The sequence below is a fragment of the Flavobacterium aquatile LMG 4008 = ATCC 11947 genome, assembly GCF_000757385.1.
GTDB lineage: Bacteria > Bacteroidota > Bacteroidia > Flavobacteriales > Flavobacteriaceae > Flavobacterium > Flavobacterium aquatile.
In genome coordinates this window covers 230,687-279,757 of record NZ_JRHH01000006.1, presented here as the reverse complement: position 1 = coordinate 279,757, position 49,071 = coordinate 230,687, and the positions used below count along the sequence as shown (strand labels likewise).

The window sequence follows — 49,071 nt, the reverse complement described above, 5'->3', positions numbered from 1 at the left end:
ACTGTTCAAGATACTACAGCTCCTGTATTGACATCAACACTTGATGCTGTAATAAATGTAAATTGTGATGCTATTCCGAATATGCCTGTTGTAACATTTAGTGATGCTTGTTCATCTGCTTCAGATATTACAATCACTTCAACAGAAACTCCTTCTGAAGTTTCAGAAGATGGAAGTTATACAATCATTAGAACTTGGACAGCATCTGATTCGTGTAACAATCAATCAACGGTTAGTCAAACTGTAAACGTTACTATTTCTAATTATTTTAGAACAATTGTTAAAGATTCAGTTTGTAGTGTTAATCAAGGATTAATAATTGACATTGCCGATGAAATAAATACTCAATATCCAGGCGTTGTTTCTTCAAATGGAACTTATACTGATGTGAGTAATTCTGGAGCATTAAATGAATCAACAGGAGAGTTTACTCCATTGAATTTAGCTGATGGAGACTATATTATTAGATATGAAAACAATGATCCAGAATGTCCAAGAATCGTAGAAATTACATTAAAAGTTAGAAGAGATGCTTGTACTGTATTAGACTGTGTTACTTTAGTTGTTCACAATGCCTTTTCACCTGATGGTGATGGTATAAATGAGAACTTTATTATTGATAATATAACAGATCCTTGTTATGTAGAAAACAAAGTAGAAATCTATAACAGATGGGGTGTTTTAGTATTTGAAGTTCAAAACTACAACAATGTAGATCGTGTATTCAAAGGCTATTCCAATGGAAGAACAACCGTAAATGAATCCTCAGGTTTACCAGCAGGAACGTACTTTTATGTTTTAAAATACAAGACTATAGAAGGAAATTATTCTTCCGAAACAGGACATTTATATTTGGGCAGATCTAACTAATGATAAAAAAATTCTAGAAGTAGTAGAACAGCTACTACTTCTAGATTAATAAATAAAATATGAAAACAAAATTTTTATTTTTCGCTTTATTATTCACAATTTTAGTGAGTTATGCGCAGCAAGATGCACAATATACACAATACATGTACAACACCATCAATGTTAATCCGGCTTATGCTGGTTCACGTGGTGTAACAAGTATTTTTGGATTGCATAGAACACAATGGGTAGGATTAGACGGTGCTCCAACAACTAATGCATTTTCAATTAATGCTCCTTTGGGCTCTAATCTAGGTGGAGGATTATCTTTTGTAAATGACAAAATTGGTCCAACAACAGAGAACACCATCTCCGCCGATATCTCATATACTATTCAAACCTCTGAAACGTACAAACTGTCATTTGGAGTTAAAGGAACGGCTAACTTATTCAATTTGGATGCCAGTAAATTAAATCCTGAGCAAGCTGGTGATCCATCGTTACAGAATTTAAATAACAACTTTTCACCCAATGTTGGAGCTGGTGTTTATTTTCACTCCGATAAATTATATTTAGGAGCATCGGTACCTAATTTTTTTGAAACCAAACGCTATTCTGATAATGATTTTGTAGTTAACAAAGAACGCATGAACTTCTATTTTATTGGAGGTTATGTTTTTGATTTATCACCAACTTTAAAATTTAAACCAGCGTTTTTAACCAAAGTAGTTGAAGGTGCGCCGTTGCAATTAGACGTTTCTGGAAACTTCTTAATCAATGAAAAATTTGTTCTTGGAGTAGCATGGAGGTGGAGTGCCGCGGTGAGTTTAATGGCTGGATTTCAAGTGACTGATGGATTGTATATTGGATATGGATACGATTTAGAAACTACCAAATTGCGAAGATACAACTCCGGTTCACACGAAGTATTTTTACGTTTTGAATTATTCAAACGTGACAATAAAATAGTTTCACCAAGATTCTTCTAAAAAAGCAACCATTATGAAAAAAATTATATATACTACCTTAGTTTTCATTATTTCTTTGAATAACTACGCACAAAAAACTAAAGAAGCTAAAGCCAATAAAGAATACGAAAAGTATGCTTATGTTGATGCAATAAAAACCTATGAACGTCTTTATGAAAAAGGATATAAGTCGGTTGATATGCTTCAAAAACTGGGTGATTCTTATTACTTTAAAGCTGATTTAGATAATGCAGCGAAATACTACACGGAACTTTTTAACCTAACACAAGATGTAGAGCTCGAGTATTATTATCGCTATGCTCAATCTTTAAAAGCAATAAAAGATTACAAAAGAGCTGATGCTATGTTGGCTAAATTTAACGAAAAAAGCGGTAATGACAGTCGCGGTAAATTAGCAGAAAATCAAAAAGATTACCTAGCACAGATTAAGAAAAATTCAGGAAGATATACCATAGAAAATGCTGGAATCAATTCTGATAAATCAGATTATGGTAGTTCATTATACAATAATAAAATAATATTTGCATCAGAAAGGGATACTTCGGGAATAGGTAAAAGAAAACACTCATGGACTGGTGAGAGTTTTACCAATTTATATAGTGCCCATATGGGTGAAGGAGGAAGTTTAAGTGAACCAAATAGATTTGGAAAGAAACTAAATTCTAAGTTTCACGAATCAACTCCAGCTTTTACAAAAGACGGAAAAACAGTTTACTTTACTAGAAATAATTTCTTAAATGGTAAAAAAGGAAAAGACTCCGATAGAGTAACACTTTTGAAAATCTACAAAGCAACTTTAGATGGTGATGATTGGATAGAAGTTACCGAATTACCATTTAACAGTGATCAATATAATGTTGCACATCCAGCATTGAGTAGTGATGAAAAAACATTATATTTTGCATCCAACATGCCAGGAACTATTGGTCAATCTGATTTGTTTAAGGTAGCAATTAACAGCGATGGCACATTTGGAAATCCAATAAATTTAGGAAAAACAATTAATACTGAAGGAAGAGAAACTTTTCCAATGGTAACTGTAGATAATGAATTGTATTTTGCCTCTGATGGTCATCCTGGACTAGGTGGATTGGATATATTTGTTTCTAAAGAAATGTCTGATGGAGATTATAAAAGTGTGCAAAACGTTGGTGAGCCATTAAACAGTTCAAAAGACGATTTTGGATTCTTAATTGATACTACTACTAGGTTAGGATATGTCACATCCAATAGAAATGGTGGACTTGGAAGCGATGATATCTACAAATTTAGAGAAACTAAAAAACTAGAATGTGAGCAATTATTAGAAGGAGTTGTTACCGATCAAGAAACAGGAAAACCACTAGCACATACTAAAGTAACTCTTGAAGATCAAAATCATAAATTTATTAAAGAATTAATAACTGATGCAGAAGGTAAATTCAATTTTGGACTTGTTTCTTGTGGAGGTAAATATTATTTGATTACTCAAAAACCAGAATACACTACCAAAGAGACAGCTACGATTGTAGCAGAAGAAACTGGAAAAACATTCGTTCCTATAGCATTAGAAACAAAAGAATTGCAAGTAAAAATAGGAGACAATTTAGCAAATGTATTCAAAATCAAAATTATCTACTTTGACCTAGATAAATCATTTATTCGACCAGATGCTGCCATTGAATTAGCAAAAATACTTGATGTGTTAGAACATAACCCAACGATGGAAATTGATGTTCGCTCGCATACCGATTGTCGTCAAACTGCTGCTTACAATATGGCGTTGTCAGATAGAAGAGCGAAATCAACGGTTGCTTGGTTAGTTTCTAAAGGAATTGCAAAATCAAGATTAACAGGAAAAGGATATGGTGAATCACAACTTGTAAACGATTGCGGATGTGAACCTACAAACAAATCTGATTGTAGCGAAGAACAACATCAAGCCAACAGAAGATCAGAGTTTATAATTACGAAATTGTAATCATTTATTTTTTGATTTTCAATTACAATGAAACAAGTAGTTTATGAATAAGAAAAGATTGTTTGTGTATGACACCTGTCGTGGTTTTGCAAGATTTATTAAAATAAATTTTTCAAATGAATATGAAATCTTAACATGTAATTTAAAAAGAAATTTGCAAGATAGTTCTATTGAAGAAATACAAGTTGCATTTGTTAATATTAATCAATACGAAGACGTTGTTGATTTCTTTTACATCAGATCTAAAGTAAAATTTGTCTTTGCCCTCTCAAAATTTCCTGATGTAAAATTAATGTTAGAAGAATTTCAAGATGTTATTTTTTTAGATTTGGATATGCTTAAAAGCGATGCTATAAGACAAATATTAGATAATTTAAAAATTATGGAATCAAATTAAATTAATTATCAACGTATTTTTTGAGAATATATAACACTTTTGATATTGAATTTGATTTTATTTAAATTATCTACTATTTGTCTTATAGTATCAGTTTTTCATTAACCAAAATTTTCTCTAATCATAGATTGCTGAAAACATTGTGGATTTCAATAATAACGATAATTTAAAATTAGACCTTACGGAAAGTAATAAAAAGAAACAAAACTCATACTATATGTATTTCTATTACCAATAATAATATAGACGCACTCCATTTAGCTTTATTCAACATCAGTATTATATTTTTTTTTAATGTGGTAGTGGTAAGTGATTTAATATTTATCAAAGCCGGATAATCTTTAATGAGCTTCACGACCTTCAAATCGAGATGGGCTGTCTCCTGGAGTAAAAGGAAATTCTGCGATTACATATCATCACTTACTACTTCCCATACTTTCATATCTTTAGCAACAAATGTTTATATGCTTTTTAGTGATAATTGAACTAGTCTTTATTTCAATATTTTAAAATCAACTTAACATTAAATAACATTATATATTATCAAATAACTTCTAAAGGATTTTATATCCGGTAATTTTGTCTCATAATAATTAATCATTAAAAATTAATATCATAAAACAACAATTTTACCAGAGGAGATTATCTCTACAATTTTAAATTTGTACTAACTCTTTTTGTAGTGGTACACTTTACAAGTTTTGCAACTAACACAGAACTAGCAATTACAAAACCATCACACCAAAAAACGATTGTTCTTTTAACTGGAGCTTTTATTAGTAATAATGGAATGGAGTTGAGTGAGCAAAAAGCCTACTATGACAAATTAGTGATTCCAGAATCTAGAAGATTAATGTGAGGTGCCTTAAAGAAAGGAGCCAGAGTAGATTACAAAAAAGCGCATGTACCTTTGCTATTTGTATCAGGATCTGAAGATAATATTATACCAGCATCATTGAACAAAAAAACATACAAAAAATATTTAAAGAATCAATCTGAAGGATCAATAACTGAATATTAAGGAATTCAAAGGTCGTAATCACTTGGCAATGTCTCAAAAAAATTGGCAGGAAGATGCTGATTTTATTCTTGATTGGATAGCAAAATACAACCAATCAAGCATTGACACTGCAATTGTAATTAATAACTAATTCAGAAAAATACATACCGACTTTATTCTAGAAAAAACACCATTACATTTTTAAAAAAAGTAGTGGTGTTATTTTTTTAATATGTTCAAGTGAATTTTGTTACTATTTCTTAAAAAAAATGATCTTACTTCCAAACTGATTTTTTTGTAACTTTATGGATATCAATACTTTTTGTAATAATTAAAAATGGTTCAATAATTAACCAAGTAGGCTTGGGAGTAAATATTGCATTTAATAATTTATATAAAAATATAGTACTTAAACTATAATAAATATTCCTAATCAAATAATAGCTTTTAACACTAAATAACATTCAATAATAGTAGATAACTTTTTGGTTTTTAATAGAGTACTAATTTTGAATATTGAAATTAAGTAATTAAAAATAATCAAAAATGAAAACAACAAATAATACAATACTAATTACCGGAGGTGGTTCTGGAATTGGTTTCGAAATGGCAAAATTATTCTCAAAGGATAATAAAGTAATCATTACAGGCAGAAATGCTAACAAGCTAAACGAGGCGGTGTCTCGTCTTGAAAATGTTACTGCTTTGGTATCTGATATTAATAGTGATAAAGATGTAACTAATTTATTATCAATATTAAACCGCGATTTCCCTAATCTAAATGTGGTAATTAACAATGCAGGATTGGCTAATTATTATAAACTTACCGATGAAAACGCTAATGCCTTCGATAAAGCTAGTGCAGAAATTTTGACGAATTATCTTTCAATTGTTAGACTTACAGAAAAATTACTTCCGTCTCTTCAAAAACAAGAATCAGCAGCTTTTGTAAATGTATCTTCTATTGCGGCATTTTCTCCAGGAATTCTTCTACCCGGATATGCCGTTAGTAAAGCAGCATTACACTCTTACTCTCAAGTACTCCGAATTACACTTGAAAAAGAAAGTGCATCTCCAGTGAGAGTTTTTGAATTGATGCCACCATTAGTAAATACAGATTTTTCAAAAGAAATTGGTGGTGAAAATGGTTTAAATCCTTCAGAAGTTGCAAAAGCACTCAAAGATGGTTTGGAATTGAATAATTATGAAATTCATGTAGGAGAAACTGCAGAATTTTATAAGCTCTTTCTCTCATCACCTGAAAAAGCTTTACAAGTAATGAATGGTTATAGTTAAAGATTAACAACTATTAAATAGTTAACACTAAATAACATTTAATAATAGTTAATAACCTTTTGGCTTTTAGAATGTTAGTAAATTTGAATATTAAAATTAATTAATCCAAAAAATAAATAAAAATGAAAACAACAAAAATGATTTACGCAATTAGTGCTTTTTTAACTTTATTAGTTACAACTGTAAATGCACAAACGGCTTTAAATTCTAAAACAGAATTTGCCGAAATTAGGGGCAAAAAAATTGCCTATCGAATAATTGGTAAAGGGAAACCAATTATTTTGGTCAACCGCTTTCGCGGAACTTTAGACACTTGGGATCCTTTGTTCTTAGACAAACTTGCTCAAAATTATAAAGTAATTACTTTTGATTATACAGGAATTGGTTATTCAACTGGAACATTACCAATAGATGTAATTGATGTTGCAACAGATGTAAAAGATTTAGCTGATTATTTAAAATTAAAGAGTATTTACCTTTTAGGATGGTCTTATGGCGGAACAATTGCTCAAGTTGCCACTATTCAGTATCCACAACTTATTTCACACTCCATTCTAATTGGAACTGGACCTCCGGGAAAAAACGATATGCCTTTAGAAAAAGCATTTTTAGAAAGAGCTCTAAAACCTATTAATGATGAGGATGACGAAATTGTACTGTTTTTCGAACCAAATTCCGCCGAAAGCATCAAAGCATCAAAGCTATCACATGATCGAATTGCAAAAAGATTGGATGTTTCTAAAATCCCATCAACTCAAGCAGTTTTTGACTTATACTTTAAAGGTGGCGCCGATTTTAGAGAAGATAAAGCAAATTTTAGAGAACAGTTAAAAACTACTAAAATACCAATTTTAGTTATCTCTGGAGATCATGATATTTCATTTGCAGTAGAGAATTGGTTTGTACTTAATCGTCAATTGCCAACAGCACAAATTATTGTTTACCCACAAACAGGTCATGCGCCTCAACATCAATATCCTGAACTTACTGTAAATTATATTACCAATTTTATAACTCAAATAAGTAAATAAATCTTAAAAATTAAATATCATGAAAACAAAATTAATCACATTAAGTATAGTAACAACTATTTTATTAATAACATCATCATGCAAAAAAAGTATAGATTTTTCTATAGAAACAGATGGTGATAAAAAACAAGAAAACATGGAAGTAAAAACACAAAACTATGCCACAGATCCAGATATCGATTTGGGCACAAAAGAGTTCCTTAAAGTATTAAACTCTGGAGGAACACCATTAGAAAAATTACCTATTGCTGATGCAAGAAATGTATTAGTTGGAGCTCAAGCTGGAGTAAAAGTTGATGTAAGTGGAATTGAAGAAAGTGAAAAAACAATTACAAAAGAAGGACTTACAGTAAAACTCAACATTGTTAGACCTGCAAATAAAAGTGGAAAATTACCAGTATTTATCTTCATTCACGGAGGCGGATGGGTTTTAGGAGATTATCCAACTCACAAAAGATTAGTGCGCGATTTAGTTGTAGCATCTGGTTGTGCCGCAGTTTTTGTAAATTATACACCATCACCAGAAGCTAAATATCCTGTGGCAATTAATGAAATTTATGCGGCAACAAAATGGGTAGCAGAAAACGGAAATGAAATTAATGTTGATGGCAAAAAATTGGGTATTGTTGGTAACAGCGTTGGCGGAAACATGGTTGCAGCAACTACATTAATGGCAAAAGATAAAAACGGACCAAAAATTAAATTTCAAGTTTTATTATGGCCAGTAACCGATGCTAGTTTTGATACTGAATCGTATAAAAAATATGGAGCCGATAGATTTTTAACATCTTCAGTTATGCAATGGATGTTTGATCAATATACTACAAATCCAGCCGATCGTAAAAGTAAATATGTTTCTCCTTTGAGAGCAAGTATTGAAGATCTTAAAGGTTTGCCACCAACATTAATTCAAGTGGCTCAAAATGATATTCTACGTGATGAAGGTGAAGCTTTCGGAAGAAAATTAGACGAAGCTGGTGTAACCGTAACCACAGTTAGATACAACGGAATGATTCATGATTTTGGATTGTTAAATGCCTTGGCAACATTACCAACTACTCGTTCAATGATTGAACATGCAGGATCAGAATTACAAAAACATTTGTTAAATAATTAATTAAAAGAATATGAAAACTATAAACTCTAAAACCATTTTATTCGTTACTGGCGCATTCGTTAGTCATAATGGTTGGGAAAATTGGAAACGCTTTTTCGAAAGTAAAGGATATACTTGTATTGTCGAGCCTTGGCCAGAAAAGAATGGTACTCCAAAAGAATTACGCGATAAACAACCTAATGATTTCGGATTGGCAAATTTACAATACAACGATGTTGTTGATCATTATGCTAAAATTATTAGAAGTCTTCCAGAAAAACCAATATTAATTGGTCATTCGCTTGGCGGATTAACAGTACAAATCCTTTTGCAACGTGGTCTTGGCGAAGCTGCAATAGCTATTCATTCGGTTCCACCACAAGGTGTGTTGTCATTTGAACCTTCATTTATTAGATCGTTATGGAAACCACTGGGAATATTTAGTTCTTTGAAGAAAACACATTTAATGAGCTTTTCAGAATGGCAATATGCATTCACTAACGGAATGTCATTAGAAGATCAAAAAGAATCTTATGGAAATAATATAATTCCCGAATCAAGAAGAGCAATCAGAGGTCCGTTAGGTAGTGCAGGAAAAATTGATTTCAAAAAACCTCATCCTCCGTTATTATTTATTTCAGGTAGTGAAGATCATATAATGCCAGCTTCACTCAATTTTAGTAATTACAAAAAGTATAAAAATTCTCACAACGATTCAATAACTGAATATAAAGAATTTAAAGGTAAAAATCACTTTGTACTCGGACTACCAAGTTGGCAAGATGAAGCTAATTTTTCATTAGACTTTATAAATAAATACTAAACAGTACTTGAATTACTTATACACTAACTACTAAATAAATTTTAAGTGGTTGGTGTATAGTTGTTTAATAAGATTAGTGTTATTTAGTGTTAACTCAAAAAGGTAGTAACCTAATTTACTTATATTTGTTTTATGAAGAAAATGAATCTCTGGAAAAGACGAAAAGCAATTAAGTGGTATGCAGTTATTGCAATCACACTTATTACGATTTTTCAATCCTATTGGCTTTATAGCGTTTACCAAAGTAACAAACAGATAATACTTAAAGAAAGTGAAAATATACTCAGAAAAACGGTTCTTGAATTTGACAATAAAACGATTCAAGATCAAATAACTAACTCCATTGGAAAATCATCAGAAATGGACGATGTTACTCGACAATTATTAAATGTATTGAAAAATAAAAATGGATTATCTGTAAAGATTTCTGTAGAAGGCCAAGAGTTTAATGATAGTGTTTCTAAACAATTAATGGAACGATTAACTGAAAAGGAAGCTACTATTGATAAAGAGAAAAGTAAAAAGATTTATAATCTTATAAAAGAAGAATTAACTATTACATTAGGAAAAATAAACTTTTCGGTTTACCATTACAATAAAGATGTTGTCGATTTTTTTCCATTAGAATTTAAAAATGCAGATGCTATTACAGAACAAGTTAGATCTGAAATGGATGGAAAACAATATTATGAAATTCATTTTGCAAATGTAACATCAATAGTTATTAGAGATATGATTTCATCAATAATATTGTCTTTAATTTATCTTATTATGAGCATAAGTGCAGTAATTTTATTAATTTTAAACGTTGATAAAAGTAGAAAATTAATGATGCAAAAAGACAATTTTACTAACAACATGACTCATGAATTTAAAACGCCTATGGCTACAATTTATGCGGCTATTGAAGCTATGAATACTTATAATGTTCTTGACGATAAAGAAATGGCTAAAGAGTATCTTGGAATGATGAAAAAAGACCTCGATAGATTGATAAATATGACCGATTCAATTCTTTTCAATGCAAAAATGAGTGATGGTGAAGTAATGCTAAATTTTGAAAATACCAATCTTAAAATTTTTATCGAAGAAATAAAAAATAATTTAAAGCAAGTACTCGAAAATAAACATGCTAAAGTAGAAATTACAGCAACCCATAACGACCTATTTATCAATGCAGATACAGAACATTTTGGAAATGTATTTAGAAATCTTATTGACAATTCGATTAAATATTCCAAAGAAAATGCAGCTATAACAATCACAATTTCCAAAGAAGGAAAATTTGCTAAAATTCTTTTTTCCGATCAAGGAATGGGTATTCCTTACAAATATAAATCAGAGATTTTCAAACCTTATTTCAGAGTTCAAGAAAATGATGTTTATTCAGTAAAAGGTTATGGTCTTGGATTGAGCTATATAAAACAAATTATTATATTGCACTTAGGTAAAATTGAATTAGTAACAAAAGACAACAATAAAGGAACAACATTTCAAATTTTAATACCACTCGCCAATGATTAATACAAAAATACTTTATTTAGAAGATGAGCAATCACTAGGAAAAATAACGCGTGATGTGCTTGTAAAAAATGGCTTTACTGTTGAATGGGTTGAAGATGGACGAAAAGCACTCGAAAATTTTAAAAACAACAGCTACAGTATTTGTGTTGTAGATATTATGGTTCCAGGAATTGATGGATATACTTTTGTAAAAGAATTAAGGAAAATAGACGCCAATATTCCTGTGATTTTCTTAACAGCACGTTCGCTTACAGACGATGTAATTAAAGGATTTGAAATTGGCGGCAACGATTATCTTAAAAAACCATTTAGCATTGAAGAACTTATTGTTCGTATAAATTCACTTTTAAATAGAATTCCAAAACCAGCTTCGCAAACGCAAGAGGAATTTACTTTAGGTAAATTCAAATTCAATTATGCCACTATGGAATTAGTTAGTGACAGTAAAACTATTTTACTAACTAATTTGGAAAACGAATTAGTTTACCGACTTATTCTTAACAAAAATTCTGTGGTCGAAAGACAAAAAGTGCTTATCGAACTTTGGGGTGATGATACTTTTTTTAATGCAAGAAGTATGGATGTATTTATTACCAAATTAAGAAAATATTTTGCTGAAGATGATACCATTTCGATAGTTAACATTCGAGGAAAAGGCTATAAAATGATTGTGAAATAAATTATTTAACATCCATTTTTAAATTTTCAAGCAAGTTGAGTTCCTTAATTTTTCCTTGTCTATCAATCAATAAATCAGAGTTTATTTTTTGTTCTTTCAGAATAAAAACCAGAAAAATTCTATAATTTTCTTTTTCGAATTTCAAACTTTTAACCTCATACTTATTAAAAGACGGCATTTGCTGAATAATTTGTGGCAAAGCCAATGCTTCAATCCCTTTTGGCAAACCTTTAATAGTATACCCAATTGCTAGAGTTTTATTCAACTTAGCTACTTTTTTAGTTTTAAAAGCATCAAGTAGCAGGTTAATTTGTGGTTCAAAATGAAGCTTCTCTTCTTTTGAAAAACTATTTTTATTTTGAGAATTCAAATTGTTTACTACCAAAAGTAACACTACAATTATTTTGTATATCCGTTTCATGATTACTGTTTTATTTTAATGATTATAAGACAAAATTAGCACATCAATTAACACAGTAAAGTTATCCGATGCTATGAAGTGCTATTTAATGTTAAACTAAATTTTTAACCCATTTAACACTAAATAACACTCCATAATACTTCATAACAGTACATATTCAAGATTCAAAATACATTTGTATCATATTAATTTAAAACATTTTATCATGAAAACAATTTTCAATAAAACAGGTATCCTTTTCAGTTTACTTATAGCTGGAATTTTAGTCTCAAATGTATCATTTGCACAACAAAAAGACTTAACAAAAGAATTAGACATTCTTTTTACTGGCTTTAAAAATCAAGATTACGAAACACTTAAACCGTTATTAGACGATGAGGTTAAAATATCTGAAAACATTCCATTAGGAATGAATGATATGGTAATACCACAAGTATTGGCGCAAATACCAGTACCAGATAGTTATAAAGTAATAAAAATCGAAAAAATTGGTGACAATCAAAAAATCACTACAGAATATTTCTACAAAGAAAGAGATAAAAGAGTACAATATTTTACCTTCAACTCTAAAGGAATTGTAATTGATTTGGATATCTTGAGTGATGCTACAAAAGTAGAAAGCAGTATTGGTGAAAAATAAAACAAAATTTCTACTCGCAAAAAGCTATCCCAATACAAAATGGTTTAGCTTTTTGTTGCTTTAATATAATTTATTACATTTATAATCATGAAAAACGCTAAACTATTTATCGGTCAATTACATACAATTATTTTTAAAAGATTAGTCATTTTCTCTATTCTTCTACTCACAATATCTTCTTGCAACAATAAAGAAATTGATTTTGAAAAAAGAATCGGTATCGTTAAAAAGGCAATAAATCAAAAAAAAATAGATTCATTAAAACCTTATCTTGCAAACGGATATACTATTAAAGGCTTACCAGATGGTATGGAATCTATGATTTTACCTATCTTAATTCAAAAATTACCATCCTTAAAAAAGTTTATTATAACAAGTAATAGCAAAGAAAAAAGGGGTAATAGAATTAAAGTTACATTTTATGATGTAAATGATTCTATTATAAAATCAAATTTTTTAATAGCTAAAGATGGTAAATTTCTTGAACTTAATATATTAGAAGATGCGAAAATCAATACCGAAATTGAAAAATAAAATTTAAAATCAGATCAGATTCTATTTTAATAAATAGTACTGAAAGACCTTCTTAATTCAAATTGAGAAGGTCTTTTTTATTTTTAATAACATCTTAATGATACATCTCTTTTAGCCAAATAAAATGACTTTTTTACAAAATTAACGAAATATAATGAATTTATTTAATTTAAATTAATCTAACGTGTTGTTAATCAGTAAATTGTGCACAAGGCTTAATTTTTGCAAATCAAATGTCAATACGATTTTCTTGTACTAGTTCAATGCACAGTTTCCATTATGATTATAATTTTGTCTTGTTAATGAGTGATAAAATATTGCTTCAAAAACGAAAATTAAAGTACTTTTTTTTCTTGTTCTAGTTCAATGCACACAAATTAATTAGATCGCAACTTTGCAGTGTAAATTAATAAGAAAACAAATAAACTTTTACAATTAAAAATTTAATAACATTAAAATAAAAAAATTATGTCAACAAAAAAATGGTTAATCGATCCTACACATTCAGAAATAGGATTTAAAGTAAAACACATGATGTTTACAAATGTTACTGGAAAGTTTCAAAACTATTCAGCAAGTATTGAAACAGAAGGTGATGATTTTGAAAATGCAAAAATAGAATTCAGTGGTGCCATTGATTCTATTACAACAGGAAACACAGATCGTGATGCGCACCTTTTAAGTGCCGATTTCTTTGATGCAGAACAATTTCCAGAAATTAAATTTGAAGCTACTTCTTTCAAAAAAATTGATGAAGCAGATTTTGAACTAAAAGGAAACTTAACGCTTCACGGAGTTACAAAACAAGTACAATTAGATACTGAGTTTAGCGGACTTATGAAAGATCCATGGGGAAATACAAAAGCTGGATTTATCATCTCAGGCAAAATCAACCGTAAAGATTGGAATCTAAACTGGAATGCTGCTTTAGAAACTGGTGGCGTATTAGTGAGTGAAGAAGTTCGTCTAAACATTGAATTACAATTTATAAAACAATAAATAATAACTTAATTAATAATTTCAAATTACAAATATCATGAAAAAAATAATTTTAACAACAGTTTTAGCATTAGGATCAATCGTAGCATTCGCTCAAAAACCAAGTCCAAGCCTATTGAACCCAACCAATCATACATTAGTTTTGGTTGATTATGAAAGCCAAATGGCATTTCCAGTAACAAGTATTAGCATTGAACAACTTAGAAACAATACTGCTTTAATAGCTGGTGCTTCTAAAATCTTCAAAGTTCCAACCGTGGTAACAACAGTAGCAGAAGAATCATTTAGCGGACCAGTTTTTCCAGAAGTTCAAGAATTCTACCCAAAAGCAACTTCTAACTATATTGACCGTACAACAATGAACACTTGGGAAGATGTAAATGCTTACAAAGCTATAGTTGGTAAAGGTAAAAAAACAATTGTATTCGGTGGTTTATGGACTAGCGTTTGTATAGTTGGACCAGTATTATCTGCAATCAATGACGGTTATACAGTATATGTTGTAACCGATGCAAGTGGTGACGTTTCTAAAGAAGCTCACGAAATGGCAGTAACAAGAATGGTTCAAGCTGGAGCAAAACCAATTACTTCTTTACAATATTTATTAGAATTACAACGTGATTGGGCAAGAGGTGAAACTTATAAAGCAGTAACTGATTTAGTTGTAAAATATGGTGGCTCATACGGAATTGGAATTCAATACTCTCGTGCAGTAATAAAACACTAATAAATAATAAAAGCGGATATTTCTAAAATATCCGCTTTTTTAATCCAAAATTTATCATGAAAAATACTATATACATTTCTATACTTTTCATTTTATCAATTACAATAAATTCATTTGCACAAAAAAAAGCAAATCTAATTATTACAAATGCTAAAGTAATTACACTTGACAATAACAAACCATTTGCTCAAGCAATTGCTATTAAAGGTGATAAAATTATTGCAGTAGGAACTACTTCGCAAGTATTAAAGTACAAAAACAGAACTTCAGTAGTAATCGATGCTAAAGGAAAAACTGTAATTCCAGGTTTATATGATTCACATCTTCATGTTATTCGTGGCGGACGCTTTTACAATACAGAATTACGTTGGGATGGTGTAAAAACATTGAATCGAGCTTTGCGAATGTTGAGAGAGCAAGCTCAAAGAACTCCAGAAGGCCAATGGGTTCGCGTTGTCGGCGGATGGACAGAACATCAATTTGAAGAAAAGAGAAAACCAACACTTGATGAAATCAATGAAGCAACAGGAAATACTCCAACTTTTGTTTTAAATCTTTATGGTGAAGCCTATTTGAATAAAGCAGCTATTAAAAAACTAGCAATTACAGAAGATACACCAAATCCAAATGGTGGATTAATTCAAAAAGATCGATTTGGGCAACCTACAGGATTATTAGTAGCTGAACCAAATGCCTTTATTTTATATTCTACTTTAGCCAAACTTCCAGAATTATCTGCTTCCGAAAAAGTAAATTCGACTAAATTATTTATGTCCGAATTAAATTCTCTTGGTGTAACTAGCGTAATGGATGCCGGCGGAGGTTTTCAAAATTTCCCAGATGATTATGCAATAACCGATTCTCTTTCTAAAACCAATCAGCTAACAGTTCGATTACCTTACTATCTTTTTGCACAAAAACCAGGTAAAGAATTAGAAGATTATCAAAAATGGATTGGAATGGTCGAAATTGAAGAACACGACGACCATGACGATAAACCAACAGAGTATTACGTTCAAGGTGGAGGCGAAAATCTTGTAGCTTCGGGTGGCGATTTTGAAAATTTCACTAAACCACGTCCAGAATTACCTGCTGTAATGGAAACACAACTAAAAGCTGTAATTGGAACTTTAGTCAAAAATCGTTGGCCTTTTAGATTGCATGCAACCTACAACGAAAGTATTACTCGTTTTTTAAATGTAATTGAAGAAGTAAATAAAGAAACTCCATTAAACGGATTAATATGGTTTTTTGATCACGCCGAAACTGTTTCCGATGAAAATCTAATTCGCATCAAAGCATTAGGTGGTGGAATAGCAATTCAGCATAGAATGGTATACCAAGCAGAAACTTTTATTTCTCGTTACGGAAAAAAAGCGGCTTTAAATACTCCTCCAATTAAAAAAATGATTGATTTAGGTTTGCCTATTGGTGGCGGAACCGATGGAACACGTGTGGCAAGCTACAATCCATGGGTTGGTTTATACTGGTTAGTTACTGGAAAATCTATTGGTGGAATTGAATTTGCTGCCAAAGAAAATCAGTTGGATCGAATTAAAGCCTTAAAAATTTACACACAAGGAAGTGCTTCATTAATTCATCAGGATAAAGACAGAGCAACTATTAAAGAAGGTTATTTGGCTGATATTGCTGTTTTATCCGATGATTATTTAACAGTTGATTCTGAAAAAATTAAAGAAATTACCTCTCGTTTAACAATTCTTGATGGTAAAGTGGTTTACGGAACTGAAGAATTTTCTAAATATGCTCCAACAATCCCAAAAGCAGAGCCAGCTTGGAGTCCGGTGAATTTCTATGGAGGTTATCAAAAAAAATAAATCATGAAAAAAATACTATTTCACTTGATGCAAAGTAATCTAGGTAGTAATTTAAATAATTTTACTTTACTCTTATTTAGAGTTGCAATATCCGCAGAATTAATTGTAGCACATGGACTAAAAAAACTAGGAATTGGTGTAACTTCAGCCGAAATTGTTCCAAATCCTTTTGGTTTACCAGAAGTACTAAATCAAGTCTTTGCAACAAGTGCAAATATTATTATGCCGCTATTTATTGTTGTTGGTTTGTTTACTAGATTAGCAACTCTTCCCATTTTAGCAGTAACATTAACTGGTTATTTCATTCTTCATTTTAATGATACTATTGCTATAAAAGATGTTCCGTTTATGTATAGCGTAAGCTTCATTTTGATAGCATTACTTGGTCCTGGAAAATATTCTTTGGATAATTATTTTACAAAAAAATAAATTTTATGAAACGCTTTTTTACACTTATTATACTTTTAAATTATTGTATTGTAAATGCACAACAAAAAATTGCGTTCAAATCATTGCGTTATGATGATGATATAAATTATTTTAAAAATGATTCTGTAGAAACAGATTATAAACGATTAAAATTCATACCAGTAAATAAAGACAAAACAACATATATTTCTACTGGAGGAGAAGTTAGATTACAATATTTTAATATTCAAAATGAAGATTGGGGTGATGCATCTAATGACAACGACGGATTTATACTTACTAGATATTTGTTGTATGCCGATTTTCATGCGAATTCATCCTTTAGATTCTTTTTTCAACTGCAGAGTAGTAATGCAAACGGAAGAATTAACCCAAACTCAATTGAAAATAATCCGTTAGATATTCATCAAGCTTTTTTTGATGTAAATTTTCTTTCTCAAAAGCAACTAATTCTTCGTGCTGGACGTCAAGAACTTTCTTATGGAAGTCAACGTTTGATTGCTGTAAGAGAACTCCCAAATAGTCGATTAGCATTTGATGGAATAAAAATTATTTGGAATTCAAAAAATATAAAATCAGATCTATTTTATATGCATCCTGTTGTTAATCGGGAAAAAATAGTTGATGATGCATTCAATAACGAAACAAAATTATGGGGAAGTTATACTGTATTAAATAATGTTCCTTTATTTAATAACATTGATATCTACTATCTAGGATTTTGGAGAAAAAATGCAGATTTTGATGAAGGAACCAGAAAAGAACTACGGCATACTATTGGAACAAGAGTCTGGAAAAATAAAGGTAATTTCAATTATGATTTTGAAGCCGTTTATCAATTTGGAAAAGTTGAAAATCTTAACATTAAAGCTTGGACAATCTCATCAAATACTACGTATCAATTTGAAAATATAATACTCAAACCTACAATCGGATTAAAGTCTGAAATTATATCTGGAAATAAAAAGTATGATGATAATTCTATAGAAACATTTAATCCGCTTTTTCCAAAAGGTGCTTATTTTGGACTTGCCGCATTAATTGGTCCTTCTAATTTGTTTGACATTCATCCATCAATAGATTTTGAAATCAATTCTAAAATTAATTTTTCGATAGATTATGATGCCTTTTGGAGATACAGTAAAAATGACGGAATTTATGCTCCAAATCAACGTCTAATCTACTCAGGAACTAATTCAAAAGAGAAATTCATAGGTTCACAAATCGCAGGACTAATAGTATATCAATATTCCAATCATTTGTCTTTTAAAGCAGAAACAACGTGGTTTCATACAGGAAAGTTTATTAAAGATTCTGGTTCAGGAAAAGATATAGTATTAAGTGGATTAACAATGCAATATAAATTTTAAACAAATAAATCGCATTACTTAATCTAGTTCAATGCACAGGTTACTCGACGGTTGTAAATTTGTACTATAAATTAATTAAAACAAAAACACACATCATGGAAAATACAATTTTAGGCATTCACCATATTACTGCAATTGCAGGAGATGCCAAACGAAACTTTAATTTTTATTCTAACATTTTAGGATTACGATTCATTAAAAAAACTGTCAATTTTGACGATCCAGGAACATACCATTTTTATTTTGGTGACGAAATAGGAAGTGCCGGAACAATTCTAACTTTTTTCCCATGGGGTGAAGGAATTCAGCAAGCAAGAAGAGGTTCTGGTATGGCATCAGAAATTGGTTATTCTGTTCCAAATGGAAGCTTGGATTTTTGGATAGAACGCTTTGAAAAATACAATGTTATTTACAACAAACCATCCGAAAAATTTGGAGAAAAATATGTGACTTTTTTAGATCCAGATGGTTTAAAATTAGAATTGATAGAATCAACTACTGATGATAATAGAAAACCATGGGAAACAGATGAAATCAAAGCCTCTGTTGCTCTAAAAGGCTTTCACAACATCACATTAACATTAAATAAAATAGAAGCTACGGCAAGTATTCTTACTGATATTTTCGGATACAAATTGATTGAAAAATCTGTAAATCGTTATCGTTATGCTACAACTGCTGTTGAAAATGCTTCAATTGTTGATTTAGTAGAATTACCAGAAGAAAAACGTGGACATGTTGCTAATGGTTCGGTTCATCACGTTGCTTTTAGAGTTAACAATGACGAAAGCTTAATGCATTTTCATAAAATTATCAGTGAAAAAGGATTAGGCATTACCCAACAAATCGATCGTCAATACTTTCATTCTCTTTATTTTAGAGAACCAGGCGGAGTATTATTTGAAATTGCAACAGATAACCCAGGTTTTACTGTTGATGAAACATTAGAAAATCTTGGTAAAGGCTTAAAATTGCCTCCACAATACGAAACAAGTCGTGCCGAAATTGAAGCACATTTAGTAAAAATAAATTAATTTATCATGGACTTTCAACCAATGCATTACGTCTATAAATCTTCTGGAAATCCAGAGGCAATGACACTTTTATTACTTCATGGAACTGGAGGAAATGAACACGATTTAATTCCGTTAGCAACCTATTTTGGAAGCGATATAAACATTCTAAGTTTAAGAGGAAATACCAACGAAAATGGTATGCCACGATTCTTTAAACGATTAGCAATGGGTGTTTTTGACGAAGAAGATTTAGAGTTTAGAACTCATGAAATGGTGACTTTTATAAAAGAATTAGCTGAAAAAGAAAAATTTGATGCAACCAAAATTATAGCTTTGGGATATTCAAACGGAGCTAATATTGCTGGTGCAACTTTGTTTTTACATCCAAATTTTCTAGCTGGCGCAATACTTTTTAGACCTATGTTGCCTTTTCATCATCAAGAGATACAATTTAACTTCAACAAAACTCCAATATTTTTATCCTCAGGGAATCAAGATACAATGGTAAGTTCTGGCGAAATAGAAAATTATGTAGAAGCTTTAAACTTCGCAGGATTTGATGTTACAAATTTCACAATAAATACAGGTCATAACCTTAGCCAGTTAGATTTAGATTTAGCTGTAGAATGGTTTCAAATTAAAAATTTAGTTAATTGATTGTTTTGATTAGTTAGGTGCTTATGGATTTATGAGAAATCCATGAGCATCTTTTTTTAAATCTAAATATAAATAAAATGAAAAATTATTATAATGTTACCCGAATTTATGCGGATGAAAATGGAGAAAGTCATTTTGAGAATATAAAAATTGACCTTCAAGATAAAGGCGAAATTGGTTTTCTATCAAATAGGGAAGAAGCAGTGGGTATAGTTTTTAGAAAAGTAAAAGCCGATTATGATTTTGACTTTCACAAAGCTCCCAATAGACAATACATCATTCTTCAAGATGGTAAAATTGAAATTCAAACATCATTAGGAGAAATTAGAAATTTTGAACAAGGAGACATTCTTCTGGTGGAAGATACTTTTGGAAAAGGACATCGAACACGCAATATAAAAAAAGCAATTCGATCATCAATTTTTGTAATTTTGAAGTAAAACATTTAAAAATCTATTCAATATGAATTATTCTTATCAAATAATAGATGAATTATTAAGTCATTATAAATCAGTAATTGGTATCGATTTCAACCGGTATAGAAATCACGTTTCTCGAATATATAGTTATTGTAAATTGATGGATAATGATACCAAGAATGATGAGAAGTATGCTATTGCAGCGGTATTTCATGATATCGGAATATGGACAGATCAAACTTTTGATTATTTGAATCCATCAATCGAGCAAGCAAAAAAATATTTAATTGCTACAAATAAACAAGATTGGATTGAAGAAATTACTTTGATGATTAATTGGCATCATAAAATGAGTAGTTACAGAAATAGTGACTATAAAACCATTGAAATATTTAGAAAAGCAGATTGGATTGATGTTTCTCAAGGAGTTTTAAAATTTGAAGTGAAATCAGCGGATATTAAATTTTTAAATCAACAATTACCAAGTTTGGGATTTCATGCATTTTTAATGAAAAGTACACTGAAAAATTTATTTAAAAATCCGTTAAATCCATTACCAATGTTTAAAAGATAGTTATGGAATTTCTTATTCTAGATTAAGTATAAAGTAGTAAAGTCCAATTAATTTTGCAAAAAAAAAAAGCAATGAAAAAAATAGAGTTTTTAATTTTTGGTAAGAATCCATCCATTTTAGAGATTTTAATCCGACTTGTAAATGCCAATGAAGAATGGCATGCTGAGGGTTTTACAGATAAAGAATTTGCAAAAGAATATTGTGCTAATCAAGTTTTGGATATTGTACTTTTAAGTTCTGGAATTGAGGAAGAATGTGAAGAAGAAATGAGATTTTTTTTTAACACTAATCAGCCAAACATCGAAATTATTCAACACTATGGTGGAGGAAGCGGATTATTAAAATGTGAAATTCTTGAAGCATTAGAACAAAAACGTAAAAGAAAAATAGCAGAAAGTCAAGTTTAAATCATTAAATTAGCTACTTATTTTTTATCTAAATTATAAAAATATGTATGACTTAATAAATAAAAATGTTTGTAAAAATGGCGATTTCACTCAACATGAAATTGATTATTTTAATTCAATTTTACAAAATAAAACTGTTGCTAAAAAAACACTATTACTACAAGATGGTGAAGTATGTAATTTTGAAGCATACATTTTAAAAGGATGCATCAGAAAATTCTATATCGATGAGCATGGCCATGAGGTAATACTTCAATTTGCAGTAGAAGATTGGTGGGTTAGCGATATAGCAAGTTTTCATGAAAAAAAACCAAGTAAATTATTTATTGAAACTCTTGAAGATTGTGAATTACTTTTGTTAACTCCAGAAACAAAAGAAAAACTATTGGTTGAAATTCCAAAATTTGAGCGGATTTTTAGATTACTAGTTCAAAGAAATCTATCATCAATGCAAAACAGACTTATAGGTACGATTGCCAAAACGGCTCAAGAAAAATATCTAGAATTTATTAAGTTATATCCAACCATTTCACAGCGTGTTGCTCAACATCACATAGCTTCTTATCTAGGAATGACTGCCGAATTTTTAAGTAAAACAAGAACAAAACTCGCTAAACAATAATTTTTTTTACTTTTAAAATACTTGTCACAATTATTTTTTCTTGTTCTAGTTCAATGTATAATAAAAAAGAGGTGACGAAATTTGCATCTTCAACTAAAAACACTAAAAACTATGGATAGAAAAGACTTCTTAAAAAAAGGACTATTTGGCACAGGAATGTTTGCTGCAACAGCCGTATTTGGAAATATCGTTAAAAATAGAATTGACGAAATTGTTCCTTTAGAAATATTAGGATTCAATCACTTACCAAATTCACAATCATTAATGATGGAAAACACCATTTTGCACAAAGCAAATACAAGAGGAATTGCAAATCATGGTTGGTTGGAAAGTTATCAAACATTTAGTTTTGCAAATTATTACAATCCCGAGAGAATGCATTTTGGTGTGCTTCGAGTATTAAATGATGATAAAGTTGCGGCAGCAATGGGTTTTGGTAGACATCCTCATGATAACATGGAAATTATAAGTATTCCGCTTGAAGGCGATTTAGAGCACAAAGATAGTATGGGAAATACCACAATTATTAAAAATGGTGATATTCAGATAATGAGTGCTGGTACAGGAATTTTTCATAGCGAGTTCAATAAAAATAAAGACAAGCAAGTTAAATTTTTACAGATTTGGGTATATCCAAATAAAAAAAATGTAACGCCGCGATACGATCAGATTACTTTAAAAAAAGAAGAGGGAATTAATAAATTTCAACAGATAGTTTCTCCAAATCCAGATGATGATGGTGTTTGGATTCATCAAGACGCTTGGTTTAATTTAGGTACATTTGATGATAAAAAATCAACAGCATACACTATAAAAAAACATGGAAACGGAATTTATGCTTTTATTATTAGTGGTTCAGCAACAATTAACGACCAACTTCTAGAAACCAAAGATGGTTTAGGAATTTGGGATACACAAAAAATTACAATTGCATCAAATGAAAATAATACAAAAATTTTATTAATGGATGTTCCAATGTCTTTGTGAAATTTTAAAATAGTTCAGGTTTTTTTTAGAAAATAAAGCGGTAATCAACCGCTTTATTATTATTCTAATGACGTACCATTCTTGTTCTTACTTTGGAAAGAAACTCAGCTGAAATTCCCAAATAAGATGCAATATGATGTTGAGCAACTCTTTGTGGTATTTTTGGATATAATTCAAGAAACTCAATGTATTTTTCTGTAGCAGTTTTAGAAATTGTATGTAATAAACGATTTTGTATTACATCCAAATTGCGTTGCATAAGAATTCTAAATGCACGCTCAAATTTAGGAGCTATTGTATATAGTTTTTCTTTGCTCACAGGATTAAACATTAATAATTCAGTGTCTTCGAGAGTTTCAATAAAAACTTGGCTTGGCTTGGTTTCAAACTCGTTAAATGATATATCACTTACCCAAGTGTCTTCAATTGCAAATTGTAAAACAACTTCAACACCATTAGAATCAATGTAATACTTTCTAATACAACCTTTAATTACAAAAGCTTCAAAATTACATTTTTCACCTTCACGAAGCATGATTGTTTTTTTAGAAACTTTTTTATATTCTAATAATGAATTGAACAAATTTAATTCTGCCTCATTAAAATGAACATATTTAGAAATACTTTTATTTATTTGTAAAAACATAAACTTATATTTTAAATTAATAAAACACTACAATGACGCTGCGATTGATGGTGCAACTTGTATTCTTATGAGCTTACCTTTAGGGTTAAAAGTAAAATAATGTAATCTTGTTTTGTTAGCATATTGATATTCAACTGTTAGTTTTTCATTAAAACCAATTGTTTCATTACCAATAACTCTATAGCCTTCTGGAGTTGGAAAAAGACAAATTTGTTGCTTGATGGTGTTTATAAAATTTTCTACCTCTTTAATTGTCTTATTCTTATATTGATGTTTTACAATTGGATTAAGAAGTTGAAAATCTTTAGTAATAAAAGTTTCAAAGATTACATTTAATTGATCTTTATATTTATCTTGTGAAAAAGAGGTTTGAACATTAAGAAAAATTATTACTACTAATATTTGAAATAAATGGTTAACATAAGTTGTTTTCATACTATCTAATTTTATAGAACAAATTTATGTTGAGAAAACAATTACAAGTGTTAGCTATTACTATAGAGTATTAATTAGTGTTAACTTATTGAGACTTGATTAACAATATAGATATTTAGGGGATTTAGAAAAAAAGAAAACCCCGAAAATCATAAGATTTTAGGGGTTTTGAAGTACTTTAAAAAGTATTTTGCGGAGAAAGAGGGATTTGTCCGGTACAAACGTCACCAATAAAATGAATACTTCGCAAAGCATATTATTTTAGTGACTCCTCGACTGACACCTCTTTATTAGGATTACAATTATCTTAAATTCAAAGTAGTCAAATATAAGCATAATAATCTGAATACTAAAGTATCAAGACTAAAAAATGAACTAGTTATTTAACACTATATTTATCTAAAATGGTTTAAAATGGAGTTGGGATTTTATCCGCATTTTAACCAAAAATCAAATGAGCTACTTGTTCATATTTTAATCCTGCGTATGAACAAAACTCTTCGATAGTTAGAAACTCATTTTCGAGCTTGTTGAGGTCAGTTTTTACTTTTTGCATTAATCTAGTACTTTGACGATAACTCTTGCCTGTTATGCGCTGTATGTCTTTCGGATAGATGCACACCCTCTGTTTTTCAAATTTCATACATTATCTATGCCTTTGACTAGGCTTTGATTAGCTTAAACCTACTGATTAGTATACTTTAAGATTATACAAAAGTAATATTTTTTGAAATATAATTTTCTCCTGCAATTTACAGTTGTTTTATGAGCTTCTTGATAGGCATTTATGCCGATTTAAGCCATTTGTGTTGCTTTGCGACACATGGAACTGCTCTCACTTTTTTATTCTATTAAAATGGCTAAAATTTGTTTTGAAATCACTCGGAAGATGTTGCAACAGAAAGATGATTTAGAGAAATTATTAATCTAAATTTTAGAAATTATGGCAAGACAGAAAGGCATAATTAAACTGAAAGGTACTATCGGAGATATTACTTTTTACAAAACGCAAGATGGGCACTTGGCAAGAGAAAAAGGCGGAATTGACGCTAGTAGAATTGCAAGTGATCCAGCGTTTCAAAGAACGCGTGAAAATGGTTCGGAGTTTGGACGAGCAGGTAAAGCAGGAAAGATTTTGAGAACGGCTTTGCGTCCGCTTTTAATCAATTCTGCGGATGGTAGAATGGTTAGTCGCTTAACTCAAGCGATGGTAAAAGTTATTCAAGCTGATTTAGTAAGCGAAAGAGGTTTGAGAAACGTTATTGATGGTGAAGCTGAATTGTTATTTGGTTTTGAATTCAATATTCGTGGAAAGCTTGGAACGAGTTTATTTGCTCCATTTGTAGGAGCTATTGATCGTGTTGCTGGAGAAATTACTGTGGATTTGGCTTCGTTCATTCCGTCAAATATGATTGCTGCACCAAGTGGAACTACTCACTTTAAAATTATTTCTGGTGGAGCGGAAATTGACTTTGAAGCGGAAACTTTTATTGTTGCTACATCAGAAACGGCAATTTTACCATGGGATGCAACTCCAACGGCTGTAATTAGTCAAGTTAATGCTGTTACACCTGCAAGTACAAAACCATTGTTTTTAGCTTTAGGCGTGGAGTTTTATCAGCAAATCAATGGTACTATGTACCCATTGAAAAATGGTGCATTTAACCCTTTATCAATCGCTAAAGTTGATAGTGGTGTGTAATGGTTATCTCAATAACTAGAACTTATTTCCCCGAAGGAACGAACGGAAAACTCGAATGCGATGGTAAATTAATTTGTAAAACGATTGAATTGCCTTGGAAGATGAACGAAACGAAGGTTTCCTGTATTCCGGAAGGGAAATATTTTATAAAAAAACGATACAGTAATAAATTTCAATGGCATTTAGAGATTTTGGATGTGAGAAACAGAAGTTTAATTCTGTTTCATCCCGCCAATAATGCTTTGAAAGAATTAAATGGTTGTATTGCTCCTGTAAAGAAACTTTCAGGACCAGGTTTAGGTCTGATGTCCCGAAAAGCTTTTGACAAATTAAAAAGTTTGGTTTACAAAGCTTTGGACAGAAAAGAAAGTATAGAATTGATTGTTAAATCTTAAATTCATAAATTATGAATGTAATAAAAAGAGTGAAAGCTCCAACTCCAAAATTTTTCAAAGTGCTTCGAAATGTTGGTTTGGCATTAGCTGCTGTTGGCGGAACTATTTTAGCTGCACCAATTGCTTTACCAGTTGTGGTTATCACAATTGGAGGTTATTTGGCTGTGGCTGGCGGTGTTGTTTCAGCAGTTAGTCAATTGACGACAACACAAGAAAAGAGTAATGCAAGTAAATAATAATACACTGATGGGTACCGCTGGCGGTACATTTTTGAGTGTTGTTCCAAATTTGAACTCTAGCGATGTTTTAAAAACTGTAATATTAGCATCTGTTGGTGCAATTGTCAGTTTTTCAATATCTTTGGCACTCAAATTTTTTATAAAGAAGCACAAAAAATAGTTTAATTCTAGTTGTGGTGACCTTTGGATTAGACAATAATGAAGCCCAAACCGCAAGGATTGGGCTTTTTTTAGTTTTAGATTTCTTCAAATAGATTTAGTGTTACTTCTAAAACCACAACTTCGGAATTATGATTGAATAATTCTTGCCATTTTGCGCTGTCAATGGCTTTGGCTCTGGTGTCGAAAATACCAAAACATACTCTTGATGCTTTGCTTTTCCAATTGTCGGTTTGGTACAAAATAAATAGTTTCATATTAGCTGATTTAGATTAGTTATTATTTCCTGCAATACCTGTATAAAATGCTTCTGCGTAAGTCATTTATGAGGTTTATGTTTTCGTGAAATTGTTTTTCTTTGAGTTCTAAAAGTTTGAGTGTCGCAATATTTTTTTGATGCTCTTCGTGTTCTTGCATCATTAAACTAGCTTTCGGATTAAATTCTTTTTTAAAGTCTGGAAGGCGTAAAAATGGAATAACTGAACCGCAAAGGAACTGATGCCAAAACTTTGTTTGCCATAAGCTGTAAGCGACAAAATAAATACTTTCGCAATCTTTTTCGTTTTGAAAAATAACCACAAAGCTGTTAGTAAATGGCGTGTTTTGTGGCTTTCCGCTGTTCATCCCTTTGTTAAGTATGAATAAATGAGGTTTGGCGTATAGCGTGTCTTTTCGGTGCGTTTTGATGATGTAATTTGGCATACTTTCGTTTTTTTTAAGATGATGTGCCTCGTTACAACAAGCCACACATAAAATTTTTAAAAGAAAAAAAAAGAAAAAAAAGAAAGTCGTCCATCAAGTGGAGGTTTCAAGAAAAACAAGTTTTTTAGAAAAAATACTACCCGATGCATCATCGGAAATGTAGGCGTGAAATCGCAAGAGAATGTTTTTGCGGAACGGTATGGGTGGAGATTTTTTCTAAAACCCGTAGGGCTTGAACTTTTTTTTCTTGAAACCGGAACTTACCTTTACTTTCTTTTATTTATTATTTTTTTATTTTCCTCTAATCCGAGAAGTTTCTGCTGAAGACAGATTTTAAAAATATTGATGAAATAGAAGATGTTCTTCGGAAAGGGTATGAAATTTTAATTGCTGAATAAATTTCAACCTCAAAAAATGAAAACGCTTTTATTCGGTCATTAAAATTTCATACTCTTTCTTACCGTTTGATTTTGTGGGTGTAATAAATTGCTTTATCGAGATTGTGAATTTTAGAAGTGAAGTTGTAAAGCAATTTATAACACTTACAAAAACAATGCAAAAACTTACCTAGTGCGTTGGCAGAAGCTCAAAGCAAGTGTGTCTTTTTTTATTTGCTAACCGTGATGTTTCTGATTGATTTTACTATCGGCTTGATGCCAACATTTCTTAAAAAGATAGATTTGATTTTTAAAGTAAACAATCTTCTGAAACCGCTAAGCATCGAGCTGATGGAAAAGCAATTTACATAGTTGTTTCTGGCAAATAAAAAAAGATACTCTTGTTGGCTCTTTTGGTTTTGTGGGTAATAAAATGGCTTTTACCATAAGCAAGTTAACTAAAATTGAAAGCCATTTTATTACTTACAAAAGCAATGCAAACACTTCCTATTTAACCACAAAGCTGATAAAAACAGTCAACGTAAACGTTCTTAAAAGCAATAATAACCGGAAAGCTTCAGATGAAATGGCGAACGTTGTTGCAGCCAGTGGCAAAGGACGGTGTTTTTTGTAGCTGGGTGATGCGATGGGAGCTGCAAAAAATGTTGTCCTGGAGCCACTGGCAAGCGGGTTGGCTGGAGCGGCTTTTTTACATAATGTTATTATAGTGCATCCGTGATTTTGATTAGTAGCAGGATAGTTCTTTATGCACTATAATGCCACATTATGTAAAGAAGCTTGGGGAAAAAAATTACTGGCGCAAGTTGCGAAGCGTACGTGTTTTTTCTAAAAACTGTGCCAGTAATTTTTTTTTGGAGCGTTGGGAAGGAGTGGCTTATGGAATGTAAAACTTCCTTTTACCACAGAACGAAAAATCAATTGTTGTTAGAAATAAAATTAGCGAAATGAAGCAAACAAAGAATTGGCTTTAGGAATACTTGGACTAAAGATAATTTTTGTGCAGATGAATGAGATAATGAGGATTGTTTGTCGTTTAGTTTAATAATTTATTGCAAACTCAAAAAAGGCATGAGAATTAATCAACTCTATTGCTAAGATTGATTTCCAATAATTACTTCCTAAGTTCAGTCTGTCTCTATTTGATTTGTTTATTAATACTTCTCTAATTTGTTGTTCTGTTAGCATTAAAATCATTTCCTTAATAGTATTAATTAATTCAGATACTACATCATCTCTATTTAATCTAAATCTATCAGTCAAATGCAATCTTCTATAATGAGAAGATACGAGATCAAATGTTTGTAGATTTATATTATTTCTATTGTCAACTACAAATATCGCATCTACTGTGTCAGTAATTGTTACATCTACAAATAAATATTGCTCAATTGGTAAAATGTCTAAATATAAATTTAGAAATAAGGTTGAGCCATTATGTCTCCATACCACATTTTTATATCCATTGCATTGCGTACAAGATGGAAATAGGTTTTTTGGATTTACTGCAAACTCTGGAAATTCATCTTTAGGTAAAAGATGGTCAAAAGAATTAATTTCATTAATAGTGCAGTTTTGACAAGTATTAATAATTCTTTTCCTTGCAGTAGTTGTGATTGCTGTTTTTAATTTTTGAAAAGGTTTATTTTTGTACTTATACATTTTTAGCAAATCATCTTTAGGTGGTGCAGCGTACCCGTGTGCTCCCATTGCTACAAGATTGTCAGCAGCAAATGCATCATCATATAATGTATATGCTGTTATTATGTTTGGACGTAATAATGTTACACGTGCATTATAAGTTGGATCATTTTCTGTTCTGTTTTTTGCAGCAAGTACATTATCAAAAAAGTCAATTGCAGACTCTATATGGGCATTAAGATTTTTCATCAACAATCGTTTTTAAATACATTCTAGCGTTCAAACTCAATGGTACATCATCACTTTCTAATTCACTAATAATTTCATCATAGGACAAACCATTGTTAACTAATCGCTCTAATATTAATTTATATTGTTTAGGAATTGACCTATTTCCAAAGACTTCTTCTGTTAAAACAGTTAGGTTTTCTCCAAATGTTTCGATACCAATTTTTCTTAAGGAAGGATAGTTAGATTCTCTCTCCATCACAAAAACGTTTTTGGATAAAAGTTCTCTAATTATTAACGGAGAGTGTGTGGCAATGATACAATATGATTGAAATTCATTTACTAATTCATAAATTGTGTTCATTAGTTGCGTTATGGCGTTTGGATGTAAATGTGTTTCGGGCTCATCATACAATATTATCGCATCATATCTTATATTGGCAACAATTTCAGTGATGATATATAAAAGAATACTTTGGCCAGAACTTAGCATTTTTCGTGTTTTTGTAAAACCATCAAGACTTACTTCGAATTCATGCTTCTTTAAAATAATAAATTCATCAATTATCTCTTTATCTAAAAAGTTGGATAAAATCTTTACCCATTGTGACATACGTTCCTGTTTCTTGATTTTTTTCCAAGTGTTATGAAACCTTAATAACAAAGCTCTATCGGTCATTCGCTCTCCATTTTCATCTTTTAGACCACAATATAGATAATTAAATGTAGCAGTCTTTTTAGGTATTTCAAACGTATCAAATGCACTATATGAAACGGCAATTACTTTACTAAACATTGGAGTTTTAGGAGTGAAATTTTCATCTGCCTTTTTATAAATATCAATTGGCAAAGATGTCATCAGTTGCGTTTTTCCTGTGCCATTTTTTCCAATAATTGCATAAATGCGATCTGGAAAGTTTCCATTATTATTGAAATTAAAATCAATATCTAGTGAAGTATCTGAAAATTTTGGACTGAAAGTATATTTAAAACTATATAGGTTTGATAAGTCATAGTCGTAAATTTTATACTTGGCTTCTCTTAATAATTGTTCTGGTCCATCATATCTTATTAAAGAATTTATAAATGCTGATTCTTGCTCAAATTTATCATGAATTTCGGGATAGAAAGCTGCATCTTTTAACGCCCATAAAATGCTTTCAAAGTTTTTTCCTAATTTACTTTTTAGATTGTCATAATAACTGAATTCTTGACCTAACGAACAAAAATTCTCGTTTAGAATAGTAAATTTTTCGTCTATTGCTTCTGTAATATTAGTTTCAAGATTAATAATTTTTAGCTCGCCAATGTATTCATAATTATTAGCATCCAAATAATAAAAAAGATTGAATTCAGTATTCATTCCGTAATCATTCCAACCACTATTTAATGCCAATATGAAGGAAGGAAATTCTGTTGGAGATGCGTGCGAACTGGCTCTATCGGCTCTGCCATTTGGATTTAAGACAACAAAGAAAGGAATGTTATTCTGTTTTATACCTATTGGTATTTCATCAATATCTTTTTTGTCTTTTATTTCATAAACTGGTAACTCTTCAGAAGTATAATCTGTAATAAATAATCCATAATTTTCTTTTTCTAAATATGGATTAATTAAAAGATAAAATTTCATTATACTATCTTCAGTTTTTCTTATATCGGGATTTAATACTGTTTGCAAAAAACGTTGAAATGTATCGTCATTTTCTAATATTTCAAGTCTAGTAATAAATAAATATTCGTAATCCCAGTCATCATTATTTACCATGTGCTGATAGATATCTCCATAAGCATCATTGTATCTTCCATCAGTTGATGGCATAATTCTTAAATCCCAAATTTTACTTAAAAATTCTAATATTCCATCGCCAGTTGATAAATCTCCAAAAGAATTGTCTTGAGTAATTATTACATTTAAAATGTCGTTTTTTAACTTTTTGGACAGTTTTATCATATTATTATTCGGTTAAATTAAACGCTCCAATTAGCAATTCAAACAACGCTTTTACATCAACATTTCCTGCACCCATTTCTTTAAAAATTTGTTTGTCTGGCAAATCATCCTTTACCACTTCAACGAAATTCGCAATATCTGATTTAATGCTTTCAGCAATGGTAAAGTTATCTTCTGGAGTTAGTAATAGTAGTAATCTGAAAATATCCATTTTATGCTTTCTCAACTGCTTTTCATCAATTTTTTCTCCGTTTTCTTTTCGGGTTTTATAATCTAGAAATGCTTTGGCTTTTAGGCCAATTAAAGCTTCTGTATTTGCTAAATGTATTCCGTTGTCTAATTGGCTGTGTTGTATTGTGAAATTGTAATAATCATCATCCATCAGTATTGCAGATAAACTCGAAATTTCTGTATCAACTGGAATTGGAGTTAGATGTGTTCCTTCATCCAAATCTAATAAATCGGGAATTCTTGAAAATAATTCAATTTGAAATGGAAATTCTTCTGCTTGTGGTTTCTGAAAACGATAATATTTTCTGTCTTCTTCACTTTTCTCTTTGACTTCATAATTTCCCTGTTTTACAAATTCCCAAAAATGTGCTACAAATTCTGGACTTAATGCCTCGATTACTAAAATAATGTCAATATCTTTTGTTGCCCTTGGCGTTAAACCAATATTATCAATGATGATGTCACATGCAGTTCCACCGATGATAATATAATTATCTGTGAAATCTTTAAAATGTTGTCTGAAAATTTCTAAACCTCTTACCATATGTATTTTTCTATTATTTGGTCTAATGCCATGTCTGTTCTTTCATCGATAAATCCCTCTTTCAAACTAATGTATAAAGACAATGGGTCTACATTGTCTTTCTTTGTTATTCCTTTTGTGATTAATTCTGGGTTGTATTTCCAAACTTCCAAAGCATAGTTTCCGCTTTCATTGTTTAGATTTACTAATTGATTGTTTTTTTCTAACTCATAGAATTTGTTTTTTTCTATGGCAAAATGTTCCAATCTACTTGGGTTCATATCGCTGTATTCTTCCAATGCTGTAGTATTAGAGAAATACATTTTTATTGTTGGTTTTTCATCTACATAAACTGTTTTAAGGACTGGATTTATAAGATGTTTTTCTATACTTTTCCAAAGTTTTCGCACATCGTTTTCAAACACAATATTTTTTTCTTTGGTTCCAACAACCTCAACAATAGCTAATCTTTTCAAATTTTCAATTGCTTTTGTTATTCCCATTTGTGTGTATTGGAATTTTTCTGCTAACTCTTTGAAGGTATATCGATTTAAATTATCTTCTTTGTGCAGTATTTGATATAGCAAAATTAATTGTGCTGAAGGAAGCAACAGGAATTCTTTTTGAAATGCTTTGTCCTTATTAAAATCTTGAATATCAATAAGTAATTCTGCTAGAAACATTTGCTTTCCTGGAACAATAAAACTAATTTTTTGGTCAATAAGTCTTTTCCGATTTATAGCCGTGATGTCTTCAGTAACAATAATAATTCTTTTGCTTAACACCTTTTGTATTGCTACTACTTGTTGTCTTAATTGTGCAGCATTGAAAGCGTCTTCTTTATTAACCTGTACTAAGATTAATTCGTGGTTGTGTAAATGAGTTACATAAAAATTAAAATTGTTCTTAAAAATAAACGGTAATTTATTAGTAAACTCCTTCGATAACTCTTTTATTTCAAGGTTTTTTCCTAGTATTTGATGGATGTATTCTTTTAATTTTTCCATAATAAACTAATAATTGTTATAATAAACTTAATAGGTTTATTATGCAAATATAGGTTTATTATATTAAATATCAATTTATTAATATATAAAGTATATTAATCTATGTGTAAAAATAAACAGATTTATATTTTTATAAAAGCTTTAGAATTAAAATCAACATTCTCATTGTACTTGACATACCCCAATTGATTGGTAACTAATTTGGTATTGCCAATTTGGAAGTCATTGACATTTGAATGATGGTGCCCATAAATCCAATAATCAATATCATTTTCTTCAATGAAGTCTGTTAAGTTGGTTGCAAAAGCTTCATTGATTTTACTATTGATATATTTTTCTGGATAGTTTACAAAAGTAGGAGTATGATGTGTAACAACGATATTTTTATTATCTGATTTAACTGCTAATGCTTTTTGGATAAATGAAATACTTTCTTTGTGTAGCAGATTATAATCATCAACATTGAATAAACGATTATTGCATTTAATTACCTTGAAATCAGATATTGCTTGTTGAATTGTCCAATGCTTGGCTTTTGAAATATTTGACCATAACGTAGAAAAAATCAAATTAACACCCGAAACTTCTTTAACGCAATTGTTTACTAAAAAAACATTCTCTCTAATTTTTGTATCTAAAAAACTGCTACTATCTACTTTGTAATAGTAATACTCGTGGTTTCCCGGAATCCAGAAAGTAGTTTCAAAATTCCTTGAAATATAATCGAAGAAATCTTTATGCTCGTCCATTATTTTAAAAGGGACAATATCTCCAGCTAAAATTAATATGTCAGCGATTGGCTCAATTGGATTATTGCGAATGTATTCTTTATTATCTGCAAACTCAAGATGCAAGTCGGAGCAATATCGGATTTTCATAGTTGATATAAATTGTGACTTATAAGACATTTAGAACCTTAACTCAAAGATTTTTTCAACCCCTTTAATATGAGATATATTATTTCATGAAGATGAATAGTTTCAAATAATCTTCTATTTTCACTTTCACTTAATCCATTATTTTTACTTAACTTTTTTAAAGAATAAGAATTGATGAATTTTAAACTCTCGTTGTAATCAATCTTTATGATATTTTCTTTGGAATTATAAAAATCAACAAATTTCCCATATTCAAAGTTTTGATTTTTTTGCCATTCCTCAGATAGCTCTTCCGGTTTTTCTTTATTGAGTGCATCTATTATAGATTTTGTTATACCTCCAAATGCTCCAATTAAATATGTTGGTTTATCTGATTTTAATGATAGTAAAGCTTCTTCTAATAAACCTGGATATTTTCCTTTAAAATTGCTTTTTCTACCACCCATGAAAATTCTAGCATGATTGTTATCATTCATTTGATTTCTCATTTTTGACAAACACTCTGACCAAATAAATAAGTTATCATTTCCGATTGGCGGATAAAACTCATTTTTATTTAAATTTAATTCATCAGGAGGTGGCACTTTATTAACTTTTACTCCGTTTTTAATGAAGTCTAAATTTTGCTTTTCCTGAATATTTAAGTAAATGGGAAAACTAAAATAATTTTCGTAATATTTTTTATTGTCTTTGTGAGGAGTGTACTGTTTTACAATTTCTGAAAATAAAAAAGTATATCCTTCAGACCTTAAATCTCCTCCATATAGTAATGTAGCACCATTGATAATTAAATATCTCGTAAGTTCTAAAATTGTATCTTGTTGGTGGATTTTGGAAAATCCAAGCTCTTCTAAATTTTCACTTTCGCTGATTGATATTGCAATTTTTTTATTAGTGAAAAGAAATTTTTTAGATTTTAATTCATCTCTTTCTTCAATAACTTCATTTACTAAAAAATCTTCAAAATCTTCGTGCTTATTTTTATCGTTATTTATCATACTAAATGTAATTTGGGAGTTGAACTGGCGTTAAAAATTTGATTTTGCCATCAACATCATTGAGTAAGTTTATTTCTTCAATTCCTAATGGCGGCTCAGGGTATAGTACGATTAAATCTTTAGTTTCTTTAACATTTTCAAATTTATATTTTTCAATATCAATATAATTAAATAATTCAGGTGCTTTTGGTAAAATTATACAATAATTTTTTGTGTCAATTTCATACATTTTTTTACAATAGTCAAGTAATTCTTTGTTATAACTAATTTGAATTACTTGAATTAATGTATCGTTTATAATTTCTTCAATATTATCTTGCCATATTAAAGTAGGAACATTTCCTAAATATGGAAAACTTCTCGTTTCTCCCTTTTTTATACTATGAACACATAAGATAGGGCAGCCAAATCTTTTAGCAATTATAACTTCTCTTCTGCACCATTCTCTATTGGAAAATTCATCCGTATTAAAAACAATAATTGCTGAGTTATTTATATTTGTTTTAATCTGTTCTTCAAAATCATGGCCATCGGCAATGTCATTAGTATCGAAAAAGGTATCTAATTTAGTATAGCTTTCTAAATAATCTCTGAATTTTTTAGCCAAATCTTCGCCATCTTTTTTTGCATGACTTAAAAACAGTTTTACAGGAGCGTCATCTGTCTTCTTTGTATTATATACTTCTTTTTCATTCTTTAATTGTCTTGCAACGTCATGTAACAAACGTGATTTGATTAACTTCCATTTATTGTCAAAAATTTCACTATCAGTTACTCCGTTAATTTCATTTGCTCTGATAAACTGTATTTTACTTAAGCCAGCTTGGTCAATATAGTATGAGTAATCAGAAAATGCGATTGGAAATACTCGTGTATTATCAGGTAGATTTTTAACTAATTCTTGTATATAATTCCTCCAATGATCATCATTAACCATTTTATCATCTACTAATATTACAATAGCATTTTTATGAGATTCTTCATAGTTAATTTCTATCGGAATATTGCTATTAGATTTTGGCTTGCTTCTGAAGTAAACAGGTATATTTATTGCTCTTGCTAAAGGAGATTTTAATTCTCTACAAAATGTTGAAAATATATTTTCAGCATATAGTTTACCTTCGGTAAATTCTGGGTGCCAAATAACATAAATTGAAAATGGACTTATAAATTTTTGACTGTCTAATCGCATAAGTTATCGGTTAAAAGGTTTATTCCTTTATTAATAATTCTATCATCAAATTGTCTATTAGCGAATGCTTCTTCAACGTACTGCTGCAACAGATGTCTATCCTCAGTCCAGTCTTTTAAAATAGCATACTCAGATTCAACATTTTTAATAAATCTTTCTGGATATTCATCTTCATCATAAGTAGTTTGTCCATAGTCAGGATGAGTAGGTAATCTTAAACCAAGTAATCCAGCATATCTATTCCCAACTTTATAATTTAATGCACCTGCAATTTCCCAATCAATATGTTTTCTACATTTTGTATTTGGACCTAATAGAACTATTAAAACAGTAACATTTAGCATATATTCACTATTAATTAAATTATGAATATAACCATCACTATTTTCAGAATCTATATCACCATCTTTTACGGAGTGATTTACTATTAGATCTTTAAATCTTAAATCAAATTCTGTTCTTTCATCTTCATTATCGTGATGATAATAGCTAATGAATGTTTGTCTTTTGGTAATGTTTTTTGGCAAAGAAACATTCCAAGTAAAATATCCATTATTATAAATAAAATTATTTGACCTAATCCAAGTTCCTTCACTATTCTTATCTAAAGCAGAAATAGTATAACCGCTATTTGACTTACCTACAAGCCAATTTCTATCTTTAGTGCCTTCATCATTTAGATTTTCATTATCATATGAAAATGCTTGTACATTATCTATCAATTGCCTTGCTGTTTCAAATGATAGTTTAGAAACAAAATATTCTACTATTTTACTCATATTTTTTGTTTTTTATTGATTCCAATCTAACACATCATCTAATGGATGTGATAATGTTGTGTGCTTTTTTATTAGATTATAATTTTCAAGAATATATTCAGATTGACCAGTTACATTCTGTATAAAATTATTCAAAGATTTAGTTCCTCTTAACATATTTGTTGTTTTTAGATAATCTGGTAAATCTTCATCTTTAATACCTTTAATTGTTATTGCTCCTTGTATTGTATTCTCGTGACCATAACCAATCTCCCATGGAACCCATTTTGAATATAATGTTTTAGGTGAAATCACACATAGCATGTGAGAACTCATATTTATACCTTTCTTTATTGATAATACTATACCATTTGGATTATTTGTTTGTCTGTAAAATTTTAAGTCGTTATCAAATTCATCAAAATAGACATCAATACCAGCATCCATTAAATAATCAGCTATTTTTTTGCAATAAATCGTATCATCTTTTTGATGACTTATGAAAACACATCTTACACTTGTGTTAAAGTTTATTTTTGCCCTACTTTCGTTTAACGATAATGCTCTATTAATCCCTGCCATTTCTCTTTATCTTTTTAAAATGTTTCTTTTCATTCTGACTCTTGAATTGACAATAGAATCAAATGAGTTATCTCTCTTCCAAATTGCATAATTTACCTTGCTTTCAAAATCCCTCTGTACATTACTCCAACGCATAGATACAGCATAACCGGAATCAATATTATCTTGTAGTCTAGGCGGTATAGAATGGTTTTGACCTGGCAAAAACACACATAATAAGCCATTAGGCTTAAAGCTTTTCAACGATGTTGTAGGATGTTTATATCCTCTTAATGATGCCCATATTTCAGAATCTATCCATTTTCTGTTTCCGGTTTCTGAACCAATTAGTACAATTGTAACCGAGCAACTTCGCATTTTATCACGAATTTTTTTGTAAATAGTTTCATTACTTAAGTATCCAACATCATCTTTTAAAGAGTAATCTGCGACTTTCATTCCTTCTTTTAATAATCTTAGTTCATCCAAATAATTCTGGTCATTTTTATGATGATAACTAATAAAACAGTTTCTAATAATTTTTGACATAAATTGGAATTAAGAGTTTTTAAATAGATTAGGAGAATATTACATTAATTTTAAAAATTTATGTTAATATTAGCAAGAATTATACCCGTGTTCATAAAACCCATTGTTTGTCATTAAATAATTGATAATGTGACAAATTGACATTTTAATTATTACTTAACTTCAAAATATGATTCAAATAGATTTAGAAAAAAAATCATCAGAAATTAAAGCAATTATTTCTGTTTACACCAAAGAAAGCTTTATTGGTTTTTTTGCAGATTTTATAAGAAATAACACTATCAGAGGTTTTGAAGAATTCTCTGAAAAGATAAAATCTAAATTGAAAGATTCACTATACCTAATAGCATTGAGATTATCAACTGATGAAGGATCTATTCACTTTGAATTTAATGAAGAAACAAAAAAGGATTTAATTAGAGTAGCTGACATAATTAATGAAATTGTTAGTTACTTTTTAGCTGCTAATTACACTGAAAAATATTTGCACAAAGACTCACAAATTAAATTTGATCTCTTCATTCACGAAACTACTTTTAAAAATTACTTCCAAAATGGTGTATTAAATTTTGTTGAACAAGAAATTAACCATATTGTAAATATGTTTAGTCCCTATAATGAAAAAATTAAAGAAAAGACAGGATTAGACTTGTATTCATTTATTGATTTTTACTATTTAACTGAAAAAGTTTATAAAGAAAAAGTTTATGATTCCCAATCATTCTTACTCGATAAATCTTTTTATTATATGGTAACAGATAAAAATGGATTTGATTTGAACAAACTATCTGAAGAAACAAAGTCAAAATTCCTTGATTTTTATGAAAGACCACATTTGGCTTTGGTTTTCACAAAATCAGATTTCATTAAATTCATTGATGCAGATAAGTTGGATTACTTACTCGATATATTTTCAAAAGATTTAAAAAATAAAATTGATTTTACATTTTACACACAAAAGAATCCTCTTGATTTACAACCCATAATTAAGTTAAACGATTACGAATATTTAAACATTTTTCAAAAGCAAATACCAACTTCGATTTATAATCATCTTTTTACTATTCTTGGAGATAATCAAAAATCACTTACTCAACTTTATCAACGAAGAGGAAAATTAGTTTTTGAAGAGGAAACTTTAGAAATTTTCAATAATTTTTTTAAAGACAAAAACACTAAAGTATATCACAATTATCACCTGAATGGTTACGAACAAGATATATTAATTATCCACAATAAAATTGCTTACATCATAGAATGTAAAACATCCAAGTTCAGAGAGCCTTTAAGAAATACTGAAAAAGCATATACAAGGATTAAAGAAGATTTTAAAACATCTATTCAAGAAGGATATAATCAGTGTTTGAGAGTTGAAAATGAAATATTTAATAATGATAAAATAATTATTGGAACCAAAAATGAAAAAGTTGTGATTGATACAAATCATATTTCAAATGTATTTTCAATTGTTGTTACACTTGAAAGATATGGAGCAATACAAACAGATTTAAGTCTTCTGTTAGAAAAGGAGAATGAAGAAGATTTTTATCCATTATCAATTTTTATAGATGATTTAGAAATATTCCTTTTAAGCTTATACAAGAAATTCAACAATCCTTACAGAAAATTTGAGGAATATTTAGAAATTAGACAGTCCCTAAATGGGAAAATTATGTCAGCTGATGAATTAGATATTTGCGCCATGTTTTTGAAAAATTCTATTGGATTAAAAAAGCTTATAAGCGATAATACTTTTATAATTCCAGATCCATTATTACAAAATATCTTTGATGAAATGTATTTTAAGAAACAAATTAAAATTAAGCAAAAATATAAATCAAAATTTTAGATCATTTTAATTAAATTTTTATTAAGTCATTTATCCCTAATCATCAATGAAAAAATCCCTTAAAGTCTTCAATGTAAACTGCTATATTATAAAGCTCTATAAGCTTTAATTTATCATAATCATTTGGTATTTGTGCAATATCAATTAAGCTAATATGATTTGCAAAAGACTTTTCTCCTAGTACGTGTTCCAAATGAATATAAACGGCTTCTCTCAATCTTGGGTTGTAGTTGCTGACTATTTGATTTTTAACATAAACTCTAATTCCCAATTCTAAAGGTTTGTTCTGAATTTTTAAAGGCTCGAAATACATTTCGCTAATTTTTAGAATAACACCATAGTATTCTAAAGGTTTATCCACGCAGTTTTTATATTTGATTAGATTTGTCTCTGGCTGTAGAAATGAGATTATTTTCCAACGTTCTATAACTGGAGCATAATGTACTAGTAGTTCTACTTCTTTGAAAAGATAAGGATTGCCATTTGCTGTAATGATTAGTTCGGCATCTTTGCTTTTGTTTTTTATGATTAGATCAAGGTCTTTATTGTATTGATGGAGTAGATAAATCAATTTATTGAAATGCACTTTGAGTTCGTCTTTTGGGATTTCGTTTAGTAGTAGGAAAACGAAGTTGTTTTGCCTAAAATGATTCCAGAAGTTGGTTATTTGGTTCATCGCTTGTCTTGTATGGTTTTGTCGTATGCAATTAGATTGAACATTTACTCACGCTTTGTCTATTGTTTTTTTGGTGTTCGTGATTATGCAATTTATTTCCGTTTGTCTATTGAAGTTCTATCATAAGCTATTAAATTACATAATTCCCTCAATCTGCTGCGGACACGATTGCCGTAAAAATTCTCAATTTCAGAAGCTGAAAGGTTTGTAGTTATGTGCGTTTGTATTTTTTTTGCTGTAAAAATATCATACCGACTTAATAGAATTTCGGCCATTACGTTGCATTCGTTTCCGTAGTATTTTAAGTTGTTTTCTGTACCAAGATCATCAAAGCATATTGTTTTGGGTTCGGATTGGTAGAGTTTGCCTTTACTGTATTTATGAATAATTTGGTAGCCGTCCTTGATAAATTCATAACTTATATCTCGACACGGTTTTACGAAAAACTTATGCTCTGTTGGTGTTAGATATTTCATCAAATTCATTAGTGATGTTTTACCACAACCAACTGGACCAGAAAGTAGAATTCCTTTGTTGAGGTTGATGTTGTATTGGAAACACGTTGCTTCATCTTTTAAAAAATATGCAATGAGTTTGTAAATTATGGGATAATCAGTTTCAAGAATTTTGAAATGATTTCCGAAGATTTCAACACCTTTTTTCTCTAGCCAAACAATTACTTGAGTATAACTATAATGGCTCTGAATAATCTTTGTCGGTTCCTGTGTTGAGGTGTTTTGCTCTGTTGGATTGTTGTTCATTTGAAATGAATTTAGGTGCGTTTAATATCCAATTTTGTCCTGCTGCTTGCCAATCGACCATTGGGGTTTTGCCACCCACTAACCAACCGTTGCTGGAGAAATAATTGAAAAACTTAATTGCTTCGAGTTCTGGAAAGTTATTTTCAAGGAAATAGTTTTTGACTTCTTCAATTTTGGGAACATTCTCTTTTTCTTTTTTGGCGGAACTTTTTTCTTTTTGTTCTTCATCAACATTTTTTAAAAACTCATCGTCATTTTCAAAATTTTTTGCTTTCTCGTCCAAGTTTACAATCTTTAAATCGTTTGAAATGTTTGGTATGTTTGTATTGTTTATATAAGATACTAGAGCTTGTTCAATACCTGTTTCATTACTTGTACCACTACCAGTATAAAGCTTGCTCACTACTTGTTCATTAACCAGTTCAAAAACAGGTTCATTTTTTGGTATTGTTGTTTTTTCGCTTTTCGGAATTGGCTTTAGACCATCTGAAAAATTGAATAGATAAACGTGGCTTCCTTTGAATGGATTATAAGAAGGCTCATAGTTGATATATCCTAATGAATGTAAGTTTTTAAGGCATTTGTGATAGGTAGCTTTGGAACTGATTTTACTAATTCGCATTACCTCATCACGAGAAATGCTTATTGGATTTTTGAACCGATTGCAGTTCCAGAATTGGAACAATGCGACATACAAACTTACGTGTGTTGGATTGAGTGTTTTGTCAATTGCAACTTTCTCGAAAAATCCTGTTAGATGTTTTATGTAATTCATCTTTGAGGTTATTTACGATTGAATAAATTAGGTGTTGCTTCAACTTTGTTGATTTCTATGACTTTTTCTAAATCATTACTGGAGTAATATAGAATTCCACCAATTTTAGTGTAGGTTAATGTACCGTTGACACGTAGATTTTGTAAAGTGCCTGAAGAAATGTTTAACAGCTTTCTGACTTCATTAGATTTGAGCCATTTTTTTTGCTGTTGTGGTTTTGAATTAAACATTGCGTTTAAGTCAGAAAGTAGGAGTGTGCGAAATTCGTTTAAGTCTTCGCGAGTAATAACTTCGATTGCCATAACTGATAATTTAAATTGTTATGGTACAAAATTGTGGGTTTTGATTCGTTTTAAATCACAAGTCAATCACAAGTTGTGATTGATTTTTATTCAAAGTATTGTATTTATTGGTGTTAGAGCAAGTCGTCTGTATTTTCCATTCTTCTTACTAATTTATCTTTAAGAGTATTCAGAAATTTGGTTGGTTCTGATTTTCTTACTCTAATTTCAAGGAAAGCCCTATGATATTGACCTAAATCGATATTGAATATGTTTTCAAAATACTCTGCTATATCCTTTAAATCGGATGCTCCATTATTAAACACACCTTCGGTATGCAAAGCATACAAAAGCTCTATTAATGCAACTTTAGAGCCTGTCCAATTTTGTTTTATCTTGGGATTGACTTGTGATTTTTCTCTTGGTTCTCTATTTTCCATCATTAGCAATTTATCTTCTAAATAAACTTGGATTAAATCGTGTGCCATAATCTTAGCCACTTTAAAATCATGTGATGTAGAAAAACTATGGTCAACTTCAAAATAGAAGCTATCTAAAGCTAATTTAATATCGAATTTTCCTCTTGTGAAATACTTGTGATCAAGGTAATTACTTCCTGTTCTGTAATATTTATAAAAGTCTAAATTATTGTCAAAGTATCTTTTTAACTTATTCAATTCGTTATTCAAATATTTCTTTAAAATACGTTCTCCACCATGAGGTTTTTTTGTCTCTATTTTAAAAATCGCATTATAGTAAATTAGTTTAGAGGTAAATCGAGGTTTGATATTTTTAAAGAAATCAATTTCTTGTTCGTGAGATTTTATTCTTTCTTTTTCGAAAATTGTTTTTAATTTTTCAACTGAGTTTATTATGATATTGATGGCATCCACACTTCTCAATATTGGATCATCAATTTCTAAATCGGTAAAGTTTAACTGTTCGTTTAATTTAGATAATAGTTGCGTGGCTTTGTTATTCAACTCAAATGTTGTTATTTTATACTTATCATTTATTATGGAAATTAAATAAAAAAGAGACAAAGTTTATATACCTGCTTTGATAAAAGGTATTTCCATATCAACAATATCTTTTAGGTCTGTGAATGTTTTGTTGCACAATGTTATTCCACTTCCTACTTTGCTATGCGTTGTTTCATTTGCTTCAGGAATTTCATTACAAACAATGACTTCCATAGACAGCGTAATTGTCTCCGGTTTGGATATAGACAACTTAGGGAATTGGTGTGGTTCCTAATTTTCTTTTTTCAAAGGATGCCTATATTCCAAAATCTATTTTTGGAATTTGCAACTCATTCGCTTTTTTTATGCTTTGAAAAACACCGTGATAGCGGTGTTTTTGTTTGTTATTACTTTTTAATTTCAAATCAGCTTTGTTAAAACATCCCTTAAAATAACAGCATGATTAATTTGGGGATCTTTTGCACCATATAGCAAAGTGACCTTTTTTGTTTTGGCTATAGATCTCAGCCGGTTTAATTCTTCTTCTTTTTGTTTTAATTCTTCGGTATATAATTTAGTAAATTCTTTAAAGCGACTTTCCTGATGGTCAAACCACTTTCTAATTTTGACTGATGGTGTAACTTCTCTGTTCCATTCATCCAAGAAAATTTCTGATTTTTTGAGACCACGTGGCCAAACCCTATCAACCAAGATGCGATATGTATCGTCAGGTTTCTTATGGTCATATATTCTTTTTAAAGTAATGTTACTCATCTTTTGTTGTTTACTGTTTACTCTCTTTACTAAAATTATGCTTTAAAAGTGATTACAGAAAGCGATATATGGAAGATTATTTTTTGAAAATTTTAAGAACAGTTTTTTCTCCTTTATTATTTTTCAGTTCGATAAAGTAAAGACCAATTGGTTCTGTAATCCTTAATTTAAGTTTATTTGAAGACACTATTGTCTCTTCATATAGGGTCTATTACGTTTATAACTTTAGCGCTAATACTTTCATATTCCTGATTAAAATTGATATTTAATAATTCAGTTACCGGATTTGGATAAAAACTAATTTAAGATTGGAAGTTAACATCAGAGATTTGGAGTGCAGCATCAGTCCACTTGAAATTGTCACCTGCTATATAGTTTAAAGAGGCTGGTGCCTGAAAACGCCACTCGTCTGCTTCGACTAAACCTTGCCCATCCGCATCAAAGTTCAGATTAACAAAACCATTATCTACTGTAATTATAGAACTAACTAAGTAACTTCTAAATGAAACCAAATTTCCATTTCTATACCAAGACACCAGTATGTTTCCTGATCATGCAAATTCACAGTTTGCAGACACAAACATCTAGATACTGTTTAAGAAAACATTGTTTCCATCACTAGTAATTATAGTGCCTGTAATTCCCGGAGTACCACAGGAATTTGAATTATCTATATAGAAATTGGAAGGTCCAAAACCATAATCCTGCAAATTTTCTATGTAGAATACACCACCAAGATTAAACGTTTTCCCACTACTCGTAAATGAGAGTGAGTTGTCGGTCTGTGTTTCAAAAGTTTCTGTTACCTGACCAAAAATAGAGTTTGCGACAAAAATACCGAACACGAATAGTAATATTTTTTCATATGCTTAATTGATTTTAATTAAAAACTGTTTACTTATTATTTTCTGATTTAGCGGTGGAGATAACATTAATTGCTGGATTGCTTATTAACATATACCCGAAGGAGATAGTAAAAAAAAAGTATAGCATACCCAATAGCCAAATCATATAAGATGCGTCGGTTTTAAAAAGTTGTCCTTTTAGCAGAGCGAGTCCACCGATAAAATAGTGCGCTAAGTTTGCAAGTACAATTGGCCGATTATATATTCCGTCGACCAGACAACTTTTTGCTATCCATTAAGTACTCCAAATGAAAAATAGAGCGCACCTAAAATCTGAACAAGAATTAAAGTGTCGTTATCCACAGTGATATTTCGATAATTTAATAAAACATTAGGAGCGAAACTCAAAATTATCCCAAAGACTCCTAATGTTACTGAACTTAAGGTTATTATGATTTTTCTACCATACATGTTGTTAAAATATTTTTAAATCATTAGTGATAATGAACTTAGCTATATATCATAGATGCCACAAAACTTAAAATCGTTATTATAAAAGCTTTTCTATTACTCATACAAATACTATTAAGACGTTAATTTATACTATGTAAGATTTTAATTCTGACCTAACAGATTTCTTTTTAAATTTTCCATAATAGCACGACGTAATGGTACTACTATTGGTATCTTTAATTCCTCGAGATGCAACACAAAGATGATCTGCTTCTATAATTACAGCGACATTGTCTGTATTTAGTGCTTTTACCAAACCGTCTGCTATTTGCTTAGTTAGCCTTTCCTGCACCTGAGGTCTTTTGGCATAATATTGAACCAGCCGATTAATCTTTGAAAGGCCAATTACTTCTCCACTCGATATGTATGCTACGTGCACTTTACCAATAATTGGCACAAAGTGATGTTCGCAATAAGAATGCAGTGTAATATTTTTTTCAACAAGCATTTCATCATACAAATACTTGTTTTTAAATAATTTTATCTCAGGTTTGTTAGATGGATTGAGACCGCTAAAAATCTCTTTCACAAACATTTTAGCCACCCGATGAGGTGTTTTTTTCAGGCTATCATCTTCGAGATTAAGTCCGAGAGTATGCATAACCTTGTAGAAACATTCTTCGATTATTTCGATTTTTGAATCATCGCTAATATCGAATGCTCCTGCGTGCATAGGTGTTTCTATATCTGCATGAAGTTTCTTGTCAACCATTACATTCAATTTTAATAACTCTTCACCCATTTGATTTTTATTTAAGTTTTTTATTGTTTTTTTTGATTTGAAATCAAATCATGTTCGTCGGACATTAAAGAAGTACGAGCCTACAAATGAAGCCCTAACCAACCCCACCCATAAGCTCCTATTTTCAACACTAATATTTATGTGTAAATTTTGCTAATCTTGTTAGTGAAAATGCACCAATTGCCATCACAAAATCACGTACTGCTATGTCTAAGAATGTACCGCCGATTAGCAATAATATTCCAATAAGTACAAGCCAAGCTGACACTATATAACCACCAATAATTGGTCTTACCAAAACTATCAGACCAGCAACAATTTCTATAATCCCAACTATTATCATGAGCGCATGTGGAGACATAGACAACAATTCTGATAAACTTGATGGAATATAATTTTCCCAGTGAGTGAGAAAATTAAAAAATTTATCAAGTCCAGCCACGATAGGTACTATACCATATGTATAGCGAAGGAGATCTGAAGTTTGTCTGATTGATTGTGCATTTTTTGTTTCCATTTCTAATGTTTTTTATTTGTTATAGACATTAGATGAAACAACTAACCCAAAGGTTACAAAATGTCAAAAAGTTACAAAAAAAAGCATTTCACTTATTTGAAAGATGCACACAATTAGGACAAAGACTACATCAAGATGTGTAAATTGATAATATTCTCAGGATTACCTTTAGCAAAGTTATTTATGTTCTTAAATGCTTTTGAAAAATAGAGTTCATATCCATTTTTTTTACATATCCCGTGTGCGGTGTGCAAATTACATTTGGCATATTTAGGAATGGATATTCTTTATTATATACAGGCTCTTCTTCATACACATCAAGAATTGCATAACCCTATCGACCTGATAACAAAGCATTCACGAGCCCCTCTCTTTCTTCCAATTCTGCTCTACTGGTATTAACAAATATTGCTTCATTTTTCATTTGTTGTAAATCTGCTTGTTTAACTATTCCTTGAGTTTCGGTCACTAATCGTAGATGCAATGTTATTATGTCGGAAGTTCTAAAAAAAGTTTCTTTATTTTCGGCAACTAAGCAGCTATCATCTTTCGCAATGGCAAAGGATTTCTCATTTCCCCATACTAAACTGTCATATCAAAAGCCTTAGCATAATTTGCTATTTTCTTTCCTAATTTTTCAATAACCCCATATTCCAATAGTTTGACCTTTTAATGTTTTACCAATGTTGGTTTGCCATAGACCATTTCTCATGTAAGCAATAGCTTGTGGAATTTTTCTTTGCGCATTTAAAATCAAACCCCATGTTAGTTCCGAAGGAGCAACCAGTGAGCCTATGCCTTCTACTACCAATACTTTATATTTGCTGCAGGTTTCTAAAACAATATGGCTTGCTATTTTCCAGTTTGACTGATTAGTTTAAGGCTCGGCAACTTCGATAAAAAATCTTCATCTATTCTTGTTCTTTCACGAATGAGAACCAAGCTTTTCGAATGATGATACTAATTATCGTGCATTTCATAGTTACAGTTACTTCATGTACTTCCAGAAGGATGAAACATGTTAAATCTTTTACAGCTTCTTGATAATCGTCAAAAATTACAACTTTCATTTTATTTATATTAGATTTATAGTTTATTGATAGTTTTCATGATATATTCAACAATTCTATCGCACCTGGAATTGCCAAATTCGAATAGTTCTGACTTAGTAACCATGCTAAGTAGTGACTCTTTCATCATAATTCTTCCACGATGAAGTCTTACTTTGACATTACTTTGACTTATTTCAAGACATTTTGAAATTTCGGAAACACTCATCCCTTCAACTTCATTAAGCATAAAAGCAATTCGATATTTTTCTGGGAGTTTTTCAAATGCTTTTTCTATAAAGCCTGCTTTCTCTGTTTGTGCAATTTTATTTTCCTGACTCATAGTAGTATTGTCTGGTAATTGATATGTTTTTTCTTCTAAAGATGTAGTTTGCAACCTCGCTTTACTGAGTTTTCTGTTTTTCTGCAGTGCTTCATTAATTCCAATTCGAATCAGCCAAGTTGAAAATAATGATTTATTACTGAACTGATATAGCTTTTGAAATGCGTTGATGTATGTATCCTGCATGACATCTTCAATTTCACTTCCATCGTTCAGGTAACTTCTCACGGTTCTATAGAGTATCTGATTATATCTTCTAAGCAAAATTTCAAATAATTCAGTCTCACCTTTTAAAATCCGCTCAATTATAACTTCGTCAGTCAATACTGGTAGCGGCTCTTTTTCCATTTTTGTTTCCATCGATATTTTTATTTTAAAGTTAGATGCATGACCCATACTTTAGGTTACAAAATGTAACCATTAAATCATTTGTTGCATCTAAACGGTAGTTTGCCTGAGGCAGAAGATAAATAGTGTACCACTCTTTTACATGTGTTATTTCCTATT

General features: G+C 30.2%; 57 protein-coding genes and 1 pseudogene. 29 read left to right on the top strand and 29 right to left on the bottom strand.

The window, feature by feature from the left end; genetic code table 11:
* The 11 genes from LG45_RS15930 to LG45_RS15885 form a co-directional block, all read left to right on the top strand.
* Positions 1-870: T9SS type B sorting domain-containing protein (locus LG45_RS15930; protein ID WP_035129146.1), on the top strand; the 870-nt coding region annotated here is incomplete at its 5' end.
* A 59-nt stretch (positions 871-929) separates the two neighbouring features.
* Entirely contained in the window at positions 930-1,838 is a 909-nt protein-coding gene (locus LG45_RS15925; RefSeq protein ID WP_035129144.1) for a PorP/SprF family type IX secretion system membrane protein, read from the top strand.
* A 13-nt stretch (positions 1,839-1,851) separates the two neighbouring features.
* Positions 1,852-3,798 carry an OmpA family protein gene (locus tag LG45_RS15920; RefSeq protein WP_035129142.1) on the top strand — a complete coding sequence of 649 codons (1,947 nt, stop codon included), beginning with the start codon at positions 1,852-1,854 and terminating at the stop codon, positions 3,796-3,798.
* A gap of 43 nt (positions 3,799-3,841) precedes the next feature.
* Complete coding sequence (locus LG45_RS15915; RefSeq protein WP_035129139.1) at positions 3,842-4,195, top strand: hypothetical protein; 354 nt, start codon at positions 3,842-3,844, stop codon at positions 4,193-4,195.
* A 682-nt stretch (positions 4,196-4,877) separates the two neighbouring features.
* Complete coding sequence (locus LG45_RS16535; protein ID WP_165570824.1) at positions 4,878-5,054, top strand: hypothetical protein; 177 nt, start codon at positions 4,878-4,880, stop codon at positions 5,052-5,054.
* Between the two features lie 687 nt (positions 5,055-5,741).
* Positions 5,742-6,491, top strand: a complete 750-nt coding sequence (locus LG45_RS15910) for an SDR family oxidoreductase (RefSeq protein WP_035129136.1) — start codon at positions 5,742-5,744, stop codon at positions 6,489-6,491.
* Positions 6,492-6,613: 122 nt separating this feature from the next.
* The gene (locus tag LG45_RS15905; RefSeq protein ID WP_240471893.1) at positions 6,614-7,522 is read left to right on the top strand and encodes an alpha/beta fold hydrolase; all 909 of its coding nucleotides are present in this window, start codon (positions 6,614-6,616) and stop codon (positions 7,520-7,522) included.
* 19 nt (positions 7,523-7,541) lie between these two features.
* Positions 7,542-8,639, top strand: coding sequence for an alpha/beta hydrolase (locus tag LG45_RS15900; RefSeq protein ID WP_373862634.1), 1,098 nt, complete (start codon positions 7,542-7,544; stop codon positions 8,637-8,639).
* 10 nt (positions 8,640-8,649) lie between these two features.
* Entirely contained in the window at positions 8,650-9,441 is a 792-nt protein-coding gene (locus LG45_RS15895; protein ID WP_035129133.1) for an alpha/beta hydrolase, read from the top strand.
* A 132-nt stretch (positions 9,442-9,573) separates the two neighbouring features.
* Entirely contained in the window at positions 9,574-10,965 is a 1,392-nt protein-coding gene (locus tag LG45_RS15890) for a sensor histidine kinase (RefSeq protein WP_035129129.1), read from the top strand.
* The gene (locus LG45_RS15885) at positions 10,958-11,644 is read left to right on the top strand and encodes a response regulator transcription factor (RefSeq protein WP_035129126.1); all 687 of its coding nucleotides are present in this window, start codon (positions 10,958-10,960) and stop codon (positions 11,642-11,644) included. The genes LG45_RS15890 and LG45_RS15885 overlap by 8 nt, the downstream gene beginning before the upstream one ends.
* 1 nt (position 11,645) lies before the next feature.
* Here the strand turns inward: LG45_RS15885 and LG45_RS15880 are convergent, their stop codons facing one another.
* On the bottom strand, positions 11,646-12,014 hold the full coding sequence (locus tag LG45_RS15880) for a hypothetical protein (protein ID WP_131494674.1): 369 nt from the start codon (positions 12,012-12,014) through the stop codon (positions 11,646-11,648).
* Between the two features lie 256 nt (positions 12,015-12,270).
* Here LG45_RS15880 and LG45_RS15875 point away from each other — a divergent pair, with 256 nt between their 5' ends.
* From LG45_RS15875 to LG45_RS15810, 14 genes are all read left to right on the top strand, one after another.
* Positions 12,271-12,705, top strand: a complete 435-nt coding sequence (locus tag LG45_RS15875) for a hypothetical protein (protein ID WP_035129108.1) — start codon at positions 12,271-12,273, stop codon at positions 12,703-12,705.
* An 87-nt stretch (positions 12,706-12,792) separates the two neighbouring features.
* Positions 12,793-13,239, top strand: coding sequence for a hypothetical protein (locus LG45_RS15870; RefSeq protein WP_035129105.1), 447 nt, complete (start codon positions 12,793-12,795; stop codon positions 13,237-13,239).
* 468 nt (positions 13,240-13,707) lie between these two features.
* A complete protein-coding gene (locus tag LG45_RS15865; protein WP_035129102.1) occupies positions 13,708-14,238 on the top strand; it encodes a YceI family protein in 531 nt (176 codons plus the stop codon).
* A gap of 37 nt (positions 14,239-14,275) precedes the next feature.
* Positions 14,276-14,965: a hydrolase gene (locus LG45_RS15860; RefSeq protein ID WP_035129099.1), complete on the top strand. Its 690-nt coding sequence runs from the start codon at positions 14,276-14,278 to the stop codon at positions 14,963-14,965.
* A gap of 56 nt (positions 14,966-15,021) precedes the next feature.
* Positions 15,022-16,803, top strand: a complete 1,782-nt coding sequence (locus tag LG45_RS15855; protein ID WP_035129097.1) for an amidohydrolase — start codon at positions 15,022-15,024, stop codon at positions 16,801-16,803.
* 3 nt (positions 16,804-16,806) lie between these two features.
* Positions 16,807-17,232 carry a DoxX family protein gene (locus tag LG45_RS15850; protein WP_035129094.1) on the top strand — a complete coding sequence of 142 codons (426 nt, stop codon included), beginning with the start codon at positions 16,807-16,809 and terminating at the stop codon, positions 17,230-17,232.
* A gap of 5 nt (positions 17,233-17,237) precedes the next feature.
* Complete coding sequence (locus LG45_RS15845; RefSeq protein WP_035129091.1) at positions 17,238-18,602, top strand: alginate export family protein; 1,365 nt, start codon at positions 17,238-17,240, stop codon at positions 18,600-18,602.
* A 95-nt stretch (positions 18,603-18,697) separates the two neighbouring features.
* Positions 18,698-19,636, top strand: coding sequence for a ring-cleaving dioxygenase (locus LG45_RS15840; protein ID WP_035129088.1), 939 nt, complete (start codon positions 18,698-18,700; stop codon positions 19,634-19,636).
* Positions 19,637-19,642: 6 nt separating this feature from the next.
* Complete coding sequence (locus LG45_RS15835; RefSeq protein ID WP_052087634.1) at positions 19,643-20,275, top strand: alpha/beta hydrolase; 633 nt, start codon at positions 19,643-19,645, stop codon at positions 20,273-20,275.
* A gap of 77 nt (positions 20,276-20,352) precedes the next feature.
* Positions 20,353-20,715, top strand: coding sequence for a cupin domain-containing protein (locus tag LG45_RS15830; RefSeq protein WP_035129086.1), 363 nt, complete (start codon positions 20,353-20,355; stop codon positions 20,713-20,715).
* Positions 20,716-20,737: 22 nt separating this feature from the next.
* Positions 20,738-21,268: a hypothetical protein gene (locus tag LG45_RS15825; RefSeq protein ID WP_035129083.1), complete on the top strand. Its 531-nt coding sequence runs from the start codon at positions 20,738-20,740 to the stop codon at positions 21,266-21,268.
* Positions 21,269-21,339: 71 nt separating this feature from the next.
* Positions 21,340-21,675, top strand: a complete 336-nt coding sequence (locus LG45_RS15820) for a hypothetical protein (RefSeq protein ID WP_035129079.1) — start codon at positions 21,340-21,342, stop codon at positions 21,673-21,675.
* A 43-nt stretch (positions 21,676-21,718) separates the two neighbouring features.
* Positions 21,719-22,297, top strand: coding sequence for a Crp/Fnr family transcriptional regulator (locus tag LG45_RS15815; RefSeq protein WP_035129076.1), 579 nt, complete (start codon positions 21,719-21,721; stop codon positions 22,295-22,297).
* Between the two features lie 267 nt (positions 22,298-22,564).
* Positions 22,565-23,284 carry a pirin family protein gene (locus tag LG45_RS15810; protein ID WP_240471895.1) on the top strand — a complete coding sequence of 240 codons (720 nt, stop codon included), beginning with the start codon at positions 22,565-22,567 and terminating at the stop codon, positions 23,282-23,284.
* Between the two features lie 64 nt (positions 23,285-23,348).
* Here the strand turns inward: LG45_RS15810 and LG45_RS15805 are convergent, their stop codons facing one another.
* Entirely contained in the window at positions 23,349-23,930 is a 582-nt protein-coding gene (locus LG45_RS15805; protein ID WP_035129070.1) for a Crp/Fnr family transcriptional regulator, read from the bottom strand.
* Positions 23,931-23,957: 27 nt separating this feature from the next.
* Complete coding sequence (locus LG45_RS15800; RefSeq protein WP_035129065.1) at positions 23,958-24,365, bottom strand: hypothetical protein; 408 nt, start codon at positions 24,363-24,365, stop codon at positions 23,958-23,960.
* 943 nt (positions 24,366-25,308) lie between these two features.
* Here LG45_RS15800 and LG45_RS15790 point away from each other — a divergent pair.
* Genes LG45_RS15790 through LG45_RS15780 form a run of 3 tightly spaced genes read left to right on the top strand, consistent with a single transcriptional unit; the run spans position 25,309 to position 26,698 of the window.
* The gene (locus tag LG45_RS15790; RefSeq protein WP_035129062.1) at positions 25,309-26,067 is read left to right on the top strand and encodes a hypothetical protein; all 759 of its coding nucleotides are present in this window, start codon (positions 25,309-25,311) and stop codon (positions 26,065-26,067) included.
* Positions 26,067-26,462, top strand: coding sequence for a DUF5675 family protein (locus tag LG45_RS15785; RefSeq protein ID WP_035129059.1), 396 nt, complete (start codon positions 26,067-26,069; stop codon positions 26,460-26,462). Before LG45_RS15790 ends, LG45_RS15785 begins: the two co-directional genes overlap by 1 nt.
* Positions 26,463-26,473: 11 nt before the next feature.
* Positions 26,474-26,698 (top strand): hypothetical protein, encoded by a 225-nt coding sequence (locus LG45_RS15780; protein WP_035129057.1) that lies wholly within the window; start codon positions 26,474-26,476, stop codon positions 26,696-26,698.
* Positions 26,699-26,937: 239 nt separating this feature from the next.
* Here the strand turns inward: LG45_RS15780 and LG45_RS15775 are convergent, their stop codons facing one another.
* The 12 genes from LG45_RS15775 to LG45_RS15715 all read right to left on the bottom strand — a co-directional run bounded on the left by LG45_RS15775 (position 26,938) and on the right by LG45_RS15715 (position 38,477).
* On the bottom strand, positions 26,938-27,117 hold the full coding sequence (locus LG45_RS15775) for a hypothetical protein (RefSeq protein WP_035129054.1): 180 nt from the start codon (positions 27,115-27,117) through the stop codon (positions 26,938-26,940).
* A gap of 22 nt (positions 27,118-27,139) precedes the next feature.
* Positions 27,140-27,562, bottom strand: coding sequence for a DUF6943 family protein (locus LG45_RS15770; RefSeq protein ID WP_035129051.1), 423 nt, complete (start codon positions 27,560-27,562; stop codon positions 27,140-27,142).
* A 1,436-nt stretch (positions 27,563-28,998) separates the two neighbouring features.
* Entirely contained in the window at positions 28,999-29,847 is an 849-nt protein-coding gene (locus LG45_RS15760; protein WP_035129043.1) for a hypothetical protein, read from the bottom strand.
* Positions 29,834-31,780: an AbiJ-related protein gene (locus tag LG45_RS15755; RefSeq protein WP_035129040.1), complete on the bottom strand. Its 1,947-nt coding sequence runs from the start codon at positions 31,778-31,780 to the stop codon at positions 29,834-29,836. Before LG45_RS15755 ends, LG45_RS15760 begins: the two co-directional genes overlap by 14 nt.
* 4 nt (positions 31,781-31,784) lie before the next feature.
* Positions 31,785-32,555, bottom strand: a complete 771-nt coding sequence (locus tag LG45_RS15750) for a hypothetical protein (protein WP_035129037.1) — start codon at positions 32,553-32,555, stop codon at positions 31,785-31,787.
* Positions 32,549-33,541: a hypothetical protein gene (locus LG45_RS15745; protein ID WP_035129035.1), complete on the bottom strand. Its 993-nt coding sequence runs from the start codon at positions 33,539-33,541 to the stop codon at positions 32,549-32,551. The genes LG45_RS15750 and LG45_RS15745 overlap by 7 nt, the downstream gene beginning before the upstream one ends.
* A gap of 122 nt (positions 33,542-33,663) precedes the next feature.
* Complete coding sequence (locus LG45_RS15740; RefSeq protein WP_035129032.1) at positions 33,664-34,419, bottom strand: metallophosphoesterase; 756 nt, start codon at positions 34,417-34,419, stop codon at positions 33,664-33,666.
* 38 nt (positions 34,420-34,457) lie between these two features.
* A complete protein-coding gene (locus LG45_RS15735; protein WP_052087633.1) occupies positions 34,458-35,417 on the bottom strand; it encodes a hypothetical protein in 960 nt (319 codons plus the stop codon).
* Position 35,418: 1 nt separating this feature from the next.
* The gene (locus LG45_RS15730; protein WP_035129030.1) at positions 35,419-36,609 is read right to left on the bottom strand and encodes a toll/interleukin-1 receptor domain-containing protein; all 1,191 of its coding nucleotides are present in this window, start codon (positions 36,607-36,609) and stop codon (positions 35,419-35,421) included.
* Positions 36,600-37,388: a TIR domain-containing protein gene (locus LG45_RS15725; protein ID WP_052087632.1), complete on the bottom strand. Its 789-nt coding sequence runs from the start codon at positions 37,386-37,388 to the stop codon at positions 36,600-36,602. Before LG45_RS15725 ends, LG45_RS15730 begins: the two co-directional genes overlap by 10 nt.
* A gap of 12 nt (positions 37,389-37,400) precedes the next feature.
* A complete protein-coding gene (locus LG45_RS15720; protein ID WP_052087631.1) occupies positions 37,401-37,949 on the bottom strand; it encodes a toll/interleukin-1 receptor domain-containing protein in 549 nt (182 codons plus the stop codon).
* A 6-nt stretch (positions 37,950-37,955) separates the two neighbouring features.
* Complete coding sequence (locus LG45_RS15715) at positions 37,956-38,477, bottom strand: TIR domain-containing protein (protein ID WP_035129027.1); 522 nt, start codon at positions 38,475-38,477, stop codon at positions 37,956-37,958.
* Positions 38,478-38,646: 169 nt separating this feature from the next.
* Between LG45_RS15715 and LG45_RS15710 the strand changes: the two genes are divergently transcribed.
* Complete coding sequence (locus LG45_RS15710) at positions 38,647-40,326, top strand: NERD domain-containing protein (RefSeq protein WP_035129023.1); 1,680 nt, start codon at positions 38,647-38,649, stop codon at positions 40,324-40,326.
* 43 nt (positions 40,327-40,369) lie between these two features.
* Here the strand turns inward: LG45_RS15710 and LG45_RS15705 are convergent, their stop codons facing one another.
* The 14 genes and pseudogenes from LG45_RS15705 to LG45_RS15650 form a co-directional block, all read right to left on the bottom strand.
* Entirely contained in the window at positions 40,370-41,002 is a 633-nt protein-coding gene (locus tag LG45_RS15705; RefSeq protein ID WP_035129020.1) for a hypothetical protein, read from the bottom strand.
* A 92-nt stretch (positions 41,003-41,094) separates the two neighbouring features.
* Entirely contained in the window at positions 41,095-41,763 is a 669-nt protein-coding gene (locus tag LG45_RS15700) for an AAA family ATPase (protein ID WP_052087630.1), read from the bottom strand.
* Positions 41,693-42,538 (bottom strand): transcriptional regulator, encoded by an 846-nt coding sequence (locus LG45_RS15695; protein ID WP_035129018.1) that lies wholly within the window; start codon positions 42,536-42,538, stop codon positions 41,693-41,695. The genes LG45_RS15700 and LG45_RS15695 overlap by 71 nt, the downstream gene beginning before the upstream one ends.
* An 8-nt stretch (positions 42,539-42,546) precedes the next feature.
* Positions 42,547-42,840, bottom strand: coding sequence for a helix-turn-helix domain-containing protein (locus LG45_RS15690; RefSeq protein ID WP_035129016.1), 294 nt, complete (start codon positions 42,838-42,840; stop codon positions 42,547-42,549).
* A 113-nt stretch (positions 42,841-42,953) separates the two neighbouring features.
* A complete protein-coding gene (locus LG45_RS15685; protein WP_035129013.1) occupies positions 42,954-43,802 on the bottom strand; it encodes an RteC domain-containing protein in 849 nt (282 codons plus the stop codon).
* A 63-nt stretch (positions 43,803-43,865) separates the two neighbouring features.
* Positions 43,866-44,015, bottom strand: a complete 150-nt coding sequence (locus LG45_RS16530) for a hypothetical protein (protein WP_165570823.1) — start codon at positions 44,013-44,015, stop codon at positions 43,866-43,868.
* A gap of 186 nt (positions 44,016-44,201) precedes the next feature.
* Positions 44,202-44,555 carry a DUF488 domain-containing protein gene (locus LG45_RS15680; RefSeq protein WP_035129010.1) on the bottom strand — a complete coding sequence of 118 codons (354 nt, stop codon included), beginning with the start codon at positions 44,553-44,555 and terminating at the stop codon, positions 44,202-44,204.
* Positions 44,556-44,857: 302 nt separating this feature from the next.
* Positions 44,858-45,091, bottom strand: coding sequence for a hypothetical protein (locus LG45_RS15675; RefSeq protein ID WP_035129007.1), 234 nt, complete (start codon positions 45,089-45,091; stop codon positions 44,858-44,860).
* A 907-nt stretch (positions 45,092-45,998) separates the two neighbouring features.
* The gene (gene folE, locus LG45_RS15665) at positions 45,999-46,655 is read right to left on the bottom strand and encodes a GTP cyclohydrolase I FolE (protein WP_035129000.1); all 657 of its coding nucleotides are present in this window, start codon (positions 46,653-46,655) and stop codon (positions 45,999-46,001) included.
* A gap of 130 nt (positions 46,656-46,785) precedes the next feature.
* Positions 46,786-47,172 carry a tRNA (5-methylaminomethyl-2-thiouridylate)-methyltransferase gene (locus LG45_RS15660; RefSeq protein WP_035128996.1) on the bottom strand — a complete coding sequence of 129 codons (387 nt, stop codon included), beginning with the start codon at positions 47,170-47,172 and terminating at the stop codon, positions 46,786-46,788.
* A 181-nt stretch (positions 47,173-47,353) separates the two neighbouring features.
* Positions 47,354-47,656: pseudogene (locus LG45_RS16690) on the bottom strand (NAD(P)-dependent oxidoreductase).
* A 153-nt stretch (positions 47,657-47,809) separates the two neighbouring features.
* A complete protein-coding gene (locus tag LG45_RS16595; RefSeq protein WP_205620523.1) occupies positions 47,810-47,983 on the bottom strand; it encodes a hypothetical protein in 174 nt (57 codons plus the stop codon).
* A gap of 100 nt (positions 47,984-48,083) precedes the next feature.
* Positions 48,084-48,242, bottom strand: coding sequence for a hypothetical protein (locus LG45_RS16590; protein ID WP_205620522.1), 159 nt, complete (start codon positions 48,240-48,242; stop codon positions 48,084-48,086).
* A gap of 16 nt (positions 48,243-48,258) precedes the next feature.
* On the bottom strand, positions 48,259-48,924 hold the full coding sequence (locus LG45_RS15650) for an RNA polymerase sigma factor (RefSeq protein ID WP_035129186.1): 666 nt from the start codon (positions 48,922-48,924) through the stop codon (positions 48,259-48,261).
* Positions 48,925-49,071: the final 147 nt, after the last annotated feature.

Excerpts from the sequence above, each read along its gene's own strand:
- LG45_RS15925 (WP_035129144.1), top strand. The coding sequence starts at position 930 with ATGAAAACAAAATTTTTATTTTTCGCTTTATTATTCACAATTTTAGTG.
- LG45_RS15920 (WP_035129142.1), top strand. The coding sequence starts at position 1,852 with ATGAAAAAAATTATATATACTACCTTAGTTTTCATTATTTCTTTGAAT.
- LG45_RS15915 (WP_035129139.1), top strand. The coding sequence starts at position 3,842 with ATGAATAAGAAAAGATTGTTTGTGTATGACACCTGTCGTGGTTTTGCA.
- LG45_RS15910 (WP_035129136.1), top strand. The coding sequence starts at position 5,742 with ATGAAAACAACAAATAATACAATACTAATTACCGGAGGTGGTTCTGGA.
- LG45_RS15905 (WP_240471893.1), top strand. The coding sequence starts at position 6,614 with ATGAAAACAACAAAAATGATTTACGCAATTAGTGCTTTTTTAACTTTA.
- LG45_RS15900 (WP_373862634.1), top strand. The coding sequence starts at position 7,542 with ATGAAAACAAAATTAATCACATTAAGTATAGTAACAACTATTTTATTA.
- LG45_RS15895 (WP_035129133.1), top strand. The coding sequence starts at position 8,650 with ATGAAAACTATAAACTCTAAAACCATTTTATTCGTTACTGGCGCATTC.
- LG45_RS15890 (WP_035129129.1), top strand. The coding sequence starts at position 9,574 with ATGAAGAAAATGAATCTCTGGAAAAGACGAAAAGCAATTAAGTGGTAT.
- LG45_RS15885 (WP_035129126.1), top strand. The coding sequence starts at position 10,958 with ATGATTAATACAAAAATACTTTATTTAGAAGATGAGCAATCACTAGGA.
- LG45_RS15875 (WP_035129108.1), top strand. The coding sequence starts at position 12,271 with ATGAAAACAATTTTCAATAAAACAGGTATCCTTTTCAGTTTACTTATA.
- LG45_RS15870 (WP_035129105.1), top strand. The coding sequence starts at position 12,793 with ATGAAAAACGCTAAACTATTTATCGGTCAATTACATACAATTATTTTT.
- LG45_RS15865 (WP_035129102.1), top strand. The coding sequence starts at position 13,708 with ATGTCAACAAAAAAATGGTTAATCGATCCTACACATTCAGAAATAGGA.
- LG45_RS15860 (WP_035129099.1), top strand. The coding sequence starts at position 14,276 with ATGAAAAAAATAATTTTAACAACAGTTTTAGCATTAGGATCAATCGTA.
- LG45_RS15855 (WP_035129097.1), top strand. The coding sequence starts at position 15,022 with ATGAAAAATACTATATACATTTCTATACTTTTCATTTTATCAATTACA.
- LG45_RS15850 (WP_035129094.1), top strand. The coding sequence starts at position 16,807 with ATGAAAAAAATACTATTTCACTTGATGCAAAGTAATCTAGGTAGTAAT.
- LG45_RS15845 (WP_035129091.1), top strand. The coding sequence starts at position 17,238 with ATGAAACGCTTTTTTACACTTATTATACTTTTAAATTATTGTATTGTA.
- LG45_RS15840 (WP_035129088.1), top strand. The coding sequence starts at position 18,698 with ATGGAAAATACAATTTTAGGCATTCACCATATTACTGCAATTGCAGGA.
- LG45_RS15835 (WP_052087634.1), top strand. The coding sequence starts at position 19,643 with ATGGACTTTCAACCAATGCATTACGTCTATAAATCTTCTGGAAATCCA.
- LG45_RS15830 (WP_035129086.1), top strand. The coding sequence starts at position 20,353 with ATGAAAAATTATTATAATGTTACCCGAATTTATGCGGATGAAAATGGA.
- LG45_RS15825 (WP_035129083.1), top strand. The coding sequence starts at position 20,738 with ATGAATTATTCTTATCAAATAATAGATGAATTATTAAGTCATTATAAA.
- LG45_RS15820 (WP_035129079.1), top strand. The coding sequence starts at position 21,340 with ATGAAAAAAATAGAGTTTTTAATTTTTGGTAAGAATCCATCCATTTTA.
- LG45_RS15815 (WP_035129076.1), top strand. The coding sequence starts at position 21,719 with ATGTATGACTTAATAAATAAAAATGTTTGTAAAAATGGCGATTTCACT.
- LG45_RS15810 (WP_240471895.1), top strand. The coding sequence starts at position 22,565 with ATGGAAAACACCATTTTGCACAAAGCAAATACAAGAGGAATTGCAAAT.
- LG45_RS15805 (WP_035129070.1), bottom strand. The coding sequence starts at position 23,930 with ATGTTTTTACAAATAAATAAAAGTATTTCTAAATATGTTCATTTTAAT.
- LG45_RS15800 (WP_035129065.1), bottom strand. The coding sequence starts at position 24,365 with ATGAAAACAACTTATGTTAACCATTTATTTCAAATATTAGTAGTAATA.
- LG45_RS15790 (WP_035129062.1), top strand. The coding sequence starts at position 25,309 with ATGGCAAGACAGAAAGGCATAATTAAACTGAAAGGTACTATCGGAGAT.
- LG45_RS15785 (WP_035129059.1), top strand. The coding sequence starts at position 26,067 with ATGGTTATCTCAATAACTAGAACTTATTTCCCCGAAGGAACGAACGGA.
- LG45_RS15780 (WP_035129057.1), top strand. The coding sequence starts at position 26,474 with ATGAATGTAATAAAAAGAGTGAAAGCTCCAACTCCAAAATTTTTCAAA.
- LG45_RS15775 (WP_035129054.1), bottom strand. The coding sequence starts at position 27,117 with ATGAAACTATTTATTTTGTACCAAACCGACAATTGGAAAAGCAAAGCA.
- LG45_RS15770 (WP_035129051.1), bottom strand. The coding sequence starts at position 27,562 with ATGCCAAATTACATCATCAAAACGCACCGAAAAGACACGCTATACGCC.
- LG45_RS15760 (WP_035129043.1), bottom strand. The coding sequence starts at position 29,847 with ATGAAAAATCTTAATGCCCATATAGAGTCTGCAATTGACTTTTTTGAT.
- LG45_RS15755 (WP_035129040.1), bottom strand. The coding sequence starts at position 31,780 with ATGATAAAACTGTCCAAAAAGTTAAAAAACGACATTTTAAATGTAATA.
- LG45_RS15750 (WP_035129037.1), bottom strand. The coding sequence starts at position 32,555 with ATGGTAAGAGGTTTAGAAATTTTCAGACAACATTTTAAAGATTTCACA.
- LG45_RS15745 (WP_035129035.1), bottom strand. The coding sequence starts at position 33,541 with ATGGAAAAATTAAAAGAATACATCCATCAAATACTAGGAAAAAACCTT.
- LG45_RS15740 (WP_035129032.1), bottom strand. The coding sequence starts at position 34,419 with ATGAAAATCCGATATTGCTCCGACTTGCATCTTGAGTTTGCAGATAAT.
- LG45_RS15735 (WP_052087633.1), bottom strand. The coding sequence starts at position 35,417 with ATGATAAATAACGATAAAAATAAGCACGAAGATTTTGAAGATTTTTTA.
- LG45_RS15730 (WP_035129030.1), bottom strand. The coding sequence starts at position 36,609 with ATGCGATTAGACAGTCAAAAATTTATAAGTCCATTTTCAATTTATGTT.
- LG45_RS15725 (WP_052087632.1), bottom strand. The coding sequence starts at position 37,388 with ATGAGTAAAATAGTAGAATATTTTGTTTCTAAACTATCATTTGAAACA.
- LG45_RS15720 (WP_052087631.1), bottom strand. The coding sequence starts at position 37,949 with ATGGCAGGGATTAATAGAGCATTATCGTTAAACGAAAGTAGGGCAAAA.
- LG45_RS15715 (WP_035129027.1), bottom strand. The coding sequence starts at position 38,477 with ATGTCAAAAATTATTAGAAACTGTTTTATTAGTTATCATCATAAAAAT.
- LG45_RS15710 (WP_035129023.1), top strand. The coding sequence starts at position 38,647 with ATGATTCAAATAGATTTAGAAAAAAAATCATCAGAAATTAAAGCAATT.
- LG45_RS15705 (WP_035129020.1), bottom strand. The coding sequence starts at position 41,002 with ATGAACCAAATAACCAACTTCTGGAATCATTTTAGGCAAAACAACTTC.
- LG45_RS15700 (WP_052087630.1), bottom strand. The coding sequence starts at position 41,763 with ATGAACAACAATCCAACAGAGCAAAACACCTCAACACAGGAACCGACA.
- LG45_RS15695 (WP_035129018.1), bottom strand. The coding sequence starts at position 42,538 with ATGAATTACATAAAACATCTAACAGGATTTTTCGAGAAAGTTGCAATT.
- LG45_RS15690 (WP_035129016.1), bottom strand. The coding sequence starts at position 42,840 with ATGGCAATCGAAGTTATTACTCGCGAAGACTTAAACGAATTTCGCACA.
- LG45_RS16530 (WP_165570823.1), bottom strand. The coding sequence starts at position 44,015 with ATGGAAGTCATTGTTTGTAATGAAATTCCTGAAGCAAATGAAACAACG.
- LG45_RS15680 (WP_035129010.1), bottom strand. The coding sequence starts at position 44,555 with ATGAGTAACATTACTTTAAAAAGAATATATGACCATAAGAAACCTGAC.
- folE (WP_035129000.1), bottom strand. The coding sequence starts at position 46,655 with ATGGGTGAAGAGTTATTAAAATTGAATGTAATGGTTGACAAGAAACTT.
- LG45_RS15660 (WP_035128996.1), bottom strand. The coding sequence starts at position 47,172 with ATGGAAACAAAAAATGCACAATCAATCAGACAAACTTCAGATCTCCTT.
- LG45_RS16590 (WP_205620522.1), bottom strand. The coding sequence starts at position 48,242 with ATGAAAGTTGTAATTTTTGACGATTATCAAGAAGCTGTAAAAGATTTA.
- LG45_RS15650 (WP_035129186.1), bottom strand. The coding sequence starts at position 48,924 with ATGGAAACAAAAATGGAAAAAGAGCCGCTACCAGTATTGACTGACGAA.